Annotated in this window: 58 protein-coding genes and 1 riboswitch (2 of these 59 running past the window's edge); of the genes, 32 read left to right on the plus strand and 26 right to left on the minus strand. The window is 70.4% G+C overall.

Translation table 11 applies throughout. The features are described 5' to 3' along the window. Together ACTWQR_RS24295 and ACTWQR_RS24300 are read left to right on the plus strand one after the other, a co-directional pair. Window positions 1–1470, plus strand: the 3' portion of a protein-coding gene (locus ACTWQR_RS24295; protein ID WP_443229255.1) for a protein kinase domain-containing protein. It extends 513 nt beyond the left edge of the window; 1470 of the gene's 1983 nt are visible here — the last part of the coding sequence; its start codon lies off the left edge, out of view; it ends in the stop codon at window positions 1468–1470. 13 nt (window positions 1471–1483) lie between these two features. Continuing rightward, on the plus strand, window positions 1484–1642 hold the full coding sequence (locus ACTWQR_RS24300; RefSeq protein ID WP_443229256.1) for a hypothetical protein: 159 nt from the start codon (window positions 1484–1486) through the stop codon (window positions 1640–1642). 284 nt (window positions 1643–1926) lie between these two features. Here ACTWQR_RS24300 and ACTWQR_RS24305 read toward each other — a convergent pair whose 3' ends face one another. The 4 genes from ACTWQR_RS24305 to ACTWQR_RS24320 all read right to left on the minus strand — a co-directional run bounded on the left by ACTWQR_RS24305 (window position 1927) and on the right by ACTWQR_RS24320 (window position 6186). After that, window positions 1927–3141 carry a histidine kinase gene (locus ACTWQR_RS24305; protein WP_443229257.1) on the minus strand — a complete coding sequence of 405 codons (1215 nt, stop codon included), beginning with the start codon at window positions 3139–3141 and terminating at the stop codon, window positions 1927–1929. Window positions 3142–3157: 16 nt separating this feature from the next. Continuing rightward, window positions 3158–4981, minus strand: coding sequence for a sodium/solute symporter (locus ACTWQR_RS24310; RefSeq protein ID WP_443229258.1), 1824 nt, complete (start codon window positions 4979–4981; stop codon window positions 3158–3160). Between the two features lie 81 nt (window positions 4982–5062). Continuing rightward, entirely contained in the window at window positions 5063–5419 is a 357-nt protein-coding gene (locus ACTWQR_RS24315) for a hypothetical protein (protein ID WP_443229259.1), read from the minus strand. 11 nt (window positions 5420–5430) lie between these two features. After that, the gene (locus ACTWQR_RS24320) at window positions 5431–6186 is read right to left on the minus strand and encodes a LytR/AlgR family response regulator transcription factor (RefSeq protein ID WP_443229260.1); all 756 of its coding nucleotides are present in this window, start codon (window positions 6184–6186) and stop codon (window positions 5431–5433) included. A gap of 77 nt (window positions 6187–6263) precedes the next feature. Here ACTWQR_RS24320 and ACTWQR_RS24325 point away from each other — a divergent pair, with 77 nt between their 5' ends. The 3 genes from ACTWQR_RS24325 (at window position 6264) to rocD (ending at window position 9016) form a co-directional block, all read left to right on the plus strand. Next, the gene (locus tag ACTWQR_RS24325) at window positions 6264–6758 is read left to right on the plus strand and encodes an Lrp/AsnC family transcriptional regulator (protein WP_443229261.1); all 495 of its coding nucleotides are present in this window, start codon (window positions 6264–6266) and stop codon (window positions 6756–6758) included. A gap of 189 nt (window positions 6759–6947) precedes the next feature. Beyond that, window positions 6948–7760: a dimethylargininase gene (gene ddaH, locus ACTWQR_RS24330; protein ID WP_443229262.1), complete on the plus strand. Its 813-nt coding sequence runs from the start codon at window positions 6948–6950 to the stop codon at window positions 7758–7760. After that, a complete protein-coding gene (rocD, locus tag ACTWQR_RS24335; RefSeq protein ID WP_443229263.1) occupies window positions 7757–9016 on the plus strand; it encodes an ornithine--oxo-acid transaminase in 1260 nt (419 codons plus the stop codon). Before ddaH ends, rocD begins: the two co-directional genes overlap by 4 nt. Window positions 9017–9251: 235 nt before the next feature. Here the strand turns inward: rocD and ACTWQR_RS24340 are convergent, their stop codons facing one another. Genes ACTWQR_RS24340 through ACTWQR_RS24355 form a run of 4 tightly spaced genes read right to left on the minus strand, consistent with a single transcriptional unit; the run spans window position 9252 to window position 13027 of the window. Next, window positions 9252–10550 carry an NAD(P)/FAD-dependent oxidoreductase gene (locus ACTWQR_RS24340; protein WP_443229264.1) on the minus strand — a complete coding sequence of 433 codons (1299 nt, stop codon included), beginning with the start codon at window positions 10548–10550 and terminating at the stop codon, window positions 9252–9254. After that, a complete protein-coding gene (locus tag ACTWQR_RS24345) occupies window positions 10547–11362 on the minus strand; it encodes an amino acid ABC transporter ATP-binding protein (RefSeq protein ID WP_443229265.1) in 816 nt (271 codons plus the stop codon). The genes ACTWQR_RS24340 and ACTWQR_RS24345 overlap by 4 nt, the downstream gene beginning before the upstream one ends. Next, complete coding sequence (locus ACTWQR_RS24350) at window positions 11359–12120, minus strand: amino acid ABC transporter permease (protein WP_443229266.1); 762 nt, start codon at window positions 12118–12120, stop codon at window positions 11359–11361. The genes ACTWQR_RS24345 and ACTWQR_RS24350 overlap by 4 nt, the downstream gene beginning before the upstream one ends. A 4-nt stretch (window positions 12121–12124) precedes the next feature. Further along, complete coding sequence (locus tag ACTWQR_RS24355) at window positions 12125–13027, minus strand: substrate-binding periplasmic protein (RefSeq protein WP_443229267.1); 903 nt, start codon at window positions 13025–13027, stop codon at window positions 12125–12127. Between the two features lie 253 nt (window positions 13028–13280). Here ACTWQR_RS24355 and ACTWQR_RS24360 point away from each other — a divergent pair, with 253 nt between their 5' ends. The 3 genes from ACTWQR_RS24360 to ACTWQR_RS24370 all read left to right on the plus strand — a co-directional run bounded on the left by ACTWQR_RS24360 (window position 13281) and on the right by ACTWQR_RS24370 (window position 16473). Beyond that, window positions 13281–14489 carry a CdaR family transcriptional regulator gene (locus tag ACTWQR_RS24360; RefSeq protein WP_443229268.1) on the plus strand — a complete coding sequence of 403 codons (1209 nt, stop codon included), beginning with the start codon at window positions 13281–13283 and terminating at the stop codon, window positions 14487–14489. A 134-nt stretch (window positions 14490–14623) separates the two neighbouring features. Continuing rightward, complete coding sequence (locus ACTWQR_RS24365) at window positions 14624–15349, plus strand: lysophospholipid acyltransferase family protein (protein WP_443229269.1); 726 nt, start codon at window positions 14624–14626, stop codon at window positions 15347–15349. 89 nt (window positions 15350–15438) lie between these two features. After that, window positions 15439–16473: an NAD-dependent epimerase/dehydratase family protein gene (locus ACTWQR_RS24370; protein ID WP_443229270.1), complete on the plus strand. Its 1035-nt coding sequence runs from the start codon at window positions 15439–15441 to the stop codon at window positions 16471–16473. A gap of 60 nt (window positions 16474–16533) precedes the next feature. Here ACTWQR_RS24370 and ACTWQR_RS24375 read toward each other — a convergent pair whose 3' ends face one another. From ACTWQR_RS24375 to ACTWQR_RS24410, 8 genes are all read right to left on the minus strand, one after another. Next, on the minus strand, window positions 16534–18150 hold the full coding sequence (locus ACTWQR_RS24375; RefSeq protein ID WP_443229271.1) for an alpha/beta hydrolase: 1617 nt from the start codon (window positions 18148–18150) through the stop codon (window positions 16534–16536). Between the two features lie 136 nt (window positions 18151–18286). Further along, complete coding sequence (locus tag ACTWQR_RS24380; protein WP_443229272.1) at window positions 18287–19039, minus strand: urease accessory protein UreD; 753 nt, start codon at window positions 19037–19039, stop codon at window positions 18287–18289. Between the two features lie 35 nt (window positions 19040–19074). Further along, on the minus strand, window positions 19075–19758 hold the full coding sequence (gene ureG, locus ACTWQR_RS24385; RefSeq protein WP_443229273.1) for an urease accessory protein UreG: 684 nt from the start codon (window positions 19756–19758) through the stop codon (window positions 19075–19077). Window positions 19759–20030: 272 nt separating this feature from the next. After that, window positions 20031–20705: an urease accessory protein UreF gene (locus ACTWQR_RS24390; RefSeq protein ID WP_443229274.1), complete on the minus strand. Its 675-nt coding sequence runs from the start codon at window positions 20703–20705 to the stop codon at window positions 20031–20033. A 79-nt stretch (window positions 20706–20784) separates the two neighbouring features. Beyond that, the gene (locus ACTWQR_RS24395) at window positions 20785–22506 is read right to left on the minus strand and encodes an urease subunit alpha (RefSeq protein ID WP_443229275.1); all 1722 of its coding nucleotides are present in this window, start codon (window positions 22504–22506) and stop codon (window positions 20785–20787) included. Further along, entirely contained in the window at window positions 22499–22810 is a 312-nt protein-coding gene (locus ACTWQR_RS24400; protein WP_151475444.1) for an urease subunit beta, read from the minus strand. The genes ACTWQR_RS24395 and ACTWQR_RS24400 overlap by 8 nt, the downstream gene beginning before the upstream one ends. Before the next feature lie 16 nt (window positions 22811–22826). Then, window positions 22827–23129: an urease subunit gamma gene (locus ACTWQR_RS24405; protein ID WP_033325080.1), complete on the minus strand. Its 303-nt coding sequence runs from the start codon at window positions 23127–23129 to the stop codon at window positions 22827–22829. A 273-nt stretch (window positions 23130–23402) separates the two neighbouring features. Further along, entirely contained in the window at window positions 23403–24041 is a 639-nt protein-coding gene (locus ACTWQR_RS24410; protein ID WP_443229276.1) for a TetR/AcrR family transcriptional regulator, read from the minus strand. 247 nt (window positions 24042–24288) lie between these two features. On the opposite strand from ACTWQR_RS24410, the gene ACTWQR_RS24415 reads away from it, so the two are divergent. Continuing rightward, window positions 24289–25263: an ABC transporter permease gene (locus ACTWQR_RS24415; protein WP_443229277.1), complete on the plus strand. Its 975-nt coding sequence runs from the start codon at window positions 24289–24291 to the stop codon at window positions 25261–25263. Window positions 25264–25524: 261 nt separating this feature from the next. On the opposite strand, the gene ACTWQR_RS24420 is transcribed toward ACTWQR_RS24415, so the two are convergent. Beyond that, window positions 25525–25803: a type II toxin-antitoxin system Phd/YefM family antitoxin gene (locus tag ACTWQR_RS24420; RefSeq protein WP_443229278.1), complete on the minus strand. Its 279-nt coding sequence runs from the start codon at window positions 25801–25803 to the stop codon at window positions 25525–25527. Between the two features lie 70 nt (window positions 25804–25873). On the opposite strand from ACTWQR_RS24420, the gene ACTWQR_RS24425 reads away from it, so the two are divergent. The 4 genes from ACTWQR_RS24425 (at window position 25874) to ACTWQR_RS24440 (ending at window position 28467) form a co-directional block, all read left to right on the plus strand. Beyond that, on the plus strand, window positions 25874–26509 hold the full coding sequence (locus tag ACTWQR_RS24425; protein WP_443229279.1) for an ATP-dependent Clp protease proteolytic subunit: 636 nt from the start codon (window positions 25874–25876) through the stop codon (window positions 26507–26509). Window positions 26510–26516: 7 nt separating this feature from the next. After that, a complete protein-coding gene (locus ACTWQR_RS24430) occupies window positions 26517–26825 on the plus strand; it encodes a hypothetical protein (protein WP_443229280.1) in 309 nt (102 codons plus the stop codon). A gap of 374 nt (window positions 26826–27199) precedes the next feature. Next, a riboswitch (cyclic di-AMP (ydaO/yuaA leader) is annotated at window positions 27200–27363 on the plus strand. A 3-nt stretch (window positions 27364–27366) separates the two neighbouring features. Continuing rightward, window positions 27367–27840, plus strand: a complete 474-nt coding sequence (locus ACTWQR_RS24435; protein ID WP_443229281.1) for a C40 family peptidase — start codon at window positions 27367–27369, stop codon at window positions 27838–27840. A 99-nt stretch (window positions 27841–27939) separates the two neighbouring features. Continuing rightward, window positions 27940–28467 carry a DUF6328 family protein gene (locus tag ACTWQR_RS24440; protein WP_443229282.1) on the plus strand — a complete coding sequence of 176 codons (528 nt, stop codon included), beginning with the start codon at window positions 27940–27942 and terminating at the stop codon, window positions 28465–28467. Window positions 28468–28587: 120 nt separating this feature from the next. On the opposite strand, the gene ACTWQR_RS24445 is transcribed toward ACTWQR_RS24440, so the two are convergent. Beyond that, complete coding sequence (locus ACTWQR_RS24445; protein ID WP_443229283.1) at window positions 28588–29217, minus strand: LysE family translocator; 630 nt, start codon at window positions 29215–29217, stop codon at window positions 28588–28590. Window positions 29218–29306: 89 nt separating this feature from the next. Here ACTWQR_RS24445 and ACTWQR_RS24450 point away from each other — a divergent pair, with 89 nt between their 5' ends. Next, window positions 29307–30224: a LysR family transcriptional regulator gene (locus ACTWQR_RS24450; protein ID WP_443229284.1), complete on the plus strand. Its 918-nt coding sequence runs from the start codon at window positions 29307–29309 to the stop codon at window positions 30222–30224. A gap of 68 nt (window positions 30225–30292) precedes the next feature. On the opposite strand, the gene ACTWQR_RS24455 is transcribed toward ACTWQR_RS24450, so the two are convergent. Continuing rightward, window positions 30293–30736: an ATP-binding protein gene (locus ACTWQR_RS24455; protein WP_443229285.1), complete on the minus strand. Its 444-nt coding sequence runs from the start codon at window positions 30734–30736 to the stop codon at window positions 30293–30295. Window positions 30737–30999: 263 nt separating this feature from the next. Here ACTWQR_RS24455 and ACTWQR_RS24460 point away from each other — a divergent pair, with 263 nt between their 5' ends. Together ACTWQR_RS24460 and ACTWQR_RS24465 are read left to right on the plus strand one after the other, a co-directional pair. After that, a complete protein-coding gene (locus ACTWQR_RS24460) occupies window positions 31000–31857 on the plus strand; it encodes a helix-turn-helix domain-containing protein (RefSeq protein ID WP_443229286.1) in 858 nt (285 codons plus the stop codon). A gap of 9 nt (window positions 31858–31866) precedes the next feature. Beyond that, complete coding sequence (locus ACTWQR_RS24465; RefSeq protein WP_443229287.1) at window positions 31867–32091, plus strand: DUF397 domain-containing protein; 225 nt, start codon at window positions 31867–31869, stop codon at window positions 32089–32091. Here the strand turns inward: ACTWQR_RS24465 and ACTWQR_RS24470 are convergent. Beyond that, window positions 32072–33208: an 8-amino-7-oxononanoate synthase gene (locus ACTWQR_RS24470; RefSeq protein ID WP_443229288.1), complete on the minus strand. Its 1137-nt coding sequence runs from the start codon at window positions 33206–33208 to the stop codon at window positions 32072–32074. The genes ACTWQR_RS24465 and ACTWQR_RS24470 overlap by 20 nt on opposite strands. Window positions 33209–33418: 210 nt before the next feature. On the opposite strand from ACTWQR_RS24470, the gene bioB reads away from it, so the two are divergent. From bioB to ACTWQR_RS24490, 4 genes are all read left to right on the plus strand, one after another. Beyond that, window positions 33419–34564: a biotin synthase BioB gene (bioB, locus tag ACTWQR_RS24475; protein WP_443229289.1), complete on the plus strand. Its 1146-nt coding sequence runs from the start codon at window positions 33419–33421 to the stop codon at window positions 34562–34564. Beyond that, on the plus strand, window positions 34557–35867 hold the full coding sequence (locus tag ACTWQR_RS24480; RefSeq protein WP_443229290.1) for an adenosylmethionine--8-amino-7-oxononanoate transaminase: 1311 nt from the start codon (window positions 34557–34559) through the stop codon (window positions 35865–35867). The genes bioB and ACTWQR_RS24480 overlap by 8 nt, the downstream gene beginning before the upstream one ends. A gap of 1 nt (window position 35868) precedes the next feature. Next, entirely contained in the window at window positions 35869–36585 is a 717-nt protein-coding gene (bioD, locus tag ACTWQR_RS24485) for a dethiobiotin synthase (RefSeq protein ID WP_443229291.1), read from the plus strand. Between the two features lie 175 nt (window positions 36586–36760). Further along, window positions 36761–37450 (plus strand): class I SAM-dependent methyltransferase, encoded by a 690-nt coding sequence (locus ACTWQR_RS24490; protein WP_443229292.1) that lies wholly within the window; start codon window positions 36761–36763, stop codon window positions 37448–37450. Between the two features lie 39 nt (window positions 37451–37489). Here ACTWQR_RS24490 and ACTWQR_RS24495 read toward each other — a convergent pair whose 3' ends face one another. Then, complete coding sequence (locus ACTWQR_RS24495) at window positions 37490–37828, minus strand: fic family toxin-antitoxin system, toxin component (RefSeq protein ID WP_443229320.1); 339 nt, start codon at window positions 37826–37828, stop codon at window positions 37490–37492. Between the two features lie 49 nt (window positions 37829–37877). Then, window positions 37878–38105, minus strand: coding sequence for an antitoxin (locus tag ACTWQR_RS24500; RefSeq protein ID WP_266505623.1), 228 nt, complete (start codon window positions 38103–38105; stop codon window positions 37878–37880). A gap of 214 nt (window positions 38106–38319) precedes the next feature. Here ACTWQR_RS24500 and ACTWQR_RS24505 point away from each other — a divergent pair, with 214 nt between their 5' ends. From ACTWQR_RS24505 to ACTWQR_RS24540, 8 genes are all read left to right on the plus strand, one after another. Then, a complete protein-coding gene (locus ACTWQR_RS24505; protein WP_443229293.1) occupies window positions 38320–39168 on the plus strand; it encodes an ABC transporter ATP-binding protein in 849 nt (282 codons plus the stop codon). Window positions 39169–39334: 166 nt separating this feature from the next. Then, window positions 39335–41902 (plus strand): ABC transporter permease, encoded by a 2568-nt coding sequence (locus ACTWQR_RS24510; protein WP_443229294.1) that lies wholly within the window; start codon window positions 39335–39337, stop codon window positions 41900–41902. Window positions 41903–41984: 82 nt separating this feature from the next. Further along, window positions 41985–42872 carry an LLM class F420-dependent oxidoreductase gene (locus ACTWQR_RS24515; RefSeq protein WP_443229295.1) on the plus strand — a complete coding sequence of 296 codons (888 nt, stop codon included), beginning with the start codon at window positions 41985–41987 and terminating at the stop codon, window positions 42870–42872. A gap of 78 nt (window positions 42873–42950) precedes the next feature. After that, window positions 42951–43376 carry a GNAT family N-acetyltransferase gene (locus ACTWQR_RS24520; protein ID WP_443229296.1) on the plus strand — a complete coding sequence of 142 codons (426 nt, stop codon included), beginning with the start codon at window positions 42951–42953 and terminating at the stop codon, window positions 43374–43376. Window positions 43377–43611: 235 nt separating this feature from the next. Continuing rightward, window positions 43612–44961 carry a hemolysin family protein gene (locus ACTWQR_RS24525; RefSeq protein WP_443229297.1) on the plus strand — a complete coding sequence of 450 codons (1350 nt, stop codon included), beginning with the start codon at window positions 43612–43614 and terminating at the stop codon, window positions 44959–44961. Then, on the plus strand, window positions 44958–45971 hold the full coding sequence (locus ACTWQR_RS24530; RefSeq protein ID WP_443229298.1) for a hemolysin family protein: 1014 nt from the start codon (window positions 44958–44960) through the stop codon (window positions 45969–45971). Before ACTWQR_RS24525 ends, ACTWQR_RS24530 begins: the two co-directional genes overlap by 4 nt. A gap of 114 nt (window positions 45972–46085) precedes the next feature. Next, a complete protein-coding gene (locus ACTWQR_RS24535) occupies window positions 46086–46868 on the plus strand; it encodes an SGNH/GDSL hydrolase family protein (protein ID WP_443229299.1) in 783 nt (260 codons plus the stop codon). Between the two features lie 260 nt (window positions 46869–47128). Next, a complete protein-coding gene (locus ACTWQR_RS24540) occupies window positions 47129–47470 on the plus strand; it encodes a DUF4326 domain-containing protein (RefSeq protein WP_443229300.1) in 342 nt (113 codons plus the stop codon). A gap of 149 nt (window positions 47471–47619) precedes the next feature. Here ACTWQR_RS24540 and ACTWQR_RS24545 read toward each other — a convergent pair whose 3' ends face one another. Next, on the minus strand, window positions 47620–48204 hold the full coding sequence (locus tag ACTWQR_RS24545) for a TerD family protein (RefSeq protein WP_443229301.1): 585 nt from the start codon (window positions 48202–48204) through the stop codon (window positions 47620–47622). A gap of 288 nt (window positions 48205–48492) precedes the next feature. On the opposite strand from ACTWQR_RS24545, the gene purB reads away from it, so the two are divergent. Then, the gene (purB, locus tag ACTWQR_RS24550) at window positions 48493–49935 is read left to right on the plus strand and encodes an adenylosuccinate lyase (RefSeq protein WP_443229302.1); all 1443 of its coding nucleotides are present in this window, start codon (window positions 48493–48495) and stop codon (window positions 49933–49935) included. A gap of 44 nt (window positions 49936–49979) precedes the next feature. Next, on the plus strand, window positions 49980–50477 hold the full coding sequence (mug, locus tag ACTWQR_RS24555) for a G/U mismatch-specific DNA glycosylase (protein WP_443229303.1): 498 nt from the start codon (window positions 49980–49982) through the stop codon (window positions 50475–50477). A gap of 233 nt (window positions 50478–50710) precedes the next feature. Here mug and ACTWQR_RS24560 read toward each other — a convergent pair whose 3' ends face one another. From ACTWQR_RS24560 to ACTWQR_RS24570, 3 genes are all read right to left on the minus strand, one after another. Beyond that, window positions 50711–51154 (minus strand): hypothetical protein, encoded by a 444-nt coding sequence (locus ACTWQR_RS24560; RefSeq protein ID WP_443229304.1) that lies wholly within the window; start codon window positions 51152–51154, stop codon window positions 50711–50713. 67 nt (window positions 51155–51221) lie between these two features. Next, window positions 51222–51947 (minus strand): ABC transporter permease, encoded by a 726-nt coding sequence (locus ACTWQR_RS24565; RefSeq protein ID WP_443229305.1) that lies wholly within the window; start codon window positions 51945–51947, stop codon window positions 51222–51224. Between the two features lie 2 nt (window positions 51948–51949). Continuing rightward, window positions 51950–52885 carry an ABC transporter ATP-binding protein gene (locus ACTWQR_RS24570; protein WP_443229306.1) on the minus strand — a complete coding sequence of 312 codons (936 nt, stop codon included), beginning with the start codon at window positions 52883–52885 and terminating at the stop codon, window positions 51950–51952. 108 nt (window positions 52886–52993) lie between these two features. Here ACTWQR_RS24570 and ACTWQR_RS24575 point away from each other — a divergent pair, with 108 nt between their 5' ends. Together ACTWQR_RS24575 and ACTWQR_RS24580 are read left to right on the plus strand one after the other, a co-directional pair. Continuing rightward, complete coding sequence (locus ACTWQR_RS24575) at window positions 52994–54163, plus strand: sensor histidine kinase (RefSeq protein ID WP_443229307.1); 1170 nt, start codon at window positions 52994–52996, stop codon at window positions 54161–54163. Window positions 54164–54187: 24 nt separating this feature from the next. Next, window positions 54188–54246, plus strand: partial view of a response regulator transcription factor gene (locus ACTWQR_RS24580; RefSeq protein WP_443229308.1) — the 5' portion only. 604 nt of this gene lie beyond the right edge of the window; only the first 59 of its 663 coding nucleotides appear in the window; the start codon lies at window positions 54188–54190; its stop codon lies off the right edge, out of view.

A 54246-nucleotide genomic window follows, 5' to 3' on the forward strand; every position in this document is an offset into this window, starting at 1 on the left:
GACTACGGCATCTCCGTGCAGCCGGACGCCGGCGAGACGCGGTACACGGCGACGTCCGTCCTGGTCGGCACGGCCGGGTATCTGGCGCCCGAGCGGGCCCAGGGCGGGCCGCCTACCGCCGCCGCCGACCTGTTCTCGCTGGGCTGCACGCTCTACTACGCGGTCGAAGGACGCGGTCCCTTCGACCGCGACTCGGAACTCGCGTCGCTCACCGCCCTCGTACTGGAGGAACCCCGTCCGCCACTGCGGGCCGGTGCCCTGGAGCCGCTCCTGGCGGCCATGCTCACGAAGGACCCGGTCCACCGGATCACCGCCGAGGACGCCGAAGCCGCGCTGTCCGCGATCGTGACACCCCAGTCGCATCCCCGGACCCAGCTCGACCTGGGTTCGGAGCCGCCATGGGCGGGCGGGACGACGCACACGGCGGGTTCCCGGATTCCGCAGGTCCCCGAGTCTCCGCAGAGCCACGGGGGCGGTGGGCAGTGGTACGGCCCGTCGGCCGGGCAGGAGTCCTCGGCGGCGCCCCTTGGACAGGAAAGCCCTGTCGCCTGGCCCTCCGGGTACGGGACCCCCGTCGGCCGGCCTTCCGGGCAGGGTGCCGCCCCCTGGGCCACCGGACAGGGCTACGGCCCTCCCCCGGCCACCACCGGCCGACGCCGCCGCAAGCGCAACCGCGCTCTCCGGGCCGCACTGGCGACCGCGCTCGGACTGGCCATCGCGGGCGGTGGGGCCTGGTACGCCATGGCGTACCTGCCGGGCAACGGCGACGAGAGCCCGTACGGAGACGCCGTCGGGTTGGCCCAGCCGCTCAAGGACGGCGACTGCGTCACCGCCTACTGGCCCGAGGACCGTTTCAAGGGCACGCCACGGCTGACGGTCAAGGACTGCGTCACCGGGACACCGGACGGCCAGGTGATGGCAGTGGTCGAGGCCGGATCCGCGGACGAGGCGCGCACGAGCGGCCCAGCCCAGTGCGAGGAACGAACCGAGGAGACACGCAAGAAGCTCGCGGACGTGCGCGGCTATGCCGTGATCCCCACCGACACGGGCTTCTCGGCGGCCGGCCGGCGCACCGCCTGTCTGCTCCTCGGCGCTCACGGAGCTGTGTACGGACCGCTCGGGGACCATCGCGAGACGGGGTTGCCGTTCATCGACACCGCCAACATGCAGAAACAGGACTGCCTGGACGAACGGTCCGACCAGGACGCCCGGCTGGCCTCCTGTGACAAACCGCACGACCAGCGGGTGCTCGGCTTCACCGCACTGGCCCAGGACGTGGCGCTTCCGGCGAAGCAGGAATCCCTCGAGGCCTGTGAGGCGCAGTTGCCTCCGATCCAGTACGGCTACGACCCGAGCGTCTACAAGACGTCTGCCTGGGCGAGCGAGGGCGCCTGGAAATCGCGCACACATTTCGTGGTGTGCACCGTAATAAGGCGGGACGGGGGCACCATAGAGGGGGACGAACCATGAGGAGGGTGTTGCGATGCCCGGTTCTACGAAGGCTATGGGGGTGCTCACCGTCGGAGGCCTAGTGATGGTGACGGCCTACACGGTGGCGCTCGGCAGCAGTGGCTGGCTGTGGTTCGGCTGGGTGGTGCTCGGACTGCTCACGCTGGCGATGGTGGCATCGCGCAGCACCTGAGGTACTCCGTGCCTAGGGGTGTTTCGAAGGTCCCGTGTGGTGCCCGCGGTGTCCGGTGCGTGCCCTGGGGGGGTACCCCGACCGAAGGCTGAGGGGAGTGCCGACCGAAAGCCCTCGTACTGGACGTACTTGGGCTTTCGGCCGGTGCCGCGAAGGGGTCCCCCCGCCCGAGCCGTGCGAAGCCGGTTCGGGGGTGGGGGCGCGTGCCGGGCGCCGTGGGTGCCGTGCGGGACTTTCGAAACACCCCCTGGTCCCCGGGGCTTCCTCGCGGACCTCCCAGGGGCTCACTCCCGGGGCAACCGCCCCGCGGAGTGCACGCCCGGCTGGTATTTGGGCAGCCGGGCGGTGACCTTCATGCCCGCGCCGAGGGCGGTCTCGATGACGAGGCCGTAGTCGTCCCCGTAGACCTGCCGCAGCCGGTCGTCGACGTTCGACAGTCCGATGCCGTCTGAGGTACTGGCCTCGCCTGCCAGGATGCGGCGCAACCGGTCGGGGTCCATGCCGGGGCCGTCGTCCTCGATGACGACGAGCGCCTCGGCTCCCGCGTCCTGTGCGGTGATGCTGATGTGGCTCTTGTCGACCTTGCCCGTGCCGCCTTCCAGGCCGTGTTTCACCGCGTTCTCCACGAGCGGTTGCAGGCACAGGAAGGGCAGGGTCACCGGGAGTACTTCGGGGGCGATCTGCAGGGTGACCGAGAGCCGGTCGCCGAAGCGTGCTCTGACCAGTGCCAAGTAGTGGTCGATGGCGTGCAGTTCGTCGGCGAGTGTGGTGAAGTCGCCGTGCCTGCGGAACGAGTAGCGGGTGAAGTCGGCGAACTCCAGGAGGAGTTCGCGGGCCCGCTCGGGGTCGGTGCGGACGAAGGACGCGATGACGGCGAGCGAGTTGAAGATGAAGTGCGGTGATATCTGGGCGCGCAGAGCCTTGATCTCGGCCTCGATCAGGCGGGTTCGGGACTGGTCGAGGTCGGCGAGTTCCAGCTGGACCGAGACCCAGCGGGCGACCTCTCCGGTGGCGCGGACGAGCACGGCGGACTCGCGGGGCGCGCAGGCCACGAGGGCTCCGTAGACGCGGTCGTCGACGGTGAGCGGGGCGACGACGGCCCAGCGCAGCGGGCAGTACGGCTCGTCGCAGTCGAGGCGGAAGGCCTCGCCGCGGCCGGTTTCCAGCGGTCCGCCGATCCGCTCCATGATCTGGGTCCGGTGGTGCTCACCGACGCCTTCCCAGGCCAGCACCGTGTCCTGGTCGGTGAGGCAGAGCGCGTCGGTGCCGAGCAGGGTGCGCAGCCGCCGCGCCGACCTACGCGCCGTCTCTCCGGTCAGGCCCCCACGGAGCGGTGGCGCGGCGAGCGACGCGGTGTGCAGGGTCTCGAAGGTGGCGTGCTCGACAGGGGTGCCGAGGCCGCCGAGGCTGGGCGGGCGCGCGGTGCGCCGGCCGAGCCAGAACCCGGCCGCGAGGAGCGGGAGTACGGCCATGAGGAGCCCGGCCAGGAAACCGCTCATACCTTGACCACGAAGCTCATGCCTCGACTTCCTTCGCACTCACAGGCGCTTCTTTCCCACTCACAGGCGCTTTCCCACTCACGGACGCTTCCTTCGCGCTCACGGGCGCTTCCTTCGCACTCACGGCCGTTCGTACCTGTCCGCCGGACAGTTCCTCCGGCAAATGGAACCGGGCGAGGATCGCCGCGGTCCCCGCCGGCACCCGCCCGGACGTCGCGAGCGACACCAGCACCATGGTGAGGAAGCCCAGCGGCACCGACCAGAGCGCGGGCCAGGCGAGGAGCGCGTGCAGCGAGCCCGTGCCCGGGAACCCGGCCATGGTCGCCGCGACCGCGAGCAGCGCCGAGCCGCCGCCGACGAGCATGCCGGCCGCCGCGCCGGGCGGGGTGAGCCGTCGCCACCAGATGCCGAGGACGAGCAGTGGGCAGAAGGACGACGCCGACACCGCGAAGGCGAGCCCGACGGCATCGGCGACCGGCAGTCCGCCCACGAGCATGCTCGCCGCGAGCGGCACGATCATCGCGAGGACCGTGCCGAGCCGGAAGTGCCGGACACCGCGCGAGGGCAGCACGTCCTGCGTGAGCACACCCGCCACCGCCATCGTCAGCCCCGAGGCGGTGGACAGGAACGCGGCGAACGCCCCGCCCGCCACCAGCGCGCCCAGCAGGTCCCCGCCGAGCCCGCCGATCATCCGGCCGGGCAGCAGCAGCACGGCGGCGTCCGCGTCCCCGGTGAGGGTGAGCTCGGGAGAGTACAGCCGCCCCAGCGCGCCGTAGAGCGGCGGCAGCAGATAGAACGCGCCGATCAGGCCGAGCACGGCGACAGTGGTGCGGCGGGCGGCGACGCCGTGTGGGCTGGTGTAGAAGCGGACGACGACGTGCGGCAGGCCCATGGTGCCGAGGAACGTGGCGAGGATCAGTCCGTACGTGGCGTACAGCGGGCGTTCCTCGCGGCCCGCGGCGAGCGAGGTGGACATGCCGCCGTTGCTGCCGCGGTCGGCGACGGGGACGCGGTCGCCTTTGGTGAAGGCCAGCCGGGTGCCCTGTTCGATGTGGTGGGTGCCCGCGGCGAGCCGGAGCCGTTCCTCCTCGTACCGCTTGCCGTCGACCGTGCCGTCCGCGGTGACGGTCAGCGGCCGGTCGAGCTTCAGGTCGAGGCTGCCGTCGACGCGTACGATCCGGTGCTCGCGGAACGTGGCCGGCTCGTCGAAGGCATGGCGCGGCGCTCCGTCGCCCTGCCAGGCGAGGACCAGGAACAGCGCGGGGACGAGCAGGGCGGTGAGCTTGAGCCAGTACTGGAAGGCCTGTACGAAGGTGATGCTGCGCATGCCGCCCGCGGCGACGGTCGCGACCACGACGACCGCGACGATGATGCCGCCGAGCGACTTGGAGGCTCCGGTCAGCACGTTCAACGTCAGCCCCGCGCCCTGGAGTTGGGGCAGGAGGTAGAGCCAGCCGACGCCGACGACAAAGGCCCCTGCCAGCCGCCGTACGGCCTGCGAGGCGAGCCGTGCCTCGGCGAAGTCGGGCAGGGTGTACGCGCCGGAGCGGCGCAGCGGGGCCGCGACGAAGATCAGCAGGACGAGATAGCCGGCGGTGTAGCCGACCGGGTACCAGAGCATGTCGGGGCCCTGGACGAGGACGAGGCCCGCGATGCCCAGGAACGAGGCGGCGGAGAGGTACTCGCCGCTGATGGCGGCCGCGTTCAGGCGGGGGCCCACGGTGCGCGAGGCCACGTAGAAGTCCGAGGTAGTGCGTGAGATGCGCAGGCCGAAGGCGCCGACGAAGACGGTAGCGACGACGACGAGGGCGACCGCGGGAACGGCGTAGTTCTCGTTCACGGGGACGCCTCAGGACTCTCGTTCACGGGCTCGGCGGTCCTTGTGGTCATTCTCGTGCTCGTTCTCGTGCTCGTTCATCGGCTAGCGGTCCTCGACGAGGCGGACGAAGTCCTTCTCGTTGCGGTCGGCGCGGCGCACGTACCAGCGGGCGAGCAGCACCAGCGGCGGATAGACGCAGAAGCCGAGCACGATCCACTCGAGGCCCGCACTGTCGCCCATCGAGACGAACACCAGCGGGAGTGGGCCCACGAGCAGGACGAGAACCGCGAACACGGTGAGGGCGGCGCGCAGTTGACTGCGCATGAGCGAGCGGACGTAGGTGTGGCCGAGCGTGGTCTGCTCGTCGATCTCGGTGCGCGGACGGTAGCCGTTCAGCCTGCGGGTGCGGCGCGGCGGGCCGGTGACGACGACACGGCGGTCGGCGGGGTCCTGGGGCAACTCCGGTCTCCTCAGCTCGCGGTCCGGCGCATCAGCAGGTCGCGCAGTTCTCGTGCGTGACGGCGGCTGACCTGCAGTTCGACGGAGTCGACGAGGACGCTCACGGTGCCCGCGTCCAGGCGCAGCTCGCTGATGTGGCCGAGGGCGACGAGATGGCGGCGGTGGATGCGGACGAAGCCGCGCGAGCGCCAGCGTTCTTCGAGGGTGGAGAGCGGGATGCGGACGAGGTGGCTGCCCTGGGCGGTGTGCAGTCGCGCGTAGTCACCCTGGGCCTCGACGTGGGTGATGTCCTCTACGGCCACAAAACGGGTGACTCCGCCCAGTTCGACGGATATATGGTCCGGGTCGGGCTCGTGCACGGGTATCTGCGGGGCCGCGTCCCTCTGCTCGACGGCCCGCCGGACCGCCTCGGCCAGCCGCTCCCTGCGTACCGGCTTCAGCACGTAGTCGACGGCCTTGAGGTCGAAGGCCTGGACCGCGAAACCCTCGTGGGCGGTGACGAACACCACGAGCGGCGGCTTGGCGAACCCGGCGAGCAGCCGCGCCATGTCGAGTCCGTCGAGGCCGGGCATATGGATGTCGAGGAAGACGACGTCGATCCCCTCGTCTCCGCCGGGTCCGCTGTCCAGCGCGCGGTTGATCCGGCGCAGCGCCGCCGTGGCGTCACTCGCGCCCTCGACGCTGCTCACCCGCGGATCGGCGTTCAGCAGATAGAGCAGCTCTTCCAGGGAGGGCGGTTCGTCGTCGACGGCGAGGACTCGGAGCATGAATGTGCAGTGTAGGAGCAATTCGCACGCCTGCACATGCGCGGCGTCCGCCGGTGGCCGCTGGATACAGTGCCCGCATGCGACCCAAGTCCGCGCCCTTCGACGACCTCGACCGCAAGATCGTCACGGCTCTGATGGCGAACGCCCGCACCAGCTTCGCCGAGATCGGCGCGGCGATCGGCCTGTCCGCCACCGCGGTCAAGCGCCGGGTCGACCGGTTGCGTGAGACCGGCGTGATCACCGGGTTCTCGGCAACGGTGGAGCCGGCCGCGCTCGGCTGGCGTACGGAGGCGTACGTCGAGGTGTACTGCGAGGGCGCCGCGCCGCCCCGACGGCTCGCGGAGGTGGTGCGCAACCATCCCGAGATCACCGCCGCGATGACGGTGACCGGCGGCGCGGACGCGCTGCTGCATGTACGGGCCCGCGACGTGGAGCACTTCGAGGAGGTGCTCGAACGGATCCGTGTGGAGCCGTTCATCCGCAAGACGATCAGCTTCATGGTCCTTTCCCATCTCCTGCCGGAGAGCCCGGAGGCGGGCGCGAACCAGCCGGCTCCGGAGCCGACGGGGTGAGCAAGCCCGGCGGAGCAGACCCTTCCAGTCCGAACACCCTCGAACACGCACTGATCCTGCGCTGAAGTACCCCAAGACGCAGCATCCCTGCGACAGCGCGCAACACCTGATTCTTGTCGCCGCTTGCCCCCGCTTTCTACCGTTGAGGCAACCCCAGCCAACACCGCAGGAAAGCGGAGGAACCCCTCTGTGCCTGACAGCCGTGTGCCGCGCCCTCGGCGCTTTCTTGTCTGCGACCCCAGACATTTCGCCGTGCGGTATGTGATCAATCCCTGGATGCAGCCCGACACACAAGTGGACGTCGATCTCGCCCGTGGCCAGTGGGAAGCGCTGATCCGCGCCTATCGCACCCACGGCCACACGGTCGACACGGTGGAACCGGTGGCCGACCTCCCGGACATGGTGTTCGCGGCGAACTCCGCGCTCGTCCTGGCGGGCCGGGTCTTCGGCTCGTACTTCCACGCCCCGCAGCGCCGACCCGAATCCACCGCGTACGAGACGTGGTTCAAGACGGCCGGTTTCGACGTATACCGGCCCGAGTCGGTGTGCGAGGGCGAGGGCGATCTGATCCCGGCGGGCAGGTACGTGCTGGCCGGCACCGGATTCCGCACGACCCGCGAGGCCCATCGCGAGGTACAGGAGTTCTTCGGCGTACCGGTGATCAGCCTCCAGCTCGTCGACCCCCGCTTCTACCACCTGGACACCGCGCTGTTCGTGCTCGACGACAGCAACATCGCGTACTACCCGGAGGCGTTCTCGTCCGGCAGCCGTGAGGTGCTCGCGCGCCTTTTCCCGGACGCGGTGACGGCCACACGCGAGGACGCGATGGCGTTCGGTCTGAACTCCGTCTCGGACGGCCGCCATGTCTTCATCTCGCCGCGCGCCGAGGCGCTCGCGGGCGAGCTCGCCCGCCACGGTTACGTTCCCGTCCCCGTCGACCTGTCGGAGTTCCAGAAGGCCGGCGGGGGCATCAAGTGCTGCACCCAGGAGATCCGCTCATGACCATCGCTCCCAGCCGCACCGACGCAGTCCGTCCGTCCACCGAGCCGAGCCGTTCGTCCGCCGAGCTGATCCGCGCCGAGGAGCCCGTCCTCGCACACAACTACCACCCGCTGCCCGTGGTCGTGGCGCGCGCCGAGGGCACCTGGGTCGAGGACGTCGAGGGCCGCCGCTATCTCGACATGCTGGCCGGCTACTCGGCCCTCAACTTCGGCCACCGCCACCCGGCCCTGATCCAGGCCGCACACCACCAGCTCGACCAGTTGACGCTCACCTCGCGTGCCTTCCACAACGACCGGCTCGCCCAATTCGCCGAGTCCCTGGCAGAGTTGACGGGCCTGGACATGGTCCTGCCGATGAACACGGGCGCCGAGGCAGTGGAGAGCGCCATCAAGGTGGCCCGCAAATGGGCGTACGAGGTGAAGGGCGTCGCACCGGATCAGGCGACCATCGTCGTGGCCGCCGACAACTTCCACGGCCGTACGACCACCATCGTCAGCTTCTCCACCGACGAGAGCGCCCGCGCCGGTTTCGGCCCGTTCACGCCGGGCTTCCGCGTGGTCCCGTACAACGACCTGGCCGCGCTCGAAGCGGCGGTCGACGAGACGACGGCGGCCGTCCTGATCGAGCCCATCCAGGGCGAGGCGGGCGTCGTCATCCCGGACGACGGCTATCTGCGCGGCGTACGCGAACTGACCCGGCGGGCCGGGTGCCTGTTCGTCGCGGACGAGATCCAGTCGGGCCTCGGGCGTACGGGGCGCACGCTGGCCGTCGAGCACGAGTCGGTCGTCCCGGACATGCTGCTGCTCGGCAAGGCGCTCGGCGGCGGCATCGTCCCGGTCTCCGCGGTCGTCGCGCGGCGCGAGGTGCTCGGGGTGCTGCGGCCGGGTGAGCACGGGTCGACGTTCGGCGGCAATCCGCTGGCGGCCGCGGTCGGATCGGCCGTCGTGGAGCTGTTGGAGACGGGTGAATTCCAGCGCCGGGCCGAGGAGTTGGGCGTGGTGCTGCGGGGCGGGCTGACGGCTCTCGTCGGCAAGGGCGTGCAGGACTTCCGGGCGCGCGGGCTGTGGGCGGGCGTCGACATCGATCCCGCCATCGGCACGGGCCGCGAGATCAGCGAGCGCCTCATGCGCGAGGGGATTCTCGTCAAGGACACGCACGGTTCGACGATCCGGCTCGCTCCGCCGCTGACCATCACGGGCGAGGAGCTCCGGGCGGCTCTCGGCGCACTGGAGAAGGTACTGACAGAAGGGGCCTGACGGCTCAGGGACGGTCCCCGGGGGGCGCCCCGTAAGGGGCGCGGGGCTGTGGCATTATGCGGCTCCGCCGCGGGGCGCGACCAGCCCACGCCGACCCGCAGCCAACGAACTGACCGGGATCCTGGGACCTGGGGCGAAGCCCAAGGACCCGGGATCCCAATGGCTCCGCGGGCCGGCGCGGAGCTCCGCGCCGGCCCGCGGCCTTCGTCACCGCGTGGTCCGACGGTACGGCGGCTCAGGGGAGGAGCCGGTCGAACCGGAACGGCGCGAGGGCTTCGGGACGTTGCCCCGTGCGGATGTACTCGGCGAGTTTGTGCCCCGTGACCGGGCCCAGCGTGACGCCGAGCATGCCGTGGCCGGTCGCGGCGAAGGCGTTGTCGTGCCCGGGGACGCGGTCGATGACCGGGAGTCCGTCGGGGAGGAACGGGCGCCCGCCGACCCAGGGGTCGCGGATCAGGCTGACCAGGTCGTCCGGGTCGTCGAACCAGCGGCCCAGGTACTGCCGGCTCGCGAGGGCGACGGCGACGATGCGACGCCAGTCGAGGCGGTTGTTGTTGCCGCTCAGCTCCATCGTGCCGCCGATCCGCGTGGTGGCGCCGATCGGTGAGGCGACGGCCCTGCGTTCGCCGAAGTACAGCGTGTGCCGGGGCGCCGGGTCGAGGTCGACCGAGAAGCTGTAGCCCTTGCCCGCCTGCAGAGGCAGCCGCTGGCCCAGCGAGCGCAGGAGGTGCGGGGACCGCATTCCGGCCGCGATGACGACCGCCCCGCAGGGGATCTCGGCCTGGGAGGTACGCAGCGCGGTGACGCGTCCGCCCGAGGTGCGGAACCCGGTGGCCTCCGCGTTCTCGTGGACCTTCACGCCCCGCGCGGAGAGCGCCTCCCCGAGTGCGAGGGCGAACGCCTCCGGGTCGACCACCCCCTCCCCCTCGACGAGGTAGGCCGCGCGCACTCCGGACGACAGCGCGTCGTCCAGCAGACGTGCCCCCGGACCCGTGGTGACGTCGTCGGGCATCGGGTAGCGGCCGTCCGCCATCTCCCGCTGGACCGCGAGGTGGTGGCGGGCCTCGGCCGGCGACAGGAAGGCGTGCACCATGCCGGGCCGGGTCAGCGTCGTGTCGACCCCCGCCTCGCGCAGACCGTCGAAGAGGTCGAACGTGCTGTGGTTGAGCTCGGCGATGGCCGCGTAGCCGCGCCGGAAGGCGGCCGGTGTGCTGCTGCGCCAGAACCGCCACAGCCACCGTACGAACGCCGGGTCCGGCAGCGGCCGCAGATAGAGCGGCGAGTCGGGCCGTCCCAGCGAACGCAGGGCGTACCGCACCACGCCCGGCGCGGGGACCGGCGTCGAATGGCTGAGACAGACCCAGCCCGCGTTGCCCCGGGACGCCCCGGAGCCCAGGCCGCGCCGCTCGACGATCTCCACCGGCAGGCCGGCCGCGGCGAGGTAGTAGGCCGTGCACAGCCCTATGACGCCGCCCCCGACGACCACGACGGGCTGGTCGCCGACCGGACCCGTCGTACCGAGTACACCGGTCATGACGCGGACCCGTACGAGGCGAGGAACTCCCGGGTACGGGCCTCGGCCGGGCTGTCGAGGACGTCCTCGGGCCTGCCCTCCTCCACGATCCGGCCGCCGTCGACGAAGACGACGTGATCGGCCACCTCGCGGGCGAAGGGCAGTTCGTGGGTGACCAGCATCATCGTCATTCCGTCCGCGGCGAGTTCCCGCATCACGCTCAGTACCTCCCGGGTGGCCTCCGGGTCCAGGGAAGACGTGGGCTCGTCGAAGAGGAGCACCTCGGGCTTGAGGGCGAGGGCGCGCGCGATGGCCACGCGCTGCTGCTCGCCGCCGGAGAGCTGCTCGGGCTGGGCGAGGGCACGGTGGGCCACCCCGACCCGGCGCAGCAGTCCGACGGCCCGCTCCAGCGCCTCCTGTTCGGGGATGCCGGCCTTGCGCTGTGCCAGGACGACGTTCTCCACGGCCGTGAGATGCGGGAACAGGTTGAACCGCTGGAAGACCATGCCGACGGTGCGGCGCAGCAGGGCCAGGTCGCGGCAGACCATGCGGCCGTCCTGGTGGACCACCTCTCCGGCGACCTCGATCGTGCCCTTGTCCGGCCTTTCCAGCAGGTTGACGCAGCGCATCAGGGTCGTCTTGCCGCCGCCGCTCTGCCCGATGACGCTGACGATGCGGCCCCGGTCGACCTCCAGGTGGACGTCGTCGAGGACCAGCCGTCCGTCGAAGGACTTGCTCAGGCCCTCGATCCGTACGACGGCCTCGGGCGGCGCGGACTCGGTGGGCCCGGTGGGTTCAGCGGTGGCTTTCGCCGTGGTGACAGGCTCGGTCATACCGCCGCCTCCTTGACTCGTACGTCCGCGGTCGGGTCGGCGGCCAGCAGGGCGCGGGCCGCCCGCAGGCGTCGCCGTCGCCAAGGGGACAGGGGGACGCCCGCCCGTACCTTCCTTTCCAGCAGCAGGAGGAGCTGGGAGAGCGGGTAGCAGAGGGCGAAGTAGATGGCCGAGATGACCAGGTACACCTCCAGCGCCCGGAAGGTGGACGAGGTGATGAGCCGTCCCTCGGACATCAGCTCGGCGGCGGAGACGGTGACGAGCAGCGAGGTGGACTTCAGCAGGTCGACCAGGAAGGTGTTGGTGCCGGGCAGCGCCTGCCGCAGAGCCTGCGGCAGGACGATGTGGCTGAAGATGCCCGCCTTGCCGAGACCGAGCGCCTCGCCCGCCTCGGTCTGCCCGCCGTGCACGCCGCTGATCGCGGAGCGGAAGATCTCGGAGAGGTAGGCGGCGTAGAAGACGATCAGGCTGACGCAGCCGGCCGTGAACACGTCGAGCTTGATCCCGGCCGAGGCCAGGCCGAAGTAGGTCAGGAAGATGATGGCGAGCAGCGGGACGTTCTTGAACACCTCGGTGTAGACGGCGGCGACGACACGGGCCGGCCAGGCCTTGCTCAGCCGCAGCAGTGCCACGACCAGGCCGAGGACCACCGCGCCGACGAAGCTCACGACCGTGTACGAGATGGTGCGCCAGAGTGCGTCGAGCAGGTCGGACTGGTAGTCGGACCAGGGGACTTGGAAGAGGTCGGACACTGTCATCCCCTCACTGCGCGATGGACGGCGGCGTCCAGTCCTGAGGCCGGTCCACGCCCTGGCGCGCGGCGGCGACGTCGGCGGACGGCTTCAGGAACTGCTCGGGGTCTCCGCCCCACTTCTTGACGAGCTTCTCCATCTCGCCGTTCGCGTACATGGCGTCGATCTGCGCGGAGATCGCCTTTTCCAGCTTGGTGGCCTTCTTGGGCAGGTAGAAGCCGGTCTGATAGGGCTGGAAGTACTGGTAGTCGGGCTTCGCCTTGACCTGCTCGGCGGTGGGCGGCGTCATGTACTGCGTGTCGATCTTCAGGTCGGGGCGTTCCTTCTGCGCCGCGATGATGATCAGCGGGTCGAGGAATCCGACGTCGACCCGGCCCGCGCCGAGGTCGTCGAAGACTCCGTTGGCGTCGGGATAGGCGTGCAGCTTGGCGTCGGGCACGGCCTGGATCGACTTCACCCAGACATAGCCCTCGACCGTGCCCAGCTCCAGACCCTTCAGGTCGTCGACCGTCTTGTAGGTCTTGCCGGACCGGACGGCCATCGCCGGGGGCGAGTAGTACGGCGGATCGGTGAACAGCCCCTGCTTCTGCCGGTCCGCGGACCAGGCGACACCGCCGATGGTGATGTCCACCCGGTTGGACTGCACTCCGGCGAGCATGCCGGCGAAGTCCGTCACCTGGGGTTTCACCTCGAGGCCAAGCTTTTCGGCCGCGTAGTTGAGGATGTCGCCGTCCAGCCCGACGATCTTGTCGCCCTGGACGCTGGTGTAGGGCGCGTACGGCTGTACGGCCACCTTGATCACGCCGGGCGTGAGCGTGCCCAGCTCGGCGGTCTTCGCGGACACGTTCTTCGGTTCGTCGTCGTCACCCGAACCACAGGCGGCGACGGCTGGAAGCAGGAGGATCGCTGACAAGCCAGCGACAAGCGAGCGCACACGGATCATCGGCTTGGGCCTTCCGTATCGGCACTGAAGGAACCCGCCTGTTCACCGCGTTGTGCCCCCGGCGGGGATGTTGTGATGGGGCCATACGCTAAGCACATGCGCGTCGTGCGTCACCGTTCACTTCGTACGAACTTGTGGCTGAAATCGCTCGCCGCACTGTACGGTGCGTCCATCTCCGGTTCACTCCTTCGACGTCCGGCCCACCCCGACGGGAGGAACGCTCGTGCTGAGCCCGTCACTCGCACAGGAGATCGCCGGGGACACCTCCGCGGTCATCGGCTTCAACGTGCTGATCACCGACGCCGAGGGCATGGTCATAGGCAGCGGCGACACCCGCCGCGTCGGCACCTTCCACGAGGCGTCCGTCGAGGTCATCCGCACACAGGAACCGGCCACACACAGCGCGTCGCAAGCCCACCAGCTCCGGGGCGTACGGCCCGGGATGACCCTGCCGCTGGTCACGGACGGGCAGGCGGTGGGGACGGTCGGGATCACCGGTACGCCCACTCAGGTGCGCCGCTTCGGCCTGCTGGTGAAACGGCAGACGGAGATCCTGCTCCGGGAGTCCGTGATGCTGCGCTCCCGCCTCCTCGCCGAACGGGCGGCGGAGAAGCTGCTGGCCGACATCGCCTCGTACGACCCGCACGTCGTGGAGGGCGACTTCCTCCACTTCCGGGCCGCCGAACTGGGCTTCGACCTGCGACTTCAGCGGGTCGCGGTGGCCTTCGAGGTGACCGTGCCCGACCGGGGAAACGACAGGGGCAGCCGTCGCCACGGCACGCCCACCCGGGACATGGCGCTGGTCCGCTCGGAACTGCTCCGCACGATCCGCGAGGTCTTCGCCGACTCCCAGGACATCGTCGCCACCACGGCTCCCGGCTGGATCGGCGTGCTGCACCGGTTCCAGGCCGACCGGCCGGTGACCTCCCTGGTCGCCGACTGCCGGCGCGTCTCCGACGTCATCGCCGCCCAGGGCGGCCTCACCGCACGCGCGGGCATCGGCGAACCGGCCGCCTCGCTCGACGCCCTGCACGACTCCTACCAGGACGCCTGCGACGCACTCCGCCTCGGCGCTCGTCTCGCGGGCAACGCCCCCGTCCACCTGATCACCGACCTGCGGGTCCACCAGGTCCTGGCGGCGGTGGGCCAGCCCGCCCGCAACCGCCTGCTCGAACTGACCGCCGCGGGCCTGCGCACCCAGTCCGACTGGCCGGTGCTCCGCGACACGATCACCGCCTGGTGCGAGAGCGGGTTCAATCTCGTACGGGCGTCCGCGGCGCTGCACGTCCACCGCAACACGGTCGTCTACCGGATGAACAAGATCGAGCAGATCACCGGCCGGCCACTGCGTGATCACCGGATCACCATGGCCCTGTATCTCGCTTGTCTGGCCGACCAGTTGGGAAGTGGGGGCGCCTCGGCGAAGGCTTGATCCCGATCACCCAAGAGGCCGAACGGACCCGGTTACGGGGGAGCCCGCCTGCACCTACACTGGCGTCGCAGCAAGCCTGTTGACCTGCTAGAACGCGGCGGTTGAGCCGATCCGGCGGAGTGAGGAGCGACCCCATGTTCTACTACGTGCTCAAGTACGTGATTCTGGGACCGCTGTTGCGGCTGGTCTTCCGACCTCGGATCGAGGGTCTGGAGCACGTACCGGCGACCGGGGCGGCCATCGTCGCGGGCAACCACCTCTCCTTCTCGGACCACTTCCTGATGCCCGCGATCCTCAAGCGCCGCATCACGTTCCTCGCGAAGGCCGAGTACTTCACGGGCCCCGGCATCAGAGGCCGGCTGACGGCCACCTTCTTCCGCAGCGCCGGGCAGATCCCGGTGGACCGCTCGGGCAAGGAGGCGGGCCAGGCGGCGATCCGCGAGGGGCTCGGCGTGCTGCGCAAGGACGAGCTGCTCGGTATCTACCCGGAAGGCACCCGCTCGCACGACGGCCGCCTCTACAAGGGCAAGGTCGGCGTCGCGGTGATGGCGCTCAAGGCCCAGGCGCCCGTCATCCCCTGCGCGATGATCGGCACCTTCGAGGCCCAGCCGCCGGGCCGGAAGATCCCGAAGATCCACCCCGTCGTGATCCGCTTCGGCAAGCCCCTCGACTTCTCCCGCTACGCCGGCATGGAGAACGAGAAGGCGATCCTGCGCGCCATCACCGACGAGATCATGTACGCGATCCTCAAGCTCTCGGAGCAGGAGTACGTCGACCAGTACGCGGCCGTCGTCAAGGCCGAGGAGGCCGCCGCGAAGGCGGAGAGGGCGCGCAAGTTCCCTCGCCTGCCGCTGAGTTGAGCCGCCTCTCCCCCGGTGGGCTCTCGGGGGAATCTGCGGAGAGCAGAACCCTGTAGGTCTCCGGGGCGCCGCGGTCGTACGGTCCCGTCATGAGACGTGCAGTGTTGATCGGAGCGACAGGACAGATCGGGCGCGTGGCCGTGGGCGCCCTGGCCCGGGACGGCTGGCAGGTGACGGCCGTCTCGCGAGGCGGCGGCCGCGACGAGACCTGGCCCGACGAGGTACGCACGGCGCGGGCGGACCGCGGGGACGACGCCGCCCTGGCCGCCGCGGTCGGTGACGGCTGCGACGTACTGGTGGACATGGTGGCCTACGGGCCGGAGCACGCACGGCAGTTGACGAGCCTGGCCGGTCGTGTCGGCTCGGCCGTGGTGATCTCCAGCGTGTCGGTGTACGAGGACGACAAGGGCCGCACCTTCGATACGCAGGCGGAGCCGGACGGGTTTCCGAAGTACCCGGTGCCGCTGCCGGAGGAACAACGCACGATCGCGCCCGGCGAGTCCTCGTACAGCGCCCGCAAGGCGGGCCTGGAGCGCGAACTCCTCGCCGCGAACAGCCAGTTGTCGACGACTCTGCTGCGGGCGGGGGCCATCCACGGGCCGTACTGCCGCACGCCGCGCGAGCTCTACTTCGTCAAGCGCAACCTGGACGGCCGTCCCCGGCGTGTCCTCGCCTTCGGCGGCGAGAGCCGCTTTCATCCGGCGAGCGTCCACAACATCGCGGAGTTGATCCGGCTGGCCGCCGCGCGGCCGGGCGCCCGCGTCCTCAACGCCGTCGATCCCGACGCGCCCACAGTCGCGGAGATCGCCGCGGCCATCGACTCCGTGATGGGGGTCGAGACCGAGAGTGTCCTGGTGGACGGCCCCGCGCCTTCGGCGACCGTGGGCGACACTCCGTGGACGGTCCCGCACCCGGTGGTCTGCGACATGAGCGCGGCCGAACGGGAGTTGAGCTACCGGGCCGTGGCGCGGTACGCCGAGACACTGCCGGACACGGTCGCCTGGATCGAGCGCCAACTGGCCGGCCGTGACTGGCGGGAGGCGTACCCGAGGATGTTCGAGACGTACGGCGACCTCTTCGACTACGCGGCGGAGGACGCCTGGTTGGCGACGCGGGACGCATGAAGGAGGGGCGGCCGAATCCGGCCGCCCCTCCTCCTTGCTCGGTGTTACGACGGCTCAGTGCTACGGCTTGGGCGTGGCGTGCGGCGCGCACGTCACGTCGGCCGCGTCGACCTTGCCGGTGAGCAGGTAGGTGTCCACCCGCTCGTTGATGCACGGGTTGGCGAGCCCCGTCACACCGTGCGAGCCCGCGTCCTTCTCGGTGATCAGGCGGGAGCCCTTGAACCGCTTGTGCAGCTCGACGGCGCCCTCGTACGGAGTGGCGGCGTCACGCGTGGCCTGCACGATCAGGACGGGCGGCAGACCCTTGCCGGTCTTCACGTCGACCGGGGTCTGCTGCTTGGCGGGCCAGGTCGCGCACGGCAGGTTCAGCCAGGCGTTGGCCCACGTCATGAACGGGTAGTTCTTGTGCAGCGCGGTGTTGTCGCGGTCCCACTTCTTCCAGCTGGTGGGCCACTTGGCGTCGGTGCACTCGACGGCCGTGTAGACGGCGTTGCCGTTCTCCGCTGAGATGTTGCCCGCGGTGTCGGTCAGGTCGGGAGCCGCGGCGTCGACGAGTGCCTGGGTGTCACCGGCGACGTACTTGCTGAAGACCGTCGCGACCGGCACCCACGACGAGTCGTAGTACGGCGCGCTCTGGAAGAAGCCGATGAGCTCGGCCGGGCCGACGACCCCGCCGATCGGGTTCTCCTTGGCCGTGGCGCGCAGCTTGAGCCACTGGTCCTGGACCTCGGCCCGGGTGTCGCCGAGGTGGAGGGTCGCATCGTTCTTGGCGATCCAGTCCTGCCAGTCATTCCAGCGCATCTCGAAGGCGACGTCCTGGTCGAGGTTGGCCTCGTACCAGATCTTCTCGCGCGACGGGTTGACGACGCTGTCGGCGACCATCCGGCGGACGTGAGTCGGGTACATCGTGCCGTAGACGGCGGCGATGTACGTGCCGTACGAGACGCCCAGGAAGTTGAGCTTCTTCTCGCCGAGCGCGGCCCGGATGACGTCCAGGTCGCGAACGGTGTTGGGGGTCGTCATCTGCGGCAGCATCTCGCCGCTGCGCTCGGCGCAGCCGGCCGCGTAGTCGGCGGCCAGCTTGCGCTGGGCGCGCTTGTCCGCCTCGGAATCCGGCACCGGGTCCATCTTGGGCGCCTTCACGAACTCCTGCGGGTCGGCGCAGGAGATGGGCGCCGAGTGGCCGACACCGCGCGGGTCGAAGCCCACGAAGTCGTAGGCCTTCGAGGTGTTGACCCAGAGCGGGGCCTTGGTGGTGACCCGGCGCGGGAAGCGCAGTCCGGAGCCGCCGGGGCCGCCCGGGTTGTAGACCAGGGCGCCCTGGCGCTCCGCCTTCGTGCCCGTGTTGCCGATGCGGTCCACGGCGAGCTTGATCTGCTTGCCGTTCGGCTTCGCGTAGTCGAGCGGCACCGTGACCCAACCGCACTGGATGGGCTTCTCAAGTCCCCAGTCGGCCGGGCAGTCCTGCCAGTTGATCCCGGCCTTCGCCGCGCGAGCGGCGGCGATCGAGGCGCCGCGCGCCTGGCTGTCCTGGCCGTGGCGGACGCTGGTCGTGGCGTCCGCGCCGGCCGTGGCGTCCGCGCTGGCTGCCGGAGCCGCGACGGCGCCGGCTATCAGCGTCGCCGTGACGAGCGCTCCGGCCGAGCCGAACGCCGTCGCCCTTCTCAGACCTCTCAAGTGGGGCCTCCCCGTACGTCGTTGTGGTCGTACTGGGGATCCTTTCGGCTGTGAGGTCCCTGAGAACAGGGGTGACGTGGCTTCTTTGCCAATCCGATAACCGGATCATGGCTGTCCGTTGAGCGGTGACCTTGTCTCAGCCGAGCGTGCGCAAGGCCTCGTCGAGGATGCGGCGCAGCCGCAGTGCGTCGGGGGCGAGGGCGGTCACGAGGACACCGGGACCGGCGAGCGGTGTGAGGGTGGCGTACTCGCCCAGCAGCCGCGCCTCGACCGGCTCCCGCGCGAACTCCGGTCGTACGACGAGGATTTGGCCGAGCGCGCGATGCCCGGCCAGCACGGCGGGGCCGTCCCACCCGCCCGGCGCCCCGGGGCCGCAGGACAGCTCCTGGTCGAGCAGGGGCCGTCCGTCGAGGCGAACGGTGAGCCGGCTGGCAAGCCTTCCGGGCTCTTCCTTGGCCCGGCCGAGCACCTGCTCCTCACGCAGCACCAGCCGGGCGCCCGCCGCGAGGTCGACGCGTGTGGTGACGTACAGCTCACTTCCGTTCGCGGAGATCAACTGCTCCGGCAGCCAGCGCAGTTCGGCGTCGTCGGCGACCGTGAGGCGTACGTCGTAGCGCGCTTCTCCCTTGGCCTGACCGGGCAGGGCGATGGTGGCGGCGGCCGACCCGAAGTGCAGCGTCGCCCCTGCGGCGGCCTCCGCCTCGACGGTGAAGTGGTCGCCGCCCAGGGGCCCGCTCATCGCGCCGACGAGCATGACGCGCGCCTCGTCCCCACTCGCCCGCGTACGGCGCAGGGCAAGCGGGCCTTCGCCCTCCAGGGTGGGCAGCGCGGTGCCGCCGCGACCGTCTGGCCGGGCGACGATCCGCGCGGTGGCCCGCACGCCGGCCATGCCGGCCGTTCCTGCCGTTCCTGCCGTTCCTGCGGTCACGCCGTCCACGCGGCGAGCTGCTTCCGTACCCACGCGGCGACGTCCTTCACTCCGTCCTCCGCCCGCAACGACTGGAAGACCACCGGGAGTTCGGCCCGCTGCGCCTTCGCGTCAGCGGCCATCCGGCCGAGGTCCGAGCCGACGTACGGAGCGAGGTCCGTCTTGTTGACCACGAGGAGGTCGGCGGTGGTGACTCCGGGCCCGCCCTTGCGCGGAATGTCGTCCCCGCCCGCGACGTCGATCACGAAGATCTGCGCGTCGACGAGCCCTCTGGAGAAGGTGGCCGTGAGATTGTCGCCTCCGGACTCGACCAGGATCAGATCCAGCGGCCCGATTTCGTCCTCCAGATCCTCCACGGCTTCGAGGTTCGCGGAGATGTCGTCCCGGATCGCGGTGTGCGGGCAGGCCCCGGTCTCCACGGCGGTGATCCGCTCGGGCGGCAACACGGCTTCACGCAGCAGGAATTCGGCGTCTTCGCGCGTGTAGATGTCGTTCGTGACGACGGCCAGTGACAGTTCGTCGCGCAGAGCCTGGCAGAGCGCGGCGACGGTGGCGGTCTTCCCGGACCCGACGGGCCCGCCGAGCCCGATCCGGAGGGCACGGCGCCGGCCGTCGGGCCGGTGGGCGTCGGCACTGACGGCGGAGGGGCCGTCGTGGGTGTGGTTGTGGTCGAGGTGCATTGCAGCGGCTCTCCATTTCTCTGCCTGGCGGGCATTCAGTCCTGGCTCTCTGCCTGGCGGGCATTCAGCCTTGGTTCCCCGCCTGGCGGGCATTCAGCCTTGTGCATTCAGCCGGGCCGGACATTCTCAGCCCGGCCGATATTCTCGGCTCGGGCCGACACCAGTCAGCCCGTCCGGCGTTTGAGGACGAGGCCGTTCAGGCCGAACAGCGGGGGTCTGGGGGCGCAGCCCCCAGGGATGGGACTGGGTAGGGGCGGCGGGGGCGAGAAAACCTACGACGCGAACAGCCGCACAGCCCAAGCCGCATGCACCTCCGCACTGATCTCCAACACCGGCGCCGAAGCCGCAGGCAACACACCGACCCCGCCGTCGACCGCCCCCCGCGCCGCATCGACCGCCTGCCGCACCACAAGGTCCAACTCGGGCGCCAACCGAGCCAACACCCCCGTCGCATCGAACGGATCAAGACTCAGCAACCGCACCGTCGCACCAGCCGGCCCACTGACACTCTCGTACACAGAGCAGTACGCGGCATCCTCCGGCCCAAGCCCCGCAGCCCGCGCCACAAGCCCGAGCACAACCGGCTGATGCGCCCCCTTGGGGAACTCCCGTGCCAGCGCGTCGAGTTCGGCAGACGGCCAGGTCGCCCGGGCGGCCCGCATCAACTGCCGCCCGAGCTTCCGCGCGGCGACCCGCAGAGCGGCCGACGGCGTACGGGCATCCGCCGCCGCGTCCAGCTCCACAGGATCGAGCCCGAGAGCAGCCCCGGCGGCCAGCGAAGCCGCCACCAGCCCGGCGGTATGCAACCGCCCCCGGCAGAACTCCTCCAGACTCGCCGCCCCGGTGACCCGCCCGGCCTTGACCGCCGCCTCGGCCCCGCCGGAGTGGGCATGCCCTCCGGCGGGAAACCGGCCGTCGGCCAGAACGAGCAGTGCGGCACGCGACATCAGAACCCAGCCCCGGCCGACGGAATCCCGGCCATCAGCACCCTGCCCGTCAGAACCCCGACCATCGGAACCCCGGCCATCAGAAGAGGAAGTAACGCTGAGCCATGGGCAGTTCAGCAGCAGGCGTGGCCTCGACGAGCTCTCCGTCGATCGTGACGGCGAAGCTGTCGGGATCGACCTGTACCCGAGGCCGCGCGTCGTTCTCCCGCATGTCCGCCTTGGTCACCCCGCGCGTCGACTCGATCGGCACGAACCGCTTCCCGAGCCCGAGCCGCTCCGGCAGCCCGTCCTCGATCGCGATCGGCGCCACGAAGTTGAAGGAGTTGGAGGCGGGGGCCCGCCCGATCGCCCCGAACATCGGCCGGGGCAGGATCGGCTGCGGCGTCGGAATCGACGCGTTGGCGTCGCCCATCTGCGCGTACGCGATCTGCCCGCCCTTGACGACGAGATGCGGCTTGACCCCGAAGAACGCGGGCTCCCACAGCACCAGGTCGGCGAGCTTCCCGGTCTCGACGGAGCCGATCTCGCGGGCGAGACCCTGGGCGAGAGCCGGGTTGATCGTGTATTTGGCGACATAGCGACGTACCCGGTGGTTGTCCGCGCTCCCGTCACCGGGCAGTGCGCCACGGCGCCGCTTCATGACGTGCGCGGTCTGCCACGTCCGCATGATGACCTCGCCCACGCGCCCCATGGCCTGCGCGTCGGAGGAGATGATCGAGATCGCGCCGAGGTCGTGCAGGATGTCCTCGGCCCCGATCGTGGAGGGCCGGATGCGGGACTCGGCGAAGGCGAGGTCCTCGGGGACCGCCGCGTTGAGGTGGTGGCAGACCATCAGCATGTCGAGGTGTTCCTCGGCGGTGTTGACGGTGTAGGGCCGGGTCGGGTTGGTCGAACTGGGCAGCACATGCGGCTCGGAGACCACGGTCATGATGTCCGGCGCGTGCCCGCCGCCCGCACCCTCCGTGTGGTACGCGTGGATCGTGCGCCCCGCGATCGCGGCGAGCGTGTCGGCCACGAACCCGGCCTCGTTGAGCGTGTCCGTGTGGATGGCGATCTGCGCGCCGGTCCGGTCCGCGACGGTGAGCGCGGCGTCGATGACGGCGGGCGTGGAACCCCAGTCCTCGTGCAGCTTGAGGCCGAGCGCCCCGCCGCGCAGCTGCGACAGCATCGCCTCCTGGGAGACGGTGTTGCCCTTGCCGAGGAGCCCGAAGTTGAGGGGGTACTCCTCCATCGCCTCCAGCATCCGGGCCAGGTGCCAGGGGCCGGGCGTGACGGTGGTGGCCTTCGAGCCCTCGGCTGGTCCGGTGCCGCCGCCGACAAGAGTCGTGATCCCGGAAGCCAACGCCTCATCAGCGATCTGCGGACAGATCAGATGGACGTGCGCGTCGATGGCACCCGCCGTCAGAATCCGCCCGTTGCCCGCGATGATCTCGGTCTCCGGACCGATCACCAGATCCGGGTGCACCCCGTCCATGGTGTCCGGGTTGCCGGCCTTGCCGATGCCGGTGATCCGGCCGTCGCGGATGCCGATGTCGGCCTTGATGATCCCCCAGTGGTCGACGATGACCGCGCCCGTGATGACGGTGTCGGGGGTGCCGTCTGCGCGCGTAGCTCGCGCCTGGCCCATCGACTCGCGGATGACCTTGCCACCGCCGAAGACGGCCTCGTCACCGGCGCGTCCTGGACCGCCGGAACGATCCTCCTCGATCTCGATCAGCAGATCGGTGTCGGCGAGCCTGATCCGGTCTCCGGTGGTGGGGCCGAACAGATCGGCGTACGCGGCACGCGAGATCTCAGGCATCGAGGGCACCTCCGGTCTCACCGCGCAGGCCGGGCACCACACGGGCACCGGTGAGCGGAACGAGTTCGACGTCGACGGGGATCCCGGGCTCGAAGCGCACGGCGGTGCCGGCGGAGACGTTGAGGCGCTTGCCGCGCGCGGCGGCGCGGTCGAAGTCCAGGCCCGGGTTGGCCTCGGCGAAGTGGTAGTGGGAGCCGACCTGGACGGGCCGGTCGGCGGCGTTGAGAACGGTGAGCCGGGTGACCTCGAGGCCTTCGTTGAAGGCGACGGGTCCGTCGGCGAAAAGAATCTCTCCGGGAATCATGGCTGCCGCTCCCCCGTCAGACGATCGGGTCGTGGACGGTGACGAGCTTGGTGCCGTCCGGGAAGGTGGCCTCCACCTGGACGTCGTGGATCATCTCGGGGATGCCCTCCATGACGTCCTCGCGCGTGAGGATCTTGCGCCCGGAGTTCATGAGTTCGGCCACGGTGCGGCCGTCCCGGGCTCCTTCGAGAATGTGCGAGGTGATCAGGGCGACGGCCTCGGGGTGGTTCAGTTTCAGTCCCCGGGCGCGGCGCTTCTCGGCCACATCGGCGGCCACATGGATGAGCAGCCTCTCCTGCTCGTGCGGCGTCAGTTGCACGGCGTCCACCTCAGTCCTCGCTCCGGACCGTGCGGGGTCCGGTTGCCGCAGCCACCACGACGGGTCCGATTGCAGTACGCCGCTCATGCGTGCGTGACTCATGCGGTGCGCGACCGCGTACACGACCGGAATACGCGACTCTGCGCATCCCCGCCGCGAAAACCCCTGGTGACGTGGTGGTGCAGGCTAGTTGCGCGGGATTTCAGGGACGTTAACCGCCACACGGGGATATCGGCGGATCACAGTCGCCGAGCTCCCGGCTCGTCGCCCGTGTCAGCGCGGCGGCTCAACGCTCATCAACGCCCGTAGACCGTCCTGGATCACCTCGACCGGCATCGGGCCGAACAGGGCCTGCTGGGCGGCGAAGCCCTGCGCGGTGGCGATCAGGGTCCTGGCGACATGGTCGGCGGGAACGTCCGCCCGCATCATCCCGGCCTCCTGATAGCCCTCGACGATCTTCGTCCAGGTCGCACGCACCTTGGCGAAGCCGTCGCGCATCACCGCCGACAGCTCCTCGTTGCGCATCGTCTCCGTCCAGACCTGGACCATCAGCCGGGGGAAACCGCCCTCCCCCTCCCAGGCCAGACCTCCCTTCCCACGGCCGCCGCCCCCCATGCCGAGCACCCGCTCCATGGCCCAGCCCACGAGGACGTCGGGCGGCGGAGGCGGGGTCTGTCGAGCCGCCTCCTCGAAGACATCGCGGATGCTCGCGAGGACCTCGTTGACGATGGCGGCGATCAGCTCGTCCTTGCCGCCGAAGTAGCGGTAGACGGCGCCCGCCGAGAGGTCCACCTCTTTCAGCACGTCCTGCATCGACGTGGCGTGAAACCCGTTCCGGGCGAAGCAGACGGCCGCCCCGTCGAGGATCTGGCGGCGACGGGCGTCGAGGTGTTCCTGGGATACGCGGGCCATGACCTCAACGTAAAACGAATATTCCTTCTTGACAAGGTGACACGACCGTCGCACGCTGATGACACGGCAAAACGAACGATCCTTCTTTTTAACTCGGCTCAGCTCAGTACAGAACAGCCCGGCTCATCTCACGCTCAGCGCTTCAGCCCGCCGACCGAGGAGAACCACCATGTCCGCCTCCTCCGCTGCATCCACCGCCCCGACACGACCGCGGTCACAGCCGCAGCCACGTCCCGAAGGCCGTCGCATGGCCGCCGTGATCGTGCTGGCCCCCCTCCTGGCGGCCTTCGCGCTGTGGGCCTTCGCCTGGCCCGCCGCTCGCACCGCGCCGCACGACCTGCCGCTCGGCGTGGCGGGCACCGCGACCGCGACCGCCCAGGTGCAGAAGCAACTCGAAGAGCGCGAGGGCGCCTTCGAGATCCACCACTATGCTGACGAGAGCGCCGCCCGGGACGCCTTCGAGGACCGGACCGTATACGGAGCGGTCGTCGTCACCGAGCAGGAGCCGAACAGGCAGGTGCCGAAACTGCTCACCGCCTCGGCCGCGAGCCCATTCGTCGCCCAGGTGCTCCAGGAGGCCGTGACCCAGCAGGCGGGCGGCCAATTGCGGACCGTCGACATCGTGCCCACCTCCCCCGACGACCCGCGCGGCTCGGCCCTGACCTCGAGCGTGCTGCCGCTGGCGCTGGCCGGTGTCGCCGCGGGAGCCGTGGTGACCCTGCTGGGGCTGCGGGGCCGGCGCGCGGCCGCCTCGCTGATCGGCGCGGCCGTGCTGGTCGGCGCGGTGGCCGCCACAATCGCCGGCACCTGGCTGGGAGTGTTCACCGGCGACTGGTGGGCCGAGGCGGCCGGCCACGGCCTGTCGACGCTGGCGGTGAGCGCCGCCGTCGCGGGCCTCGCGGCCCTGATCGGCACTCCGGGCCTCGGTCTGGGCGCCCTGCTGGTCGTCCTGCTCGGCAATCCGTTCTCCGGCGCGGGTTCCGCTCCTGAAATGCTGCCCGAGCCGGCCGGAGCGATCGGCCAGTGGCTGCCGCCGGGAGCCGGCGCCTCACTCATGCGCTCGATATCGTTCTTCGACGGAGCCGCCGCGTCCGGACCGGCCCTCACCCTGACCGGGTGGGCCGCGCTCGGCCTGGGAGCGGTGCTGTTGGGCAGCGCGCTCAAGCGGGCCAAGGCGACCACCGAGACCGCCACCGAGCGGCAACCCGCTCCCGTGAACTGACCGCCCATCCGCACCACAGAACCGACCGTGCGTCCCCGCTGTAGCGGACGGTGGCGCACGGTCTTTTGCGCGCCCTCAGCACGAGGCCGAGGGCCTGGGGACCGCTTGCCCGGAAGCTGCCGCATGCCGGAAGTGTCACGCGAGTGCACCGGAAGCCCCTCGCCCGCACGCCTGAAGGCAGGTACCCGCACACCTGAAGGCACGAACCCGTACGCGCCTGAAGGCACGTACCTGAAGTCGCGTACCCGAAGTGCCGCCCTCTTACGACGCGTTGGGTCCTCGGTGCTCCGCCGCGATGCCGAACCTTTGCCGTTCGCGGGGAGCGGACGCGACCTCGCGGACGTTGGAGACCGCGCTGATCACCTGCTCCTCCGCCACGGCATCGAGTTCGTCGAGTCGTTCCAGGTCAGCGGCGGAGACAAGGGCGACAAGGGGCTTCCCGTGCCGCGTCACGACGACGCGCTCTTTGCCGTACACCACCCGGTTGATCAGGTCGGCGAGCTCAGCTCTGGCTTGCGTCACCGGAATCTCGTAGGCCATGCTCCCCATCATAACGGCATGTACGTCCTGTACATTTTTTACAGGACCTCTCTCAGAGGAGGCGTGTGTCATGACCCGACCGTCCGCCCGCTACGTCCTGCCCCAGTTCACCGAACGCACCAGCTCGGGAACCCGGACCATGGACCCGTACTCGAAGCTCCTCGAAGAGCGGATCGTGTTCCTCGGGACGCCGATCGACGACACCTCGGCGAATGACGTGATGGCGCAGTTCATGCACCTCGAGTACCAGTCGCCGGAGCGGGACATCTCGCTCTACATCAACTCCCCGGGCGGCTCGTTCAGCGCGATGACGGCCGTCTACGACACGATGCAGTTCGTCACCTGCGAGGTGGAGACCATCTGCCTGGGGCAGGCGGCGTCGGCCGCGGCGGTGCTGCTGGCGGCGGGCACACCGGGCAAGCGGTACGCACTGCCGGGGGCCCGCGTGCTGATCCACCAGCCGTCGTTCTCCGAGCCGGTCCAAGGACAGACGTCCGACCTGGCCATCCAGGCCGACGAGTTGATGCGGACCCGGGCACAGCTGGAGGAGTTGCTCGCCCGGCACACGGGCCGGAGCAAGGAGCGGATCGGCGCGGACATCGAGCGGGACAAGATCCTCGACGCCTCGGCGGCGTTGGAGTACGGACTGGTGGACAGGATCATTCCGAGCCGCAAGGCCACCCGTACCGCACCCGACGCGAGGTGAACGGCCGATGCTCCCACCCGAGTTGCCCCCGCTGCCGGCCCTGACCCGGGCGGAGGCCGAACTGATCGACCGATACCTGGAGGTGGTCGACCTGCTCGGCCGGATCAACCCGGCACACTGCGGCGACACGTACCGCGGACTGCGCGCGGCCCAGGCGCTGGTCGGCAAGGCCGCCGCGCTGCGCGACGCGCTGGCCCTGATGCACCAGCGGGGCGAGCACGAGATGCACGCCCCGACTCTGGCGCGGGCGTTGCGGGTCCTCGACGGTGAGCGCCGGGCGGGCCGGGTCGCCCTGCCGCCCGGCTCCGACAGCTGACTGACGCATCCACACCGGCCCGGCGTCCCGCAGGCATCTGATGAGGCGTCCGGGCAAGGCTCGAAACGGACCAAATGACGTACCCCCGAATGGTGTAGTCGCAGGCACTTCTGAGGGCCCGTTAAAGTTGCGCAGCGCGCGTACTCCTGGGGTGGAATCAAGGGCTCCGGTGCTGGTGCGAAGGTCCACAACCCTCTGGACACTCTCCCGGAAAGTGAGCTGTCCACCCGAACGGGTGAGTGGTGAGTAACCCCACAAATCGCCGGTTCCGCTCGGTATTTCCGACATTCGTGCGTCAAGATCCCTTCCGACGACAAGCCCCCGCCACAAGCGGCGGGGCGGTCCGGGCGGACGCCGAGTCCTGCCGCCGCCCGGATGTCCGGTCGACAGATGTGGATCGGCAGGAGTGGAGGACCCAGCACGACGGGCCGCCGGAGAGATCCGAGTGGTCCTTGGGGTGAAGCCGCAGCCGCGGCCGGGCAACTTCGCCAGCCCGAATCCGACAGGTCATCCTTCACAGGCGGCTGACGAAGGGTTGCGCATGACTGCGCTCAATCGTGTCCCGTCGCTGTTCACCAGGGCCGGTACCGCATCGGCTCTCACCATCGCCGCCGTCGGCGGCGGCATCGTGGCCCCCGGCTTCACATCCGACGCCGCAGCGGCCACTCCCGCGACGAAGGCACTTCAAGTGGCGGCCTCCAAGAAGGGTTCCCCGTACAAGTGGGGAGCCGCGGGGCCCAAACGCTTCGACTGCTCCGGCCTCACGCTCTACTCGTTCAAGAAGGCGGGCAAGTCACTGCCCCGCACGGCCGCCGCGCAGTACAACAAGACGAAGCATGTCTCCGCTTCGAACCGCAAGCAGGGAGACCTCGTGTTCTTCCACTCGGGCCGGAACGTGTACCACGTCGGCATCTATGCCGGGAAGGGACGGATCTGGCACTCCCCGAAGAGCGGGGAAGTGGTGAAGCTGCAGAAGATCTGGACGAAGAGCGTCTGGTACGGCCGAGTCAGGTGACCGCTCGAGGGGGTGGCGGCGATCATCGCCGCCACCCCCTTGTAGCTCGTGGCACCTATGGAGCGTGATTCGAGCGGCCGATTGGTTACCCATTCCCCTATGGCCGACGAACCTCCCCACCACAAGGCGCGCAACGAGACGCCGCTCGAGCGCGCCGACCGCAACTTCAGCGAACTGCTCCAGGAGCTGCGCGTCACGCAGACCGGCGTCCAGATCCTCTTCGCGTTCCTGCTGACCCTCGCGTTCACCCCGCGCTTCCCGTCCCTCGACACGGTGCAGCGCGCCACGTACGTCACCACACTGCTGCTCGGCGTGGTGGCCGCCGTACTCTTCACCGCCCCCGCCGCCCTGCACCGTCGGCTGTTCCAGCAGGGCGCCAAGCCCCAGGTCGTGGAGGTCTCGTCACGTCTGGCCCAGGCCGGGATGGCCGTGCTCGCGCTCGCCCTGACCGGGTCGGTCCTCCTGGTCGTGGACGTGGCGGTGGGCCGGGTCGGAGGCGTGGCCGCCGGCACGGGCACGCTGGTGGTGTGCGTCGGACTGTGGGGGCTCGTCCCCCTTCTGGTGCGACGCGCGATCGACAAGAAGCCGGACGAGGAGCTCCCTCGCGCGGAGCTTCCGGAGGACTAACCGGCCTTGGTCGAGTTCGGTGCGGCACGGCGCCCCGTAAGGGCGCGACCAGCCCCACCGGCCCGCGCCCGCGGCGGAGCCGCACGTCGATACAGGATCACCGTTCTTCCGGCGGAGCGCTCAGCTCAGGGCCGTCAGTGGTTCGAGGACGAGGCCGAGGCCCAGCACCGTGAGAGCCGTGCCGGTGACGGCCTCGATGGCCCGGGCGGTACGCGGCCCGCGCAGCCACCGGCCGAGCCGGTCCACGAGCAGCGCCACCGCCGGGAACCAGACCAGGGCGAGCGCGACCACGATCAAGGCGAGCAGCAGCGTCCGTGGCATCGCCGGGCTCCCGGCGGGCACGAACTGCGGCAGCAGGCTGAGGAAGGTGATCGGCGCCTTCGGGTTGAGGGCGTTCGTGACGAACCCCTGCCGCAGCGCCCCGCTCCCCGACACCGCAGGCGTGTCGTCGGACACCGCCGTGCGCCGCCTCAGCACCGACCGCAGCGTCCGTACGCCGAGGTAGAGCACGTAGGCGCCGCCGAGGAGCTGGAGCGTGCGGAACAGCGCGGGCACGGCCGCGAGGACCGCGGCCACCCCGGCGACGGCGAGCGCCGTGTGGATGAGCAGCCCCGCCGCGATTCCGAGCGCGCACGCGACCCCGGCCCGGCGGGAGACCAGGGCGTTGCGTACGACGACGGTGAAGTCGGCGCCGGGCATGGCGACCATGCCCGCGGCGACCCCGGTGAAGGCGATGAGCTGCGTGTCCATGGGCACCAGCGTGCCCGCTCGGGGCCTTCAGCAGGTATGTGGAATATCCTGGGTCAGCCTTAAGCATCTCTTTAGCCTGGGAGCCTCGCTTGTACGACCCCACGCGGCTCGCGGCGCTGGTGGCGGTCGCGGAGGCGGGCTCGATCACCCGGGCCGCCGAGCGTCTCGGATACACCCCGCCCGCGCTCTCCCAGCAGCTCGCCAAGCTGGAGCGGGAGGCGGGCACGGCACTGCTCGTACGCCATCACCGCGGGACCCGGCTGACGGGCGCGGGTGAGCTGCTCGTGACGCGGGCACGGCGGGTGCTGGACGAGCTGGAGCGGGCGCGGCACGAACTGGGGCGTCTGGCGGGCCTGTCCGGCGGCACCCTGCGGGTCGGCACCTTCCAGACGGCCGGGATCCACCTGCTGCCGCCCGTGCTCAGCGCGTTCCGGCGCGCTCATCCCGACGTGGAGCTGACCGTCGCGAACTACGAACCCCCGGACGGCGTCGTCGCGGTGGCCACGGGCGAGGTGGACCTGGCGCTTACGCACACGTACGAGCCCGCGGAGCCCGTGCCGCTGCCCGCGACCGTGTCAGCGGAGCCGGTCCTGGTCGAGGAGTTGGTCCTGGTGACCGCTCCTGGGCACGTCCTCAGCAGTGGTTCGGCACGGCTGCCGCTGACCGAGCTGGCGGGCCAGCCGCTGATCAGCATGGCGCCGGACCATCCGGCCCGGCAGGCCGTGGAGGCCGTACTCGCCCGGACCGGCGCCACCCCGTCGGTCCTCGTCACGACGCCCGGCTACGCCCTCGTCTGCGCGCTCGCGAGCGCCGGCCTCGGCGTCGCGGTGGTGCCGGAGATGGTGGCCAGGACCTCGACCACCCCGGTCGGGGTGCGCCTGCTGGAGCCGGGAGATCTACGCCGTACGATCTCGGTCGTCCACCGCACCGACGAGGCGGCGCCCGCGGCCGATGCCTTCCGGGCCTTGCTGCGCGGCGCCTTCGGACGCGCGGCGCAGCAGAACTGACCGTCGAGCCAGCAGAACTAACCGCCGGACCAAGGGACTTGGAAGCCCTATGGGCTCTCAGCCCGCTCTCAGTCGGCTCTCGCCGGCTGGACCGGTGCCGTCCAAGGAAGCATGATCGACACCGTTTTGCCGCCCTCTCGGGTGGGCCGGACCGTCAACTTGCCGCCGTGTTCGGCGGTCAGCCAGCGGATGATCACCATGCCGCGGCCGTTGTCCTGCTGGACGGCCGCGGGCAGACGTTTCGGGAAGCGCGGATGGCTGTCGGTCACGCCGATGCGGAGTTGCTCGTCGCGGTCGAGTGCGATGTCCACCGTGAAGGTCGGTGACTGCCCGAAGGTGTGCTGTACGGCGTTGGTGGCGAGTTCGGAGACGATGAGCCGAACGGTGTCGGCGACTTCCGTGTCCGACGGAAGTCCCCATTCGGCGAGGACGTCGGTGACGTAGGTGCGGGCGGCGGACACCGAGGCGGGATCGCTCGGCAGAGTGACGGATGCTTCCTGGTGGTCTGCCATGGCGACGTCGTCCCTTTCCCACGGGACCGGAGCCCGACACGAAGCGGATGATTCGAGTACGGTCCCGGAACTGGTGCTTGCGCCAGAGTGCCACTACCTCGCCGTTCACGGTGGCGATCCACCGAGATATGCATATATCTGTCGCTCGAAGCGGTGAACTCTGCGACGGCCGACCGTATTTGGGCGAGCCGTCGGTTCGTCCTCTACGGTCGGCGTGACGCCGGACGATATGGCGCCGGCGCGACGGTCGGAAGGAGACGGCCATGCAGTACGGTCCCGTGGTACGCCGCCGGAAGCTCGGCGCCGAACTGCGCGCCCTGCGCGCCCGTGCCGGGCTCACGAGCGGCGAGGCGGCCCGGCTCGTCGGCTGGCACCAGTCGAAGGTGAGCCGGATCGAGACCGGCCGCAGCGGGGTCAAGCCGGTGGACGTACGGCTGCTGCTGGACGCGTACGACGTCCAGGACCCGGAACTGCATGAGCTGCTCGTCGTACTGGCGGGCTCCGACGACGACGGCCGGCACCACTGGTGGCACGCCTACCGGGGTCTACTTCCGCCCACCTACCGCGACTTCATCAGCCTGGAGTCGCAGGCCAGCGCGATGCGCACGCTGGAGAACTCAGTGGTTCCGGGGCTGTTACAGACGCCTGAGTACGCCCGCGAGGTGACGCGGGCCGCGGTGGACGGGGCGCCGGACGGCAAGGTCGACGCGCTGGTGGAGGTGCGCCTCGCCCGTCAGGACGTGCTGCGTTCGAATCGGCCGCTCCGGCTGTGCGCGGTCCTGGACGAGGCGGTGCTTCGGCGGACGGTCGGCGGTCCGGAGGTCATGGCGCGGCAGTTGAGACGTCTGCGTGAGGCCGCACAACTGCCTCACGTGCGCATTCAGGTGCTGCCCTTCGGCGCCGGAGCCCACATCGGACTCGCCGGCCCTTTCGTTATCTTCTCTTTTCCGAACACATCTGATCTGGATGTGGTTGTTCTCGACCACTTGACGAGTAGCCTCTATCTCGAACGGAAAGAAGACCTCCAGGCCTACAGCGAGGCCTTCAACTCCCTTCAGGTCCACGCCCTTTCGCCCGAGGACACGTTGGATTTCATCGCCGGTGTAGCTGACGGCGCATAAGGAGGCACCATGCCCGCCCTACCTCGGTACGTACCTTCAAGCACCCAACTGCACGGTGTGCGGTGGCGACGCAGCAGCCGCAGCACGGGAATGAACAACTGCGTCGAGACGGCCCGGCCGGGCTCCGGTCCCTGGGCCGGTCTGCTCGCGGTGCGCGACTCGAAGAACACGTCGGGACCCGCCCTGCTCTTCGCCCCCGCGGCCTGGGAGGGCTTTATCGGCGCGCTTCGCTGATCACGTGTACGGCACGGTCGAGCTGCCCGTCGCTGAGGTCCGCGCGGGCGGTGAGCCGCAACCGTGAGATGCCGTCCGGCACCGACGGGGGACGGAAGCAGCCGACGGCCAGACCCGCCTCGCGGCAGTCCGCCGCCCAGCGCACGGCCTGCTCCGGGGAGGGTGCGCGCACGGAGACGACGGCGGCGTCCGGCCGTACGGCTTCGAGACCCTCGGCCGTCAGGCGTTCGTGCAGTGCCGTCGCCACGGCACGCGCGCGTGCGGCCCGTTCCGGTTCGCGGCGCAGCAGGCGCAGGGCCGCGAGGGCAGCGCCTGCCGCGGCGGGGGCCAGACCGGTGTCGAAGATGAAGGTGCGGGCCGCGTTGACGAGATGGTCGATGACGGGGGCCGGACCGAGGACGGCGCCGCCCTGGCTGCCGAACGACTTCGACAGCGTGACGGTGGCGACGACGTCGGGCGTGCCCGCGAGCCCGGCCGCGTGCGGCGCGCCCCGGCCGCCGTCGCCGAGTACGCCGAGGCCGTGCGCGTCGTCCACGACCAGGGCGGCGCCGGACGCCCGGCAGGCGGCGGCGAGTCCGGCGAGCGGCGCCGCGTCACCGTCCACCGAGAAGACCGTGTCGGAGACGACGACGGCGTGTCCGGGATGCGTGCCCAGCGCCTTGCGTACGGCGTCGGGTTCGGCGTGCGCGACGACCTGGGTGGTTCCGCGCGCGAGACGGCAGCCGTCGATCAGCGAGGCGTGGTTGCCCGCGTCCGACACGATGAGCGAGCCGTGCGGCGCGAGGGCGGTGACGGCGGCGAGGTTGGCCGCGTACCCGGACGAGAAGACGAGCGCGGCCTCGAAGCCGCAGAACTCGGCCAGCTCGCGCTCGAGTTCGGCGTGCAGCTCGGTGGAGCCGGTGACGAGCCGGGAGCCGGTGGCACCGCCGCCCCAGGCCCTCGCGGCCTCCGCCGCGGCCTCGGTGATCTCGGGGTGCCGGGCCAGGCCCAGGTAGTCGTTGCTCGCGAGATCGAGGAGCGGGGAGTCGGCGGGTCGCGGGCGCAGGGTACGGACGAGTCCGGCCCGGCGGCGCGCCCGCGCCTGCTCGTCGATCCACGCGAACGGCGATCCCGCCATGTGTCCTCCGGGCCATGAGCTGAGAGTGTTCTGTGGGGGTCCAACCCATGACTTTCGCCTGAGCTGCCCCACAGGCCTTTTGTAGGCAACTCACAGACCCTAGCCGGACGACCAGCCGCCCATGATGTGGCAATACCCACACGTCGAACCGCCTCTGTTGTGCGAACTCTCCTTGGCCCGGCAAGGTCGGATAGGCCAGGATCGGACCTCATGGACCTGCTGAACACGCTGGTGGACAAGGGGCTTCGGCGCGAGCTGCCGACCCGCGAAGAGGCGCTGGCCGTGCTGGCCACCTCCGACGACGAACTCCTCGATGTGGTGACCGCGGCCGGCAAGGTACGGCGGCAGTGGTTCGGCCGACGCGTGAAACTCAACTATCTGGTCAACCTGAAGTCGGGCTTGTGCCCCGAGGACTGCTCATACTGCTCCCAGCGGCTCGGCTCCAAGGCCGAGATCCTCAAGTACACCTGGCTGAAGCCCGATCAGGCCTCCGAGGCGGCGGCCGCCGGGCTCGCGGGCGGCGCCAAGCGGGTCTGCCTGGTGGCGAGCGGACGCGGACCGACGGACCGTGACGTCGACCGGGTGTCGGACACCATCAAGGCGATCAAGGACCAGAACGAGGGCGTCGAGGTGTGCGCCTGCCTCGGCCTCCTCTCCGACGGCCAGGCCGAGCGGCTGCGCGAGGCGGGCGCGGACGCCTACAACCACAACCTCAACACGTCCGAGGGGACGTACGGGGACATCACGACCACCCATACGTACGCCGACCGCGTGGACACGGTCCAGAAGGCCCATGCGGCCGGGCTCTCCGCCTGCTCCGGTCTGATCGCGGGCATGGGAGAGAGCGACGAGGACCTGGTCGACGTCGTCTACGCGCTGCGCGCGCTGGACCCGGACTCGATCCCGGTCAACTTCCTCATCCCCTTCGAGGGCACCCCACTCGCCAAGGAGTGGAACCTCACCCCGCAGCGCTGCCTGCGCATCCTCGCCATGGTCCGGTTCGTCTGCCCGGACGCCGAGGTGCGGATCGCGGGCGGCCGCGAGGTCCATCTGCGCACGATGCAGCCGCTCGCGCTGCATCTCGCCAACTCGATCTTCCTCGGCGACTACCTCACGAGCGAGGGCCAGGCCGGCAAGGCCGACCTGGACATGATCGCGGACGCCGGGTTCGAGGTGGAGGGGACGGACCGGGTGACGCTGCCGGAACACCGGATCACCACTGGTGGCGGGTGCGGCTCGCACGAGGAGGGCGGTGCCTGCGGATCCGCTTCCGCACCTCCGGTCGGCGAGGCGCGTACGGATCTGGTCGCGGTACGCCGCCGGGGTGCCGGAACGGATCTCGCACCCAATGCCTGACGTGCCCCTGCGGGAGCTGCCGGGGCCCGAGCTGTCCGTGGGCGAGCTGATCGATCTCGACCGGCGGCACGTGTGGCATCCGTACGGACCGATGCCGGGCCGGCAGGAGCCGCTCGTCGTGGAGTCGGCGCGCGGGGTGCGGCTGCGCCTGGCCGACGGCTCGGGCGAGCTGATCGACGGCATGTCGTCCTGGTGGTCGGCGATCCACGGCTACAACCACCCGGTGCTCAACGAGGCGGCCCGCGACCAGCTCGGGCGGATGAGCCATGTGATGTTCGGCGGGCTCACGCACGAGCCCGCCGTACGGCTGGCAAAGCGCCTTGTCGACATGTCACCCGACGGTCTGGAGCATGTCTTCCTCGCCGACTCCGGCTCGGTCTCGGTCGAGGTCGCGGTCAAGATGTGTCTTCAGTACTGGCGTTCGCTCGGCCGCCCGCGCAAACAACGCCTGCTGACCTGGCGCGGCGGCTACCACGGCGACACCTGGCAGCCCATGTCGGTCTGCGATCCCGAGGGCGGGATGCACGAGCTGTGGCAGGGCGTGCTGCCCCGGCAGGTATTCGCGGACGCGCCTCCGGCCGAGTACGAGGAGTCGTACGCCGACCATCTGCGCTCGCTGATCGAGGTCCACGCCGACGAGCTGGCCGCCGTGATCGTGGAGCCGGTGGTGCAGGGCGCGGGCGGGATGCGGTTCCACTCCCCCGCGTATCTGCGGGTGCTGCGCGAGGCCTGCGACGCGCACGACCTGCTGCTCGTTTTCGACGAGATCGCGACCGGCTTCGGACGCACGGGGGCGCTGTTCGCGGCGGAGCACGCGGGTGTGACGCCGGACGTGATGTGCGTGGGGAAGGCGCTGACCGGCGGATACATGACGATGGCGGCCACTCTGTGCACGTCACGGGTCGCGGACGGGATCTCGCGGGGCGAGGTCCCGGTGCTGGCCCACGGCCCGACCTTCATGGGCAATCCGCTCGCCGCCGCCGTGGCCTGCGCCTCGATCGACCTCCTCCTCGGCCAGGACTGGCAGACCGAGGTCAAGCGCATCGAGGCGGGGCTGCGGGACGGGCTGGCTCCGGCCGCGGAGCTGCCGGGCGTCCGGGACGTACGCGTTCTCGGTGCCATCGGGGTGGTGCAGCTGGACCACGAGATCGACATGGCGGCGGCGAGTCGGGCCGCGGTGCGCGAGGGCGTGTGGCTGCGGCCGTTCCGCGATCTCGTGTACACCATGCCGCCGTACGTCACCGGGGATGTGGACATCGCCCGGATCACCGCCGCGGTGTGCGCCGCGGCACGGGAGGGATGACGTGCCGGTACTGGTGATCACGGGGACGGGCACGGAGGTCGGCAAGACAGTGACGACCGCCGCCATCGCCGCGGCGGCGGTCGCGGCCGGGCGTTCCGTGGCCGTGCTCAAGCCCGCGCAAACCGGTGTGCTGCCCGGTGAGCGCGGGGACGCCGACGAGGTCGTACGGCTCGCGGGTCCGGTGACCGCGGTCGAACTCGCCCGTTATCCCGAGCCGTTGGCGCCCGCCACGGCTGCCCGGCGCGCAGGTCTCGCACCGGTGCGGCCCGACGAGGTGGCCGAGGCGGCGGGCAAGTTGGCCGCGGAGTACGACCTGGTGCTGGTGGAGGGGGCCGGCGGGCTGCTCGTACGGTTCGACGACGAGGGCGGCACGCTGGCGGACGCGGCGCGGCTGATGGGCGCCCCTGTGCTGGTGGTCGCTTCTGCGGGGCTGGGCACACTGAACATGACGGAGCTGACGGCTCGTGAACTACGGCGCGAGGGGTTGGACTTGACGGGGCTGGTCATCGGGAGCTGGCCCGATTCTCCCGATCTCGCCGCGCGTTGCAATCTCACGGACCTGCCGGTGGTGGCAGGGGCTGCTCTACTCGGCGTGATTCCGTCAGGCGCGGGAGCATTCACACCCGACGACTTCCGTGCGGGGGCGCCGAGTTGGCTGGCCCCACGGCTGGGCGGCGTCTGGAACGCGTCCGCCTTCACTTCAGCACAGGCACCCTGATCGCGCCCCGTCAGGGGGCGCGGGGAACTGCTCGACCAGCCACAACCAACCCGTAGCCGACAAACCACACCAGCCCTTCTTCCCCTGACCGCTCACCCAACGGCGAAGGACGGGTGAGGGAGCGCGTCCGGGGGGACAATCGCGGGTAGACCCGAACCCCCAGGGGAGGTCACCCATGCGACCGCGCGGCTTCAGGACCACCAAGACCGGAAAGCCGGCCCCGCCCGCCGTGCACCACCCGGTGTTCGCCCGCTTCTACGCCAGGATCAGCGTGGCCTCCGAGCCCACGATCGCCGCTCACCGCGACGAGCTGCTCGCCGGGCTCTCCGGGCGGGTCATCGAGATCGGCGCGGGCAACGGGCTGAACTTCGCCCACTATCCGAGCACGGTCTCGGAGGTCGTCGCCATCGAACCCGAGCACGGCCTACGGCAGTTGGCGGTGACCGCGGCCCTGCGCTCCGACGTGCCGGTCGACGTGGTGCCGGGTGTCGCCGAGGCACTGCCGGTCAAGAGTGAGGCGTTCGACGCGGCCGTCGTGTCGCTGGTGCTGTGCAGCGTACGAGACGTGCCGCGGGCCCTCTCCGAGATCCGCCGGGTGCTGCGCCCGGGCGGTGAGTTGCGGTTCTTCGAGCACGGGAAGGGCGGCGGCTCCGCGATGGCCCTTGGACAGCGCGTCCTGGACCGCACCGTCTGGCCGCTGCTCTTCGGCGGCTGCCATGTGAGCCGGGACCCCATCGGCGCGATCCGTGACGCGGGGTACGAACTGGGGCCGTACCGGCGGCAGTTGGTACCCGAGAAGGGGCTGCGGATGCCGAGTTCGTACTGCGTGCTGGGCACCGCGCGCCGGCCGGATCTCAAGGGTTGATGGATCGGAGATCTTTCGAGGGTCAGAGACCTCTGAGGGTCAGAGGCTCCACGAGCGCAGTTCGCGCGCGATGTCGTGCACTGTCGCCTCACCGGTCTTGACCAGCCGGGCGAGGTCGCGGACCTGCTCGGGAGAGGTGACGACCTTCAGGCCGCTGGCGACGAGGTAGGCGTACGCGACGGCCATGGCGAACATCGCGTTGGAGCGTTCGAGCGCCGGGACATGCAGCAGGACCTGGAGCAGCGCGGCGGCGCGGGTGTGCGGGGTGTCGTAGACGGGCACGCCGAATATCTCCGCCTCGTGCCGGCTGACCGCGGCGACGAGCGCTCCCCAGTCGGTGACCTGGGGGTCTCCTGGCGTCTTCTGTTCGGCGACCATGAGGAGCCAGGCGAGGTCGACTTTGATGTTCAGGGGTTCGTTCAAGAGCTCAGCGACGACCTTCTCGTTCCGTGCCGAACTCCTCGGCGAAGACGGACTCGTACTGCTTCATGAAGTCGGCGGCGGCCTCCACGAAGGTGTGGCCCGCCTCTCCGGTGTCCTGTCTGACCAGCTCCTCGATGTAGCGGTTGACGCTCATGCCGCGAGCGAGGGCGCGTTCGCGCGCGGCCCGGGCGGTGCCCTCGTCCACGCGCACGTTCAATTGGGTCTTCGCCATGCTTCGAACGCTAGCGCCGAAGTGCTAGCCACGGCAAGAGGGCCGGATATCGGTCGACCGCCACCCGAGCACCCTAAGGGTGCCCCTTACACGGAACTAGGGGGCACCGACCTGCGACGGAGGCCACCCGACACTTCGGGGGGATACCGGGTGTGCCCAGCATCACACTAGGCTCGCTCGCGGACACCGAAGTCCCACCTAGTAGGAGGCGGCCTTGTCCACAGCAGCTGCGGAGCACGCCCTCGGGCTCTCGGACGCCGAGGATGTCGCGGCCCGCGCCCGCGGCCTGACCAAGGCGTACGGCTCGGGCGAGACGACCGTGCTCGCCCTCGACTCGGTCGACGTGGACATCGCGCGCGGCCGGTTCACGGCGGTCATGGGACCCTCGGGTTCCGGGAAGTCCACGCTGATGCACTGCCTGGCGGGGCTCGACACCGTCTCGGCCGGACAGGTGTGGCTGGGCGACACGGAGATCACCGGGTTGAAGGACCGCCAGCTGACCCAGCTGCGCCGGGACCGGATCGGCTTCATGTTCCAGTCGTTCAACCTGATCCCGACGCTGAACGCGGCCGAGAACATTACGCTGCCCATGGACATCGCGGGCCAGAAGCCCGACGAGAAGTGGCTGAACCAGGTCATCGACACCCTCGGGCTGCGCGACCGCCTCAAGCACCGGCCCGCGCAGCTGTCCGGCGGCCAGCAGCAGCGCGTGGCCTGCGCCCGCGCGCTCGCCTCGCGCCCCGAGCTGATCTTCGCGGACGAGCCGACGGGCAACCTGGACTCGCGGGCGGGCCTCGAGGTCCTCGGGTTCCTCCGGGGGGCGGTCGACGACCTGGGACAGACGGTCGTCATGGTCACGCACGATCCGGGCGCGGCGGCCCACGCCGACCTGGTGCTCTTCCTCGGGGACGGACGGATCGTGGACGAGATGTCCCGGCCCACGGCGGAGGCGGTGCTGGAGCGGATGAAGAGGTTCGACACGATCCGGATGCCGCTGGAAGGCGACGACGGCCCCGGCCGCGTAGCCGAACCCGGCATGACCAAGGACGACGGCACGACATGACAGGGACTACGGCAGTGACGTGGCCTGGGACGACGGCAACGACGTACACGGCATGAAACCGCCATCGACACGAGCATCGACATGAAGGTCGATATGAATGTCGATATGAATGTCGATATGACAACGACCGTGAGCAAGGACGACGCGATCAAGGACTGAGGCTTCCGTGCTGAAGGCGACACTCCGGAGTTTCCTCGCGCACAAGGGCCGGCTGCTGCTCTCGGCGCTGGCCGTCATCCTGTCCGTGGCGTTCGTCGCGGGCAGCCTGATCTTCTCGGACACGGTCACCCGCACCTTCGACCGGCTCTTCGCGTCCACGTCGGCCGACGTGACCGTGAGCCCGAAGGAGGACCTCGACTCGCAGCTCCCCTCGGGTGCCACGCAGACCGTCCCCACGAGCCTCGTGGAGCGCATCGCGCGGGTCGACGGCGTCGACGAAACGCATGCGGACATGTCCGTCGAGAACATCACCGTCGTCGACAGCGACAACGAGTCGGTGGGCCCGACCACGGGGGCGCCCACCATCGCCGGCGACTGGTACCCCACCGAACGCAGCCCGGTGAAGCTGACCTCCGGTCGGGCTCCGAGCGGACCCGACGAGGCGCTCCTGGACGCGGACACGGCGGAGAAGAAGGACGTACGCATCGGCGACACCCTGACGGTGATCGCGCAGCCCGGGTCGTTCAAGGTGGAGATCGTCGGCATCGCGACCTTCACCACCACCAACCCCGGTGCCGCGCTCGTCTTCCTCGACCCGCCGGTCGCTCAGACCAAGCTGCTGGGCAAGCCGGGTGTCGCCACCAGCATCTCGGTCGAGGCTGCGAGCGGTGTGAGCGACGCCCAGCTCAAGCAGCGCATCGCCGACGAAATCGGCTCCGGCCCCTATGAGTTGGAGACCGCGGACGAGCAGGCCGAGACCGCCGCGTCCGAACTCGGTGGATTCCTCGACGTGATCAAGTACGTGATGCTGGGCTTCGCCGGTATCGCGGTGCTGGTCGGGATCTTCCTGATCGTCAACACCTTCTCCATGCTGATCGCCCAACGCACCCGTGAGCTCGGCCTGTTGCGCGCGCTCGGCGCCGACCGGCGGCAGGTGCGCAGGTCCGTGCTCACGGAGGCGACGCTGCTGGGCCTGGTGGGCTCGACGCTCGGTCTGGCCGCGGGGATCGGACTCGCGTACGGGCTGATCAAGCTCATGGGCGTGTTCGGCATGAACCTCAAGACCACCGAGATGGCCATCGGGTGGGCGACGCCCGTCTCGGCGTACGTCGTCGGGGTCGGCGTCACCTTCGTGGCCGCGTATCTGCCGGCCCGCCGGGCGGCGGGTGTGTCGCCGATGGCCGCGCTGGCGGACGCCGAAATCGCCGGTATCGGGCGGCCGTTGCGAATGCGGGCCGTGGTCGGGCTCATTGTCGGAGCCCTCGGCGCCGCCGCGCTCGTGGGCTGCGTGACAGCTACGGAAACCGCGTCCGCGGCTTCCCTGCTGGGCCTCGGCGTCGTCCTGACGCTGATCGCGACCGTCATCGCCGGACCGCTGCTCGTCCGTCCGGTCATCCGCGTGCTCGGCGGCCTGTTCCCGGCCCTCTTCGGGTCGGTCGGCCGGATGAGCCAGCGCAACGCGTTGCGCAACCCGCGCCGCACGGGCGCCACCGCGGCCGCGCTCATGGTGGGCCTCGCCCTGGTCGGCGGAATGTCGGTGGCGAGCGCGTCCATGACCAAGTCCTTCGACAAGCAGATCGACAGCACGCTGGGCGCCGACTTCGTGGTGCAGAACAGCAACTTCCAGCCGTTCCCGCAGGAGGTCACCGAGAAGGTGCGCGACACGGAGGGCACGGGACTCGTCGTACGCCAGCGGTTCACGCCGGTCGCCGTCAGGCTGCCGGACGGCGAGCGCGTCGAGACGGCCGCGGCGGGCTACGAACCGCAGCTGGACGAGGTCGCCAACCTCACGTACGCCCAAGGGGACACCGCCGCCGCGCTCGCGGCCGGGAACATGGCCATGGACGTCGACTTCGCCCAGGACCACGGCGTACGCGTCGGCAGCACGATCCCCGTCGAGTTCCCGGCCGGGCAGCGGGCCGAGCTGAAGGTGGGCGCGCTGACCGACCAGGACGCCGCCGAGGGCTTCGGGGCACAGGGCGGGCTGTTCTTCGGCTTCGGGACGGTCGAGAGGTACGTGCCCGGCGGGCAGGATTCCGCGCTGTACGTGAACGCCGCCTCGGGCACCTCCGCCGACACACTGCGCTCGAACCTGGACAAGACCCTTGACCCGTATCCGCAGGTGCAGGTGCGTGACCTGGCCGACTACAAGAAGCTGATCCGCGATCAGATCGCCGTGCTGCTCTACCTGGTGTACGCCCTGCTGGGGCTCGCGATCGTCATCGCGGTGCTCGGCGTGGTCAACACCCTCGCCCTGTCGGTCGTGGAACGCACCCGCGAGATCGGACTGCTGCGTGCGATCGGTCTCGCCCGGCGGCAGTTGCGGCGGATGATCCGGCTGGAGTCGGTGGTGATCGCCGTGTTCGGCGCGGTCCTCGGGCTCGCGCTCGGGCTCGTCTGGGGCGTGTGCATCCAGCAGGTCCTGGCTCTGCAGGGCATGAACGAGCTGGCGATCCCGTGGACGACCATCGTCGCGGTGGTCGTCGGGTCGGCGGTCGTGGGCATCGTGGCGGCGCTGCTGCCGGCGTTGCGTGCATCGCGCATGAACGTGCTGGCGGCCATCGCGCACGAGTGATCGGCTCGCAGCGCGCGCGTACTCAAGCGCCTACCGACTCGAGTGCCCACCAACTCAGGTTGCTTACAGGTGAGGAGAGTTCATGCCGCGCCCCTTCCGTTTCGGCGTCAGCCTGGTCACCCCCGCTCCCGCCGACGAATGGCGAGCCAAGTGCCGCCGGGCCGAGGAGCTCGGCTACGACGTGATCCTGGTCGCCGACCACCTCGGCATGCCCGCGCCGTTCCCGGCGTTGGTCGCGGCGGCCGACGCGACCGAGCGGCCGCGCCTGGGGACGTTCGTGCTCAACGCCGGCTTCTGGAACCCGGCTCTGCTGGCCCGCGAGGTCGCCACCACCGACGCGCTCACCGGCGGCCGCCTGGAACTCGGGCTCGGCACCGGATACGTACAGGCGGAGCACGACACGGCAGGCCTGCCCTACGGCTCCCCCAGCGAGCGAGTGGACCATCTGCTGCGTACGGTCCGGGAGTTGGAGCGTCTGCTCGGCTCGGCCGAGAACCAGCCGCGCCCCGCGCAGAGGCGGGTGCCGCTGCTCATCGGCGGCAACGGCGACCGGATGCTGCGCCTGACCGCCGAGCACGCCGACATCGCCGCCTTCACCGGCGCGCGCTCGGTACCGGGCAGCACGACAGGAACGCTGGAGGCGCTCACCGCGCAGGAACTCGAGGAGCGGGTGGCGACGTACCGGCGGATGGCCGCCGACCGCCCGGAACCCGCCGAGATGAACGTCCTCGTCCAGATGGTCGCCATAACCGACGACCGGCGGGCCGCGATCCAGCCTCTGCTGCCCCACCTGCCGCACCTCACCGAGAAGCAGGTCCTGGAGCTGCCCATCTGCCTGGTCGGCACGCTGAAGCAGATCACCGAGCAGGTGCGGGCGGTGCGGGAGCAGTACGGGTTCTCGTATCTGACGGTCCTGGAGCCGTACATGGAGGCGTTCGGGACAGTGGTCGCGGAGCTGAGCGGGGAGTGACGCTCGGGGACGTACGGGGCCGCTGTCCGGATCGTGGAATTCGGTGTCCGTGCTTGGCTCCCGTGATGGGATCCGGGCATGAGTGATCTTCGGATACGGGCCGCCGCGCCCGGCGACCTCGACGCCGTCCTCGCCTTCTGGAAGACCGCCGCCGAGGGTACGAGCATCAGCGACGACCGGGACGGCGTGGAGCGGCTCGTCGCGCGCGATCCCGAGGCCCTGATCCTCGCCGAGCAGGACGGGGAACTCGTGGGCACGGTCATCGCGGGCTTCGACGGCTGGCGCTGCCATCTGTACCGACTCGCGGTGCATCCGGCGCGGCGGCGCCAGGGCGTCGGTTCGGCGCTCCTCGCCGCGGCGGAGGAGCGGTTCGTACGGCTCGGTGGGCGCCGTGGCGACGCGATGGTGCTGGGGCGGAACGAGACCGCGCACCATGCCTGGCGGGCGGCTGGGTACACACCGCAGGAGCAGTGGCGGCGGTGGGTGAAGCCGCTGGGCGAGTGACGGGAGCGTACGAGCGGATCGGCCGGACGGAACCGACCGGACCGGCCGGGTTGCCGGACTGGCCGGAGCACGCCACTTTGCTGATCCTTTACCATGAAAGGATTACGTCCCCCTAGGAAAGGTGTGAGCGTCCGCCCATGGGCGAGCCTCCCAGTAGCCGGCGGCACGGTGTCCCGCCGCGTCGACATCGCGCGATCCCCCCGCCCCTGCCCGACCATGGGACGGAGGTGACCCGATGACCGAAGTGCTCCTGCTCGCCGTGGCGGTGCTTCTCTCGCTGGCCTGCGGCGCCTTCGTCGCGGCGGAGTTCTCGCTGACCACGGTCGAGCGCAGCGAGCTGGAGCGAGCAGTGGAGCGCGGCGAGGTCGGCGCCTCGGGCGCTCTCAAGGCCGTACGGAATCTCACCTTCCAGCTCTCCGGCGCGCAGCTCGGTATCACCGTCACCAACCTGGTCGTCGGCATGCTCGCCGAGCCGTCCATCGCCAAGATGATCGCCGGACCGCTGGAGGCCGTCGGTGTTCCGGACTCCGCTTCCTCGTCCGTCGCACTGGTTCTGGGTACGGCCCTGTCGACGGTCTTCCTGATGGTCGTCGGCGAGCTGGTGCCCAAGAACTGGGCGATCTCCTCGCCGCTCGCCGTGGCCAAGCGGGTGGCGACGCCGCAGCGCTGGTTCAGTGCGGTGTTCCACCCGTTCATCACCCATCTCAACAACATGGCCAACCGTGTCGTACGCCGCTTCGGCGTCGAGCCCGCCGAGGAGCTGGCCTCGGCCCGCGGCCCGCAGGAACTGGTCGCCCTGGCCCGGCACTCCGCGAAGCAGGGCGCCCTGGAGGCGGACACGGCCGAGCTGTTCGTGCGCACGCTGAACCTCGCGGACCTCACCGCGGAGAACGTGATGACGCCGCGCGTCCAGGTCATGGCCCTGGACGTCCAGGCGACCTGCGAGGACGTGGCGAACGCGACGCGTGCGACCGGACTGTCCCGGTTCCCGGTCTATCGCGGCAACCTCGACTCGGTCGTGGGCGTCGTGCACATCAAGGACGTCATCGCCCTGCCCGCCGAGGGCCGGGCTCGTACTCCCGTGTCGCAGCTGATGCGCGAGCCCTTGCTCGTACCGGAGTCGCTCACCGTCGAGCGGCTCCTGGACCGGCTGTCCGGCAAGCGGACGATGGCCGTCGTCATCGACGAGTACGGCGGCACCGCCGGCGTCGCCACCCTGGAGGACATCGTCGAGGAGGTCGTCGGCGAGGTACGGGACGAGCACGACCCGCATGAGACACCCGACCTCGCCTCGGCCGGTACGGACGACGAGGGCCGCACGCTGTACTCGGCCGACGGCTCCGCCCGCATCGACCATCTGGCCCGCGTCGGACTGCGCGCCCCGGACGGGCCGTACGAGACGCTCGCGGGCCTGCTAGCGACCGAGCTCGGGCGCATCCCCGCCGACGGGGACACGGTCGAGGTCGCCGGATGGCGGCTTGACGTGGTGGACGCGTCGGGGCGACGGGCCGCGCGGGTGCTGATGCACGCACCGCTCACCGAGGACGATCCCGCTGGATTCCCCGAAGGAGGCGGCGAGCGATGACCGCCGTGCAACTGCTGATCGGTCTGGCGACACTCGTCGTGAACGCCTTTTTCGTGGGCGCCGAGTTCGCGCTGATCTCGGTGCGCCGCAGCCAGATCGAGCCGTATGCCGAGGAGGGCGACCGGCGGGCGCGGAGCGTGCTGTGGGGGCTTGAGCACGTGTCCGCGCTGATGGCCGCCGCACAGCTCGGCATCACACTGTGCACGTTGGTCCTGGGTGTAGTGGCGGAGCCCGCGATCGCGCATCTGCTTGAGCCGGTGTTCCACGCGGTGGGGATGTCGACCGGCACGGGGCACGTGATCTCGTTCGTGATCGCGCTCGCCCTGGCCACGTATCTGCACATGCTCCTCGGCGAGATGGTGCCGAAGAACATCGCACTCGCCGAACCGGTGCGCTCGGCGCTGCTGCTCGGCCCGCCGCTGGTCGCGCTGTCCCGGACGCTGCGACCGGTGATCTTCACGATCAACGCCTTCGCCAACGGGCTGCTGAAGCTGTTGCGCGTCGAGGTGCGGGACGAGGTGTCCGCGACCTTCTCGGACACCGAACTCGCCCGGCTGGTCAAGGATTCCAGCGAGGCCGGGCTCATCGGCGACCGCGCCCAGGAGCGGCTGCACGACGCCCTGGAACTGGGGCGCCGCCCGGTGCGGGACGTCGTGCTTCCGCTGGAAAGCGTCGTCTACGCGCGCGTGGGCGTCACGCCCGAGCGGCTGGAGACCCTGTCCGCCGAGTCCGGCTTCTCCCGCTTCCCCGTCGTGGACGAAGGGCGGCGCATCGTCGGCTACCTCCACGTCAAGGACGCGCTGGACGCGATGCCTCGGGATCTTCCGTTCCGGGTCCAGGACATGCGGTCCATCGCCCGCGTACGGGAGAGCACGCCGTTGGACGACGTGCTCACGGCGATGCGGCGGAGTCGTACGCATTTGGCGGCGGTGCTCGGCCGAGACGGGCGGCTGGCGGGGCTGGTGACGATGGAGGACGTGTTGAGGGAGTTGTTCGGGCAGCCGGTGTGAGGTCAGTGTGAGGGGCGGCGGTCCGGGGGCGGCGGTCCGGGTCCGGGCAAGGAAGTTGGCGTCCGCCGGGTGGCAGACCGGTGGGTATGTGCGCGGGATATCATCGCTTCCGCCATGCAGACGAATGCCACTTACACCAGTCTTGTCGCGGTCGGCGACTCCTTCACCGAGGGCATGTCGGACCTCCTGCCCGATGGCTCGTACCGCGGCTGGGCCGATCTCCTCGCGGCCCGGCTGGCCGCCCGGACCCCCGACTTCCGGTACGCCAACCTCGCGGTGCGCGGCAAACTCATCGGCCAGATCGTCGCCGAGCAGGTCGACGTGGCGGCGGCGATGCGGCCGGATGTGATCACGCTGGTCGGCGGGCTCAACGACACGCTCCGCCCCAAGTGCGACATGGGGCGGGTCCGCGGACTCCTGGAAGAGGCCGTGGAATGCCTTGCCCCCGCCTGCAAGCAGCTCGTCCTGATGCGCAGCCCCGGCCGCCAGGGCCCGGTCCTGGCACGGTTCCGTCCGCGCATGGAGGAGCTGTTCACCTGCATCGACGAGCTCGCCACCCGGCATGACGCGCTCGTGGTCGACCTCTACGGGGCGCCCTCGCTCGGCGACCCCCGTATGTGGGACGTGGACCGGCTGCACCTGACGGGCGAGGGGCACCGCCGGGTCGCGGAGGCCGTGTGGCAGACGCTCGGGTACGAGGCGGAGGACACCGAGTGGCGTACACCGATGCCGCCGTCCGCCCCGCCGGGCTGGGTGGCCCGCCGGACCGCCGACGCACGGTTCGCCCGGCAGTACCTGCTGCCGTGGATCGGCCGCCGTCTGACCGGTCGGTCGTCGGGCGACGGCCGCCCGGCCAAACGGCCTGAGCTGCTGCCGTACGACGGGTCGGTGGCGTAGGAAGTAGAACGGCCCCGTGGCGTAGGACGTAGGCAGTGCGCAGGCGAAGGGCTGTGCGAGGCGCGGAGGCCTTGGCGGCGGTGGCGGCGCGGAGGGCTTGGCGGCTCAGAGGACGACGGGTGGCGTACATGGCCCGTGCGGCGCAGGATCGGATTCGCCGACTCACCCAGTGATCGGGTTCGCCGACCCACGGCGCGATCGGGTTCGCCGACCCACCGCGTGCTCGGGCTCGGGGCCCGGCGACGCGAAAGGAGATCCGTGTGACCACCACCGTGATCAACCTCAAGGGCCGCATCCACGACTTCGGCCCCCGCCTGGAACACGCCCCCGCGGACCTCGTCTACGTCGGCCGCCGCTGGACCATTGGGCACTGGGACCTCCCCCAGCACCCGCTCTACAACCCGTTCGCCCCCGACACCCCGACCAAGAAGCGGGACGGCACCCGCGCCGAAGTCATGGAGAAGTACCGGGCGTACCTCCTCGAGCGCCCCGAGCTCCTCGCCCAGGTGCCCGAACTGCGCGGCAGGACGCTGGCCTGCTGGTGCGCGCCGGAGCTGTGCCACGGCGACATCCTCGCGGAGCTGGCCGACGCGGGGTCGTAGGCCGCCAGTGCGTTCCGGGACGGGGGCGCGGAAGCACCCATGAACGCGAGGATTCCTGCCGATCCGCGCGACATCGGCCCGGACGAGCCCACAGACGCCGAGGGTATGAGGGGCGCCGAGCCGACGTGCGGCGTCAGATCCGGCTGTTGCTACTTGCTCACCGCGAAGCGCATCAGGGCCTGCTCGTCACCCTGCTTGATCTTCCCCACCTCGTTGATCACCTGGAGCTTCCAACTCCCGCCGACCCGCATCGCCTTGGCCACAGCGCAGGCATTGTCGCTGCCGAGCAGGCTCGGCCAGATGTCGGCGACCTGCTGGCTGCTGCCCCCGGTCGCGTCATACACCTTGAAACTGATGTTCCGCGCCTTCTGGAAGGAGCTGTGCTTCTTGTACGCGGCAGCAATGAACACGATGGACGTGATGTTGGACGGGACCCTGGCGAAGTCGACAGTCACTGTCTCGTCGTCTCCGTCCCCTTTCCCGGTCTGGTTGTCGCCGCTGTGCTGCAACGAGCCGTTGCCCAGCGGGTCCAGCGAGTCGAGGCCCGCCAGTCGTACCGGTTCCGCCCCCTGCATCGCGATGGCGATCAGATCGAGGTCGGTGCCGGCCTTCTGACGGAGCTTGCCCATCAGCCCGCCGCTGCTCCCGACCGTAGGGTCCCAGGACGCCCCGATGGTCAGATGGGTCACGCCGTCCAGATCTGCCGGGCCGTCTTCCTTCGTAAGCGTGATCATGCGCGCTCCCTGTTCATGGTGGACTGCAACAAATGAAGTCTGCCTGGAGCTCTCGGCTCTCGGCACACCAGGTGCGGAAGTAGCGGCTTTGTTCACGCCCTCGGAGGCCTGCCGCATGACGTCAGGACATCGGGGTCGGTGCCGCCCCCGGACGATCAGGGCTGCCACCGTCTCACGCTTGTCTCACGGCCCCGGCGTGTGACGGCTGTTCTGGCCGCCTCTGACCTGGACGTCTGGGCTGAGCGGACGTTCACGGGCCGCCGCGCACGACGGGTAAACTCCCTCCACGTGACTGCCGCACCCGCAAAGCCCCGTATCCCGAACGTCCTCGCCGGCCGCTATGCCTCGGCCGAGCTCGCCACCCTGTGGTCCCCCGAGCAGAAGGTGAAGCTGGAGCGTCAGCTCTGGCTCGCCGTGCTGCGGGCTCAGAAGGACCTCGGTATCGAGGTGCCGGACGCCGCCCTCACCGACTACGAGCGCGTCCTCGACCAGGTCGACCTGGCCTCGATCGCCGAGCGCGAGAAGGTCACGCGGCACGACGTGAAGGCGCGGATCGAGGAGTTCAACGACCTCGCGGGCCATGAGCACGTACACAAGGGCATGACCTCCCGTGACCTCACCGAGAACGTGGAGCAGCTCCAGATCCGCCTCTCCCTGGAGCTGATCCGGGACCGCGCGGTGGCCGTGCTGGCGCGGCTGGGCAAGCTCGCGGGCGAGTACGGCGAGCTGGTCATGGCGGGCCGCTCGCACAACGTCGCCGCGCAGGCCACCACCCTGGGCAAGCGTTTCGCGACCGCCGCCGACGAGCTGCTGGTCGCGTACGGCCGGGTCGAGGAGCTGCTCGCCCGCTATCCGCTGCGCGGCATCAAGGGCCCGGTGGGTACGGCTCAGGACATGCTCGACCTGCTGGGCGGGGACGCGGCGAAGCTCGCCGATCTGGAGCAGCGCATCGCCCGGCACCTCGGCTTCTCGCAGGCGTTCACGTCCGTCGGCCAGGTCTACCCGCGCTCGCTCGACTACGAGGTCGTCACCGCGCTGGTGCAGGTGGCCGCGGCGCCTTCGTCCATCGCGAAGACCATCCGGCTGATGGCCGGACACGAGCTGGTCACCGAGGGCTTCAAGCCGGGCCAGGTCGGCTCCTCCGCGATGCCGCACAAGATGAACACCCGCTCCTGCGAGCGTGTCAACGGCCTCATGGTGATCCTGCGCGGCTACGCCTCGATGACCGGCGAGCTGGCGGGCGACCAGTGGAACGAGGGCGACGTGTCCTGCTCGGTGGTGCGCCGGGTCGCGCTGCCCGACGCGTTCTTCGCGCTGGACGGCCTCCTGGAGACCTTCCTCACCGTCCTCGACGAGTTCGGTGCCTTCCCGGCCGTCGTCGCCCGGGAGCTGGACCGCTATCTGCCGTTCCTCGCCACCACCAAGGTCCTGATGGGCGCGGTGCGCGCGGGGGTCGGGCGCGAGGTCGCGCACGAGGCCATCAAGGAGAACGCCGTCGCCTCCGCCCTCGCCATGCGCGAGCAGGGCACCGAGCGCAACGAGCTGCTGGACAAGCTGGCCGCCGACGACCGCATTCCGCTGGACCGGGCCGGGCTCGACGCGCTGATGGCCGACAAGCTGTCCTTCACGGGCGCCGCCGCCGACCAGGTGGCGGCGGTCGTCGGGCGGATCGAGGAGATCGTGAAGCGGCACCCGGAGGCCGCGGGCTACGCGCCGGGGGCGATCCTCTGACGCGGTTCACCCCCGCGGACCTGGAGGCCGCCCGCGACCGGCTCGTGCCGGATGTCGTCTCGGACGGTCTCCATGTGCTGTTCTGCGGCATCAACCCCGGCCTGATGACGGCCGCGACGGGACATCATTTCGCGCGCCCGGGCAACCGTTTCTGGCCGGTGCTGCACCTGTCCGGTTTCACTCCCCGGCTGCTGAAGCCGTCGGAGCAGGGCGAGTTGCTCTCGTACGGGCTCGGTATCACCAACGTGGTGGCGCGGGCGACCGCGCGGGCCGACGAGCTGAGCGCGGACGAATACCAGGAGGGCGGGCGTCTGCTCGCCGCCAAGGTGGAGCGGCTGCGGCCGCGGTGGCTCGCGGTGGTGGGCGTGACCGCGTACCGGGCGGCCTTCGGCGACCGCAGGGCGGCGGTCGGGCCGCAGGAGCGGGTGATCGGGTCCAGTCGGGTGTGGGTGCTGCCCAATCCCAGCGGTCTCAACGCGCATTGGACGGCGGGGACCATGGCGGAGGAGTTCGGGCGGTTGCGGGAGGCGGCCGAGGGCTGAGCGGCCTTGGTCGAGTTCGGTGCGCTACGGCCCGCCGTAAGGGGCGCGGGGCTGTGACATATGCGCTCCGCCGCGATGGGGGTCCCCCCGCTCATGGGGGTCCCCCGCTCGAGCGAAGCCGAGAGTGGGGGAGGAGCCGAGAGGGGGAGCGACCAGCCCCCACCGGCCCGCGCACGCGGCGGAGCCGCATTTCGACACAGCGTCACCGTTCTTCCAGCGGAGCGCTTGGGCGGTCACGGCGGGTCGACTTCCGTGACGACGGCGAGGAGTTGGAAGGGCAGCTCCCTGTCCCATTGGGACACCCCCAGGGCGACCCAGCGCTCGTGGCCGACCGCCTTCCACAGGTGCACGTCCGGCACGTGAGAGCTGAGCGTGCCCCACGGCTCCGGTATGTCCTCTCCATCCGTGGCTCGCTCGAGGACGCTTGCCAGGCTGAAGATGCCCGGGCTGCCCCAGCGACTGGTCAGCCGCTCCGAGAGGCCGTCCCTGTCGAACTCGTACTGCGTCTCGGTCTCGTCCCGCTCTGTGCCGTCGTCCTCCCAGAAGTCGTCGCTCGTCGCTAACTCGGCGATGTGATAGCCGGGTCCCTCGGTCCCGACGTCCGACCTGCCGTACTCCGTGGGGAAGTCACGGGAGCACAGCAGGTCGATGGTCGCCAGGTGTCGTGCCATGGTCATGCGGTCCAGTAAAGCGGCCGGCACTGACAATTGGCGGTCTGTCAGGTGGCACACACTGCTCTCCGGTTCACGCGTCCCGGCGGCGAACACTCCACGCTCCCGCGAGCAGCGCGGCCGCCGCCCACATCGCCGTCACCGCGAGCCCCGTCCAGGGCCCGAGCGTGCCGTCCCACGTCTCCTGCAAGACCACTTGCCCCGCCCTGTCGGGCAGGAAGTCGGCGGCACTCCCGGACATGTCCCCGACCACGAAGGAGACGATGAGCAGGAAGGGGATGAGAATGCTCAGCGTGGCGACACCGCTGCGCAGCAGGGCGGCGAGCCCGGTCGCGAGCAGTGCCATCAGCGCGAGGTAGATGCCGCAGCCGACGGCACCACGCAGTTCCTCGTCCCAGGTCAGTCCGCTCGCCGCCGCGCCGAGGCCGAGCTTGGCGACGCCGAGCGACACGAAGCCGGTGACCACGCCCACGACGAGGGCCGATACCCCGACAGCCGTCGCCTTGGCCGCGAACCACCGTCCGCGGTACGGGACCGCGGTCAGCCAGACGCGGAGCCCGCCGCCGTGGAGCTCGGACGAGACGGCCATGGCACCGAAGGTGATGGCGGCGATCTGTCCGGGGGCCACCCCGGACAGAGCCATGAACAACGGGTCGAAATCCTCGTCGGAGGTGTCGGACACCCCGGCGAGCGCGGAGAAGGCCGCGCCGGCGGCCAGGACCGCCAGCAGTGCTCCGCAGAGCGACCGGAGCGTACGGATCTTCATCCACTCGGAGCGGAGCACGGGCGTGAACGACATGGTCAGGCCTCCTGGGGCTGCGACGCGGACTGCTTCGCGGTGAACTCGGCTTCGGACGCCGTCAGGTCGAGGTAGGCCTGCTCCAGCGTGCCTTCTTCCGCGGCGAGTTCGAGGATCGGCACACTCGCGTCGGACACCAGGCGCCCGATGTCCTCCACGCGCGCGTGGAGGACGGTCCACCGCCCGTCCTCGCTCTCCATGGCCTCGTATCCATGCCGGGCGAGCGCATCCCTGAGTGCGGTGCCGTCGCTCGTGCGCACCCGTACGCGGGGCTGCACGCGCGCGTCGATGAACTCCCGCACCGGTGTGTCGGCGAGCAGGCGGCCCCGGCCGAGCACCACGAGATGGTCGGCGAAGGACGCGGTCTCGTTCATCAGGTGGCTGGAGACGAGCACGGTGCGGCCTTCTCGGGCGAGCCGTCGCATCAACTCGCGGATCCAGATGATGCCTTCGGGGTCGAGCCCGTTGGACGGCTCGTCCAGCATCACCACGGGTGGGTCTCCCAGGAGCGCGGCCGCGATGCCCAGGCGCTGGCGCATGCCGAGCGAGTACGTCTTGACGCGGCGCCGCGCGACGGCTGCGAGGCCGGTCTCCTCCAGCACCTCGTCCACCCGCCGGTCCGCGACGCGGTTGCTCACGGCGAGCGTCCGCAGATGGTCGCGGGCGGTGCGCGATCCGTGTGCGGCCTGGGCCTCGAGCAGCGCGCCGACGTGGCGCAGTGGCTCGACGAGCGTCGCGTACGGGCGGCCGCCGAGGGTGGCGGTGCCGGACGTCGGCCGGTCCAGGCCGAGCACGAGCCGCATGGTGGTGGACTTTCCGGCGCCGTTGGGACCGAGGAAGCCGGTGACCCGGCCGGGGACGACGCTGAAGGTCAGCCCGTCCACGGCGCGCGTGGTGCCGTACTCCTTGGTGAGATCTTGGACGTCGATGCTGGTCATGGCTCAAGGCTGGCTGCCGGGAGGGGTGTTGGTCCTCCCCCGCCCGGGGAGGGCGTCTCCCTCGCTCGGGGGAGGTCCGTTGTCAGTGGTGGCTGGCACGATGACGGAATGGTCCGCTTACTGCGTCCGTTCACCCGGGCGGTGACGTACACACGATGGCTGCATCTGTTCATGGCCGTCGTGTGGCCGGCCATGTGGTGGTACATCTTCTCCCCGCCGTGGGCGTGGTTCACAGCGGTCGCGCTGCTCGTCCTCGCCGGGCTCGTGCCCGCGATGCGGACCGTGGAAGGGCTGCAGGCGAGGCTTTTGCTCCTTGGCCAGCGGCACGACAGCAAGGACGAGCGGATAGTCACCGCGCCGTCGGCCACCTGGGGTGACCGCGGGCGGACGGTCCTGTGGCTCGAGACCCGGCTGCTCCTGGGCTGTGCTGTCTCCTTCCTCACCATCCACCTCTCCATGCTCACCGACGACTTGGTGAGGACGGCCCAAGGAGGCGCTCCGGACGCGGCGACGTTCGTCCACGTTCCAGGCCACCACTGGTGGTACGCCCTGCTCGCACCTCTTCCGCTGATCGTGCTGGCCGCGGTCGTGGTCGGCTCGGGTGCGCTGATCACCCTCATCGCGCACCGTCTCCTCGGGCCCTCTCCCTCGGAACGGCTCGCCTCTTTGGAGGAGCGCACCGAGCAGCTCCTGGAGCGCACGCGCATCGCCCGCGAGCTGCACGACTCGATCGGTCACGCGCTGACGGTGGCGGTGGTGCAGGCAGGGGCCGCGCGGGCCGCGGGCAACCCCGCGTTCACCGACCGGGCTCTGGTCGCCATCGAGGACACGGGCCGGGCCGCCCTGGAGGACCTGGAGCGGGTGCTCGGCGTGCTGCGCGAGTCGGAGCGGCCGGCGAGCAGCCGCCCGACCCTCACGGACGCCGACCGTCTCCTGGAGTCGGCGCGCGCCTCGGGCGCCAAGGTCGACGTCGAGCTGTCGGGCCCCCTGGAGACCGTGCCGGGTCCGGTCTCCCGCGAGGGCTACCGCATCCTCCAGGAGTCGCTGACCAATGTGCTGCGGCACGCGGGGTCCGTACCCGTCCGGGTCCGTATCGCGGTCGAGGACCGGGCCCTCTCCCTGGAGGTGCGCAATCCGCTGACGGTGGAGATACCGGGGGCCCGCGGGGGCAGCGGTCTGCGGGGCATACGGGAGCGGGCCTCGCTGCTCGGCGGCCACGCGGCGACCGGCCCGGACGACGGTGACTGGCAGGTACGCGTCGAACTGCCGCTGCGCTGATCAAGCACCGCTTAGGCTGGCCGGATGCCGGTAACCGTTCTGCTCGTCGACGACGAACCCCTCGTACGTGCCGGTCTGCGCGC

The organism is Streptomyces sp. 2A115, from assembly GCF_052245575.1.
Taxonomy (GTDB): Bacteria; Actinomycetota; Actinomycetes; order Streptomycetales; family Streptomycetaceae; genus Streptomyces.

Bases quoted from the DNA above. Each gene is read 5' to 3' on its own strand.
- ACTWQR_RS24300 (WP_443229256.1), top strand. From the start codon at position 1,484: ATGCCCGGTTCTACGAAGGCTATGGGGGTGCTCACCGTCGGAGGCCTA.
- ACTWQR_RS24305 (WP_443229257.1), bottom strand. From the start codon at position 3,141: ATGAGCGGTTTCCTGGCCGGGCTCCTCATGGCCGTACTCCCGCTCCTC.
- ACTWQR_RS24320 (WP_443229260.1), bottom strand. From the start codon at position 6,186: ATGCTCCGAGTCCTCGCCGTCGACGACGAACCGCCCTCCCTGGAAGAG.
- ACTWQR_RS24325 (WP_443229261.1), top strand. From the start codon at position 6,264: ATGCGACCCAAGTCCGCGCCCTTCGACGACCTCGACCGCAAGATCGTC.
- rocD (WP_443229263.1), top strand. From the start codon at position 7,757: ATGACCATCGCTCCCAGCCGCACCGACGCAGTCCGTCCGTCCACCGAG.
- ACTWQR_RS24340 (WP_443229264.1), bottom strand. From the start codon at position 10,550: ATGACCGGTGTACTCGGTACGACGGGTCCGGTCGGCGACCAGCCCGTC.
- ACTWQR_RS24345 (WP_443229265.1), bottom strand. From the start codon at position 11,362: ATGACCGAGCCTGTCACCACGGCGAAAGCCACCGCTGAACCCACCGGG.
- ACTWQR_RS24350 (WP_443229266.1), bottom strand. From the start codon at position 12,120: ATGACAGTGTCCGACCTCTTCCAAGTCCCCTGGTCCGACTACCAGTCC.
- ACTWQR_RS24365 (WP_443229269.1), top strand. From the start codon at position 14,624: ATGTTCTACTACGTGCTCAAGTACGTGATTCTGGGACCGCTGTTGCGG.
- ACTWQR_RS24370 (WP_443229270.1), top strand. From the start codon at position 15,439: ATGAGACGTGCAGTGTTGATCGGAGCGACAGGACAGATCGGGCGCGTG.
- ACTWQR_RS24380 (WP_443229272.1), bottom strand. From the start codon at position 19,039: ATGGCCGGCGTGCGGGCCACCGCGCGGATCGTCGCCCGGCCAGACGGT.
- ureG (WP_443229273.1), bottom strand. From the start codon at position 19,758: ATGCACCTCGACCACAACCACACCCACGACGGCCCCTCCGCCGTCAGT.
- ACTWQR_RS24390 (WP_443229274.1), bottom strand. From the start codon at position 20,705: ATGTCGCGTGCCGCACTGCTCGTTCTGGCCGACGGCCGGTTTCCCGCC.
- ACTWQR_RS24395 (WP_443229275.1), bottom strand. From the start codon at position 22,506: ATGCCTGAGATCTCGCGTGCCGCGTACGCCGATCTGTTCGGCCCCACC.
- ACTWQR_RS24400 (WP_151475444.1), bottom strand. From the start codon at position 22,810: ATGATTCCCGGAGAGATTCTTTTCGCCGACGGACCCGTCGCCTTCAAC.
- ACTWQR_RS24410 (WP_443229276.1), bottom strand. From the start codon at position 24,041: ATGGCCCGCGTATCCCAGGAACACCTCGACGCCCGTCGCCGCCAGATC.
- ACTWQR_RS24415 (WP_443229277.1), top strand. From the start codon at position 24,289: ATGGCCGCCGTGATCGTGCTGGCCCCCCTCCTGGCGGCCTTCGCGCTG.
- ACTWQR_RS24420 (WP_443229278.1), bottom strand. From the start codon at position 25,803: ATGGCCTACGAGATTCCGGTGACGCAAGCCAGAGCTGAGCTCGCCGAC.
- ACTWQR_RS24425 (WP_443229279.1), top strand. From the start codon at position 25,874: ATGACCCGACCGTCCGCCCGCTACGTCCTGCCCCAGTTCACCGAACGC.
- ACTWQR_RS24430 (WP_443229280.1), top strand. From the start codon at position 26,517: ATGCTCCCACCCGAGTTGCCCCCGCTGCCGGCCCTGACCCGGGCGGAG.
- ACTWQR_RS24435 (WP_443229281.1), top strand. From the start codon at position 27,367: ATGACTGCGCTCAATCGTGTCCCGTCGCTGTTCACCAGGGCCGGTACC.
- ACTWQR_RS24440 (WP_443229282.1), top strand. From the start codon at position 27,940: ATGGCCGACGAACCTCCCCACCACAAGGCGCGCAACGAGACGCCGCTC.
- ACTWQR_RS24445 (WP_443229283.1), bottom strand. From the start codon at position 29,217: ATGGACACGCAGCTCATCGCCTTCACCGGGGTCGCCGCGGGCATGGTC.
- ACTWQR_RS24455 (WP_443229285.1), bottom strand. From the start codon at position 30,736: ATGGCAGACCACCAGGAAGCATCCGTCACTCTGCCGAGCGATCCCGCC.
- ACTWQR_RS24460 (WP_443229286.1), top strand. From the start codon at position 31,000: ATGCAGTACGGTCCCGTGGTACGCCGCCGGAAGCTCGGCGCCGAACTG.
- ACTWQR_RS24465 (WP_443229287.1), top strand. From the start codon at position 31,867: ATGCCCGCCCTACCTCGGTACGTACCTTCAAGCACCCAACTGCACGGT.
- ACTWQR_RS24470 (WP_443229288.1), bottom strand. From the start codon at position 33,208: ATGGCGGGATCGCCGTTCGCGTGGATCGACGAGCAGGCGCGGGCGCGC.
- bioB (WP_443229289.1), top strand. From the start codon at position 33,419: ATGGACCTGCTGAACACGCTGGTGGACAAGGGGCTTCGGCGCGAGCTG.
- ACTWQR_RS24480 (WP_443229290.1), top strand. From the start codon at position 34,557: ATGCCTGACGTGCCCCTGCGGGAGCTGCCGGGGCCCGAGCTGTCCGTG.
- ACTWQR_RS24490 (WP_443229292.1), top strand. From the start codon at position 36,761: ATGCGACCGCGCGGCTTCAGGACCACCAAGACCGGAAAGCCGGCCCCG.
- ACTWQR_RS24495 (WP_443229320.1), bottom strand. From the start codon at position 37,828: ATGGTCGCCGAACAGAAGACGCCAGGAGACCCCCAGGTCACCGACTGG.
- ACTWQR_RS24500 (WP_266505623.1), bottom strand. From the start codon at position 38,105: ATGGCGAAGACCCAATTGAACGTGCGCGTGGACGAGGGCACCGCCCGG.
- ACTWQR_RS24515 (WP_443229295.1), top strand. From the start codon at position 41,985: ATGCCGCGCCCCTTCCGTTTCGGCGTCAGCCTGGTCACCCCCGCTCCC.
- ACTWQR_RS24520 (WP_443229296.1), top strand. From the start codon at position 42,951: ATGAGTGATCTTCGGATACGGGCCGCCGCGCCCGGCGACCTCGACGCC.
- ACTWQR_RS24525 (WP_443229297.1), top strand. From the start codon at position 43,612: ATGACCGAAGTGCTCCTGCTCGCCGTGGCGGTGCTTCTCTCGCTGGCC.
- ACTWQR_RS24530 (WP_443229298.1), top strand. From the start codon at position 44,958: ATGACCGCCGTGCAACTGCTGATCGGTCTGGCGACACTCGTCGTGAAC.
- ACTWQR_RS24535 (WP_443229299.1), top strand. From the start codon at position 46,086: ATGCAGACGAATGCCACTTACACCAGTCTTGTCGCGGTCGGCGACTCC.
- ACTWQR_RS24545 (WP_443229301.1), bottom strand. From the start codon at position 48,204: ATGATCACGCTTACGAAGGAAGACGGCCCGGCAGATCTGGACGGCGTG.
- ACTWQR_RS24560 (WP_443229304.1), bottom strand. From the start codon at position 51,154: ATGACCATGGCACGACACCTGGCGACCATCGACCTGCTGTGCTCCCGT.
- ACTWQR_RS24565 (WP_443229305.1), bottom strand. From the start codon at position 51,947: ATGTCGTTCACGCCCGTGCTCCGCTCCGAGTGGATGAAGATCCGTACG.
- ACTWQR_RS24570 (WP_443229306.1), bottom strand. From the start codon at position 52,885: ATGACCAGCATCGACGTCCAAGATCTCACCAAGGAGTACGGCACCACG.
- ACTWQR_RS24575 (WP_443229307.1), top strand. From the start codon at position 52,994: ATGGTCCGCTTACTGCGTCCGTTCACCCGGGCGGTGACGTACACACGA.